The organism is Pseudoalteromonas sp. Ld20 (genome assembly GCF_045064175.1).
In the GTDB taxonomy this organism is placed as follows: domain Bacteria; phylum Pseudomonadota; class Gammaproteobacteria; order Enterobacterales; family Alteromonadaceae; genus Pseudoalteromonas; species Pseudoalteromonas neustonica.
This window is the reverse complement of the sequence record NZ_JBISHB010000030.1, coordinates 173,014-230,684: the sequence shown is the minus strand read 5'-3', so window position 1 is coordinate 230,684 and position 57,671 is coordinate 173,014. Positions and strand designations below refer to the sequence as shown.

The window sequence follows — 57,671 nt, the reverse complement described above, 5'->3', positions numbered from 1 at the left end:
GTGGCTTTGCGACTTTGGTTTACTATTCTAAAATAAAAATTCTAACTAATTATTTTTTTGCTTTTAGTGTTAAGTTTCTAAAGTCAAAACTAAAATCTGTAACAGCCGTTGAAACAGCTTTCATTTTGGCACTTTCAACACGATTTTTAGTCGTCATATCAAACGTAATAAACGCATCAGCCTCAAGTAGTTTTTCATCCCATTTAACAATAAATGTGTTGCCTGTGTAGTGCTCTAGCTGGCCTTTTAAACGCTTGGTGTGAGTAAAGTCAATACGCAGTTTACCGTCTAACTCTTCAATAATAACATCACCATACCAATCGTCTTTCAATGTACCTGTGTAGCTAATATTAGGTAGTTGTGGCTGGTAGTCAGCAGGCGCTTCTGGCTTAGCATTTGCGTACGCTTTTTGCTTGCCTTCAAAGTGCTTTTTAGCGAGCTCTTCAACCCAGTCTTTATCTTCAAGATCAAGTGCATCTTCGAGCACCTCATGAGTAATTGCCGATAACGCACCAAATGCTTGCTGATTGCTTAAAATGACAATACCGAGGTTCTTCTCTGGTACTAATGTCACTTGCGATACCATGCCTAAAATCCCGCCACCGTGTGCAAGCTTTTTAACACCGTGATAGTCCTCAATGCTCCAACCTAAGCCGTATCCTCTAAACTGTTGATGATACGCTTCATAAGCCGATTTAGAGGCAACAGAGGTAATATGCGGGTGCCACATTTGTGTTTGTTGTTTATCACTAAATAATTGTTCGCCATTAGGCATTGTGCCACCAGCAAGTTGAGTACGTAACCACTGGCTCATATCACTCACGCTTGATGCTATTGCGCCAGCTCCACGAAAGTCCTCTAAGTAGTTAACAAAGAAAGGATGTAACTTGCCATCCATTGGGATGTGCCCCGTTGCCCAGTTTTTATTGTTACTTGGGATACGCGAAAACCCCGCACGTGAGTTACCCATTTTAAGTGGCTGTAGAATATTTTTTTCGATGTAATCGTTCCAGCTCATACCTGACACTCGAGCAACCACCTCACCAGCAGTAACAAACATTAAGTTGTTGTAAGCATATTTACTGCGAAAGCTGCTGGCGGGTTTTAAATACTTTAAACCGGCAAAAATTTCTTCAATTGATTTATTCGTATCTGGCCAAATCATTAAATCGCCTTGGCCAAGACCTAAACCACTACGGTGGCTAAGTAAATCTCGAATGGTCATTTCACGGGTTACATATGCATCATAAAGACGAAACTCAGGTAAGTGATCAATCACTTTATCGTCCCAGCTTAGCTTCTCTTCATCAACTAATTTAGCTAATGCCGCAGCCGTAAATGCTTTGGTATTTGATGCGATACCAAATAACGTGTCTTTATTTACCTTGTTGCCAGTTTCCAAATGGCTTACACCAAAGCCTTTGGCAAACACCACGTTATCGTTTTCAACTATCGCCACAGCCATGCCAGGCACATCAAAACGTGCCATCGAATTTTCGATTACTTGGTTAATATTGTTCGTATCAATATCAGCGTAGCTGTTAAATGCACACCCTGTAAATAACGTGGCGGCAATGGCTAATTTAGTTAGTTTCATAACAGTCCTAGTTTAATTTTTATTATTGTTGATGCACGGCAAACTCAATTGCAGCACGTTCACTATTACTATCTCGACATGTTTGTCGTGATTTTATGGCTTCACTGTACTCATTTGGCACACAAGCTTCAAGCGCCCCGCGATAAACGTGCTGCATATACCAGTCATAAGGTAATATGTCCTCATTAGTAGTATTTGCAATATAACAATGAGCATTGAGAACTTGCCCATCAAGTAGCGTTACTTGAACATCCACACAATCGTAACGCGGGCCTTCAATATCATCTAAAACGCTCTTTTCATCATGGTTAAGTTGATAAACAACACCATATACTTGCGTATTTTGGTCATTGCTTGGACGAACATTACCTTTGCCTGACCCATCAAGACTCACCATATTAAAAGTCAGTTCATAGCCATGTAGGATCGCCGTACCAACACGCTTAGCATTAGGTAAACGCGCGAGTAAACGGTTAGAAGACATATTGGAACCAAAAGAAAAATTATATATAGTCATATTTACCTGCTCTTGTATTGGCGTATTAGTTGATGATTTTTACACCACGATTCTTATTGCTAACGCGATAAGAATCACACCAATACCACGGTCGAACCAATGGCCACTTTTTTGAAAGAAACCTCGTACACTTTGCTTTGATAACACCAAGGATAAAAACGAAAACCATACCCACGTTGCTAAAGCCATATAAAGGCCATAACCAGCTTGAACAATTAACGGTGTTGATTGACTGATCACCAAAGTAAATAACGACATAAAAAATAGCGTTGCTTTTGGATTTAATGCATTTGTTAAAAAGCCACGGCGAAATGCTACCCAGTCAGATTCTGTTGAGGCAGATGGTACTAAATTATCCTGCTCTGCTGTGGCCGGTTTGGCACTTCTTAGTGCTTGCACACCAATATAAGCCAAATAAGCCCCGGCTAAATATTTTAATGCCATAAAAATAGTCGGTGATTGAGCGAGTAAAACAGCAACCCCTAACAAGCAATAAGTAACGTGTAATAATATTGCTAAACCAACCCCAAAACTAGTCCACAAAGCATTTCGCCGCCCTTGCTGAATACTCTGCTTGAGCACAATCGCAAAATCAGGACCCGGGCTTGCTACCGCAAAAAAATGTGCCAATGCAATTAGTAAAAATTCATCAAGATAAGCCACGTTAATTACCCTGCCTTTTTCTCATCAAGCGCGAGTAACAGTGGATTAGCAGTGTCATTTACCAATGCTTTAATTTCTTTTTGCGCTTTTTTAAATTGACCACGTAAATGCGATTTTAGATATTTTTTAGACTCTTGATGGCCTTTAAAGTGGCAAATAAGTGCATGCATAAATAACGTTTGCGATTCACTCAAGGCCGCTTGTCTATTAGCATAGGGGTTGTAACATGATCCACATCCGCCCTTAAATTGATACACCGTATTACTCATCATGACACCAAAGCCTAAAAAGCACGCAAGTGCATCACTGGCCTGAGGTAAAAACTCCTTTCCCCCAGGTGGTAACACACCAACATGGTGGATCATGATAGTCGCTAAAGTACCGGCAAAGCTTGCTACTAAATCTTGTGGTTGGTTAATTTGATTTGGATTAAATGACACATTAACACGGTGCGCAGGCGTCACCATTAATTTACTTTGTGCACCTCTAAGCGAGTTAGAAAGCTCAAAATGAGGAAATACTTGAGGTTGTAATTGCGCAGGCCCCACCAATTGAATCGGCCAAACGTGCATTCCCGCATAATTCGTTACACGCTCAAAAACGTTACTCGCCATTTCCTCAATGCTTGATACCGCATCGGGAAAGAACTGATGGTTTGGCAATACTATATCTGTATTATTTATAAAATAATCACTGTCGAAATTTTCAATTGCCCATACAAAAGTATCGATCAGCCACTGCTGTTCTTGCTCATCTAATAATGGTTTTGCTTTAAATAAGGCTAACATAATCTGCTCTTTTAGTTATTGTTGCGCTTGTGCCCACGTCCACGCTTGTGTGTTATACAGCGGCACAGTAGATAATGCGTGATGGTGACTGCCTGTCGACTCTTTTGTTGAGTATGATAAGTACATCAAAGTACGCGTTTGTGCATCATAAACACGGCGGACTTTTAATGATTTAAATAAAATACTCTTTGATGACTTAAAAACCACCTCACCTGATTTACTACGATCTATTGCTTGTAATTGGTCGGCGGTGATTGGTCCCGTCTGACGACATGCAATAGACATATCGGAAGGATCTGCAAAATCTAAATTAGCCTCAATATGGCTGATATGACAAGTAACACCTTTAACAAGAGGATCCTGTTGCGAATTAACTTTAATGTCTTTCGTGGTAAATAAGCCTAAACTGACCGACGCGGCATCATCAGAACACCCCGACACTGTAAAAATAACAGCCAGTAAGCAACCCATTTTTAAGTATTTCATACTGTTCCTTAACGTAATTCAAAGAGTAGGGTTTTTATACCCAAACCACCTCAAGATGCCAGTTTCAGTTGGAGTTAAAAGCAATTTAGGCAAGGCATTGATTACAAGTAATAGTGGCTCTATTATTAAAATCAATCCCTTATAAAAGTAACGCAGTATAAATCGCTTTTAAACCAACCCGTAGGGCGTTTCACAGGCACTTACTCTCATCGTTGTTACTTCTTAAAAGGGACTGCCATTGTTGCAAAGTAACGCCTTGATATTAAGCCCCTGTGAAACGCTGAATTCAGCCTCTTGAGGTAGTTTGGGTATTTATTTCATTTCAACTATTTTTCAATACTAACACTAAACGTATTTGTAACTATAAAACAAATTTACAATGATATTGCCCACCAGCTAGCTTGTGTGTCTTTATGCATTTGTATTCTGCTAAGATAAACTCAACGATCATTTAAAGGAACCAGTAATGCCACACATTGTTATTGAACACTCTGAAGATTTACCCATTTTACCACAGGTGTTGGTCGAAAAAATTCACCAAGCCGCGTTTGAAAGTAATCTATTCGAACTCGACTCAATAAAGACGCGGGCAATCGCCTATACCCATTATCAATTAGGAGACGGTAAAGAAGGCTTTATCCATGTTGGGGCGCATATTATGCAAGGTCGTACCGTAGCGCAAAAACAACAATTGAGTGAACACTTACTAGCATGCCTAAAAACCTATTGCCGAGAATCAGATAGTTTAAGCGTCAATGTTCATGACATGTCTGACGATATCTACCGCAAATGCACTTAGCGGTACTTTTTAATCGATATAGCTCAAGGTAAATACTGAGCTTTAATGCGCTTTATATCTATTTGTGGTGATTTATAAGCGCTGTAAACTAACCAACCAGATTGAGCTATATAAGTCAGCCCTGATGCTCGGCTAAATGCCCGCTCGGGTAAGCGCATAACATCATGATGGCTTTGGTTTGCTAAATCGTAATAACTCAAACGGTAATCAGCCCGATCTACATTAAAATAATAAATCCGCGCAAGGCTTGTTTCATCCGCTTTAACATAATGCCATGCCAAATCATTCGACAAGTTTATATTTGGCACTAGCACTTCTTCCCTACCTGAATCTGCATATTTAACCCAAAGCTGTTTAGCGCTCGGCTTAGCAAAAATTAAATCACCTTGCTGCGTTTCATAAGCATAATAAGCAGGCTGCTCAATCATTTTGCCTAAGTTTTTACCATTAAGGTTAAAACGATGCACATATTTACTATCCGACACTAAAACAGTTTGACTGTCTTTCCCCCATGACACTTTTGCATGGTACTTAAAACCGGTCTTTAACTGCTCACTTACTTGTTTTTCAAAATCATATATATAAAGCTGATTTTTGCCTTTTATGAATAACGTAAAAGCAATGTAACGTCCATCAGGTGACCAAATAGGATTAAAAATACCCGACTTAAAATCAGTTAACTGCCGTCGATTTGTACCATCTTGATCCGCTATCCATAATTCACTTTCATTAGATTCATTAGAGATAAACGTAAACTTATTTTTTAATTCATTAAAATCTGCATAACGCATATTAAAATCAGTGGATAGCACTGGAAATGGAGAGCTGGCAACATTGTCCCCCAACTCAACCCGCATAAGCGTTGAATCTGTATGCCATTGATGAAAATATAAAGTCCCATCGTCTGCATATTCAGGGTAACTTAGCCCTGTAACCTTTGAATCCTGAATAATATTTGTATCTAAATGATAAAAGTAGCCTTGGCGCTGCCCATGTTCTACCGCAGAGAATACCAGCTGACTCTTTTGGGGATGCCAATCTACCCCTCGAAGATCCAAAAAGCCTGATGTGAGTTGTTGTGTATCACCGCTACTAATATCGATTAAAAATAATTCTTCGTGGCCATCGGGTAAATTGCGTGAAACAACCAATTTCGTACCATCTGGAGAAAAAGCCACTGATTCATCCTGAATATTACACGCTTGTTTGCACGGTACTTGGCTAACGGCTTTATCTGATGATAAGTTAATAATATTGAGCTCTGAACTGAGCGTCCCGTCAACTGTTCGCTCGCTGATGTAGACCAACTTATCACCTTGAGCGCTAATATCTAAATCTGTCGTAAAATTTACAGCGCAGCTACCGAGCACCTTTGTAGCTGCACCACTAAGTGTTTGTTCAATAATGTCACATTTACCACCATCTGAACGCCGATAATAATAAATACGTTGCTGATCAGGACTAAAAACGGCACGCCCTTCAATACCATCGCTATTTGTTAAAGCAATAGCAGCTTGCTCGGGAGAAAATAAATCCTGTAAATAAAGGTTGGCAAGTTCACCCGGCTCTCCCCATGAGTACACTAATAAATGGTTGTCGTTTGATACCCCCGGAAACAGCTCTCGCCCTGGGCTTGTAGTTAGTGTTTCAATATGATCAGTTAAGCGTGTTTTGTAATTGCGAGTTTTGCTAGAGTTATCATGTAGGAAATAAAAGGGGCTAGTAACAAACACAATAACTGTAATAACAGCACATATAACTTGCATTGATGAAAAACGAGAAAATATACTTTTTTTAGTGGGTATTGCTACTAATTCATTTTGGGTTAAAGAGCATGGCGTTAGCGTAATTCGGTACCCTGTTTTACGAAGTGTTTCAATATAAATAGTATCGGGGTCAAGCTCTTTAAATGCTTTTCTCAGGTGCCAAATAGCATTCGTAAGTGCTTTTTCACCTACATAGCTATTACCATTCCATACATTTTCAATTAACTCTTCACGAGTAACGGCTTCTGGGTAGCGAGAAACTAAAAAACACAATAGCTCTATGAACTTTGGTTGTAAGACCACTTCAACATTTGCACAACCTAATTTATTCTCAGAGGGTAAAACTCGACAAGGTCCTAACAGAAACGGCTGATTCATATTCATAAACGGCTATTAACACCTCCAATTTAGATACCAGAAAGGATACCCTTTTATAGTGACAAAAAGCAAAGTTACTCAACAAATTAAATAAACGTGTTTTAAGAGCCACCAAAAATAAAAATGTAACCATTTGTTTTTTAATGAATAGATATAAAATAGATATAAAATAGGGAAATAAACGAGCCATTCTTTATTGAGTTTTTGTCCGCAATTGCATAAAACATTGCCTGTACAAATCTATTCGTTAAAACGTTAACTAAATCTTTGTTCTGCCCGTCCAAAGTAGTGAGCGTACTAACAGTCACAGCCTTAGATAATAAAATAATTCTCATCCTTTTTAGTGGAAGTGAATGTCTAGCATTGTGACTATCGATGGATAGCTAAATATATTAAAAATATAATTAGCTTTATAAATTTATACCTAGCTCGATTTAAATTGAGCTAGATTATATTCCTACTAGGTTGTTACCAAAGGCATGGCTTGAAAAAGCCTGCCTTTTTTAATTTATAAATGGCCAACTTTGCATCTCAACCAATCGAGATTCAGTTCGTGCATATTCAAAAGCCAATTTTTTACCTTGATAGAGCTGTGCAATAGCAACATCGGCACCAATCACCAATAGCTTACCGCGATCATAAAACTCATCCACTAACGCAATAAAGCGTCTCGCTTCGTCATCGAGTGTATGCTCTTGTAAATCTTGTTTCTCACGTTGATAGCTATCTTCAATACCATGCACTATTTGTTTATTTGTCGCACTTGCTCCCATAACTGGCACGTTTGCAATATAAATACGCGTAAAATGTTGCGCTAAATAAATATAATCTGCGGTGCTACGAGCTCCTGAGCAAAGCGCCATAAAGTCGAACATAATGGCATTTTCACTGCGCACTAAGTACGTCATATTACGACCACAGACGCTAATATTTGAGCCTTGCCTTATATGGTTTTCAGAGCTTTTAAAGTGCGAGATTAATGTACGCTCTAAAGCCCCAACAAAGTAATGCGTCGCTAATTGGCCAAATCTAAAACGGTGATCGACCTCTCCCGCTACATCTATAATATGACAATGCCGCTTAATTAATTCTATCGTAGGTAAAAACCGCGCCCTTTGCAGGCCATTGTAATAAAGCTGTTCTGGTTGACAGTTAGAAGTTGCAACAAGCACGACTTGTCTTGCAAATAATGCTTTAAATAACCCAGCCATGATCATCGCGTCGCCAATGTCAGAAACAAAAAACTCATCAAAACATATTAATTTAAGATTGGCTGACCACTCCTTGGCTATTTGATCTAACGGGTTTTTAATTCCTTGTAATTGCGCTAAACGCTGATGTACTTGCGCGATAAAATGATGGAAGTGTAGACGCGTTTTTTGTGAAATCATCACGCGAGTATAAAATACATCCATCAACATCGATTTGCCTCGCCCGACAGGCCCATGCAAATAAACCCCCTTTACAACAAGCGGTGGCTGCCACCATTTTAGGGGTGTCTGTAAAGCGTTTGCTAACTCATCAAGTGCCGTTACAGCCTTTAACTGCGCAGTATCAAGCTCAAGTTCACCCATGCTGATTTGTGTATTGTAATACTGTAATATTTGTCCGCTTGATACTGTCATGGTATATCACTATCGGCTATAATCGCCGCCATTGTAGCCGACTAAAAATGTGAACCCAATGAAATTCCCTTGCCGCTTAGATAAATTCATTAGCCACCTTGCTGAGATCCCACGTACAAAAGTCAAAGCCGGGCTTAAAAGCAAATTTGCATTAGTTAATGGAGAACTCGCGACCGCACCTGATCTATCAATCAAAGCAACAGATGAAGTAACCTGGCAAGGCAAGCCTCTTGTATTTTTGGGTAAGCGCTATTTCATGCTAAATAAACCGGTGGGTTATATATGTGCCAACAAAGATGACATGCATCCCACCGTATTTGATTTATTTGATGAACCTAACATGAGTGATTTTCATGTTGCCGGTCGCCTTGATATCGATACAACAGGATTAGTCTTGATCACCAACGATGGCGATTGGTCTCATAGAATTACCTCACCAAAACACAATAAGTTTAAAACTTACCTAATTGAAACCATAGAGCCAATAACTGAAGATGCACTAGAACAACTTCGTCAAGGTATACAACTACATAACGAAAAAGAAATCACAAGGCCAGCCATTGCAGAGCAACTTGCTACTTTTAGCTTACGCTTATCAATTAGCGAAGGTAAATACCATCAAGTTAAACGAATGCTTGCAGCCGTAGGCAATAAAGTTGTTGAGTTACATAGAGAGAAAATAGACGGTATTGAACTAGAGCACTCTTTAAAAAGTGGTGAGTATCGACAATTAACGTCTGAAGAGGTTAATCTTTAATTCAGCAAGTTTTTTAACTTGAGTAAAAATCACGTAAAACTCCCTAATAATCATTAATTAAATCTGACAACGGGTCGATAAACATGGTAGAAATTTAGGGTCATAATATAAATAAGGGGCTCAATGTGCTGTCAGGTTTAGCATTAAGAACAAAAACTATCCTATTTGCTGGGGCGATGTTTATAGCACTTAATGCTATTGCATTACTTGGCTTACAGTCGCTGCGCCACGCTAGCGAAACCGATAATATTGCGCGTATAAATCAGCTCATGAAAAGTACCAGCAATATTGTCGCACAATTTGAGTTACTCGCTCAAAATGGACAATTAACCCAAGAGCAAGCCCGCGAATTTGCAACTAACATGCTTCGTGAAAACAAATACCATGATTCTGAATATGTTTACGTGGTAAATGACGAGCTTGACTTTATTGCCACTCCTCACGATCCCCAACTGCATGGTACGAGCTTTAATGATTTTCAAGATGCCAGCGGTAAAAGTATTGGTCGTATGGTTGAGCAATTAGTTGGTCGTCAAACGAATAAAATTATTACTTACCACTGGGATTCAGTCCGTGATGGCGAAACAGTTGATTTGACCTCAGTAGTACAGAAAACACCCTACTTTGGTTGGTATGTAGGTACTGGCATTAGTGCTAAAGAAGTCGACGAGCGTTATTGGAATACCGCAAAGTGGTTACTAGGCTTATCCCTTGTTATTGCAATTGTTTTAACTATTGCAATTGCTCGCTTTGGTATTGCTTTGAGCAATGCACTTGGCGGCGAGGTCACTGAAGTTATAGATATAGTAAAACAAGTGTCTCGTGGCAATTTAAACTCACATATTCGTACAGACGCGCCACCTGAGAGCATTATTGCAGCCATGCAATATATGCAGCAAGGTTTACGTGGTGTAGTAGGCAGTATTAAAGACGTCACTGATAGCCTTAAAAGTCAAAGCTTTGATAACGAGTCACGCTCAACTGAACTTGATAAACTAACACTGAGCCTAAATGAAGAAACGCATATGGTCGCATCAGCTATCACTGAGCTTACGGCCTCTGCGCAAACTGTTGTTGAGCATGCAGAACAAGCAGCCTACTCTGTTCAAGAAGCTGAAAATCAAGGGCAAAAAGCCAACGATTTAACAACCGAAGCGGCGGAAACAATTGTACTTCTTGAAAAGCAAATTGACAGCGCTGGTAATAATATCCAGACACTTGATGACGAAGTTAACAACATTGCCAATGTACTGAGTGTCATTCAAAGTATTGCCGAACAAACTAACCTACTTGCACTTAATGCTGCAATTGAGGCGGCCCGAGCCGGTGAGCAAGGCCGTGGTTTTGCCGTTGTGGCCGATGAAGTTCGCCAACTCGCACAACGCACGCAAACCAGCACCGAAGAAATTCGTAATATGATTGGCAAACTACAAACGGCTACGCAAGACGCTAAAACATCTGTAAACCTGAGTATTGCGACTAGCGAACAAACGGTTGCGAAGTCTAAAAATGCCAGTGAAGAACTACAACGCGTTGCATCATCCCTTAGTGCCATTGCACAAATGAGCCACCAAATCGCCACAGCAGCTAAAGAGCAGCTTGACGCAGGAGAAGACACCGCTAGGCGTATCGTGACAATATCTGATACGGCATCAAAAACAGCTGATGTATCGCATCAAGCGCATGCAGCAACTGATTTAATTAAAGGCCTCACCAGCAACCTTGAAGCTGAAGCCGGTAAGTTTAGATCATAAGCACTTATTTACTTCCCATAAAAAAGCCCGCAAAATAAAAGCGGGCTTTTTTTTAGCTATTTAGCATCCCGTGCTTAGGATTTTATTTGCACTAAATCAAAATCAGCTAAGCTTGGTACAATCATTTGCAAACGCGATTCTGTTACATCTAACGAGTTTAAGCATTCACAATATTCAGAGGCCTTTAAGTCAAGTTGGTGCGCTTTTTTCTGGAGTGACTTATCAATTTCTTTCGAAATAATATCCATACGTAAACCCATGTCGTTGATTCGATCTTCAATATTACCTTCACGTGACTTAAACGCATCACCAAGTGAAACCAAAATTGCACCTAATGAGCCATGTACCGCTGAGTGAATTTTTTTACTGATCTCTTCGGTAAAAAAATCATCAATTTTAGATAATGATTGCGGCGCGATGAAAAAGAAGTCATCACCGCGTTTAAATTTATCCATTAATGCACGCTCTACGTACTGCAGTTGTGTTTTTAGTACTTCAGGTTCTTTATCAGACATACCTTCAACAACCTGCTCAATCGCACTTAAACCCAGATTAACACCATCAGTAGCCAGCTCAACTAACTCAGGCACGGTATCGCGAATACCGGCACTAAACTGGGCTAAAACCAAACTTTCCTCATTACTTAAGTCAATCCAATAACCACGGATAAACAATTGATTATCATTATTAATTTGGACGCGTGTTTGGCCTTTATCAACAATACGAATAATATCGTCGGTGATGATTAAACCATGACCTAATTCAACTTCACACTGAGCTTGGGCAGAAAGATGCAGACTTGAAAGTGCTATAGATAACGCCAATATCGACCGAGATAAAAACGCCATAAACACCTCAAAAAGACTAAAAATGGAAGGTGGCTAGGTTAACAAAAAACCAGTTTTATGCAAGAAAAATGGTAGGCGCGATTTTACATCGCGCATGGGTGCCTCAAGTGCGCGGGATAAACCCGCGCCTACATTTAAATAGGTGAACCCGGTGGAATTGGTAATGCTTTAAAGTTTTCAGGCCATTGCCCTGTTTTTAAAAATTGACTTATTTGATCAGCTAAATACTGTTTAAACGCACTATCGCCTACACTGGCACTGCTTAGTAGTGAATCCTGCTGGTAGACTTTATTCAATTTTACTAAGTAATAACGCAGCTGAGCTTGCACTTCTGGCGCTACTTTATCACTGGCCACTAAGTCAGCGAACTGTTTGGCAGTAAGAAGTTGTACTCGCTGGTCAATTTTACCTGCCATGCCTTTTTTACTCTGAATTAAAAACACTTGCTGATACACTTTTGCAAGTAATTCATCCAGACTAAAAAATGCATCACTGCGCACTTGTTGTTGCGCCAAACGGTTTAAACGCTGGCTATTAAGCAATAAAGATAAGCTATGTTGCGCCGCCACTTCAGGAAGTGCCATGGCATCAAGCGTTAATCCCGTGCGACCTACAATGCTTTCTCGATTTTTAGACTCACCATACGCCTTTGGTGGGATCAGCGCTAAAATAGACTCAGGCAACACTAAATTATCTGCATGTAATGTTTCAAAGATAGCTGTTAGAGCAAGCTGCTGAGTTCGTTTTTCAACAACTTGCGCACCTTTTATCGCGGTATCACCCCGTACTTCATAGTCATAATCAACACCTGCAATTAATTTAACCGCAGACTCAACTTGATAACGATGAAATAAATAAAGTGGCACTAACATTTCTTCTAACTGTGAAATCGACACGCCCGTTTTAATATTTTTAATACCAAAATTAGCCAAAGCGAGTTTTCGCACAGCCAGTACACGCGTTAACTCATCACTTGGCGATGCCCCATTATCCCAAAGGTGTGCTGTTGGGTGAGCACCGCCTTTTGCACGCGCATCGGTATCAGAAATAAACTCAAGCCCCTTGGCTTTATTATCAGCCAAAATAGCAGCAAGTTCAGCGTCTTCATCAAGATTAGTGAAATCACTGTAACCATACTTTATAACTTGCGTGTCCCACTGCCCCATACCATGTGCATAACCACGACTAACATCAAGCTCACCTTTATCTGTAAAGCTTAATAATGGGTGTGGGTAATCCATCACTGATGCGCGATCGGCCACTGATGCTGAAAAGTTATGGGCTATACCAAGGGTATGACCAATTTCATGAGAGCTAAGCTGGCGAATACGATCTAAAGCCATTGCTTGTAGGGTTTTAGCAACTTCGTTACCCTCTAAGTAAGGCGCAGCTAAGGCTTCTGCTATTAATATATCTTGGCGAACGCGTAACGAGCCAAGCGTTACATGGCCTTTTAAAATTTCCCCGGTGCGAGGATCAATTACGGAGCTTCCATAAGACCATCCGCGTGTAGCACGATGTACCCATTGAATAACGTTGTAGCGAATATCCATCGGATCCGCATCATCTGGTAACACTTTTACAATAAAAGCATTTTTATAACCCGCTTGAGCAAACGCATCATCCCACCACTTAGCACCGTCTAATAAAGCGGTTTTTACTGGCTCAGGAACACCTGGATCTAAATAATAAGTAATCGGCTCAACAGGATCGCTTATCGGTAATGAGGGATCTTTTTTACTAAGACGATGACGCGGTATATACCGTACCAGCATTGACTCGCTCAAAGGCGCTGCATAGTCTTTGTGTTCAATACTCCAATACCCCGATTGAGGGTGAAATTTACGTGGTGTGTAATTATCATCAGGTAATTGAATTAATGAATGATGCATATGCACAGTTAATGCATAAGGGTCGGCACTTACTTGACGAATAAATTCCCCCGGTTGAGAGCCTTTAAAAGTGAGTACAGCCTCAAGCTCAGTGTTTTTAACAAACGCTTTTGAACGTTCAACAAGCACAGCACTGCGATTTTCGTCTAAACTAAAGTTACCTTGTTTACGCGCAGCGAGTGTTCGGCTTACACCATGTACATCACTCAATAAATAAGGAGTGTAATCAATCAATACGGCTTGTGGGTTTTGTGCAACAACTTTAAAACCCGCTAAAATACTTGATGCAAACGCTTCTTTTATACTTTTTTGTTCAGCTTTATTTGTGGTATTTGCACGATAATAAGTATTGATTGCTCTGAGCATCACTTTGTCGCCAAAGCGCTCAAACTGCACTAAATGTGTATTGCCAAGTTGGCCTCGGTCCAGGCCAATATCGTTAGAGCCAACACCGTAAGGTAAACTTTGTTGTAGTAAAAATTGCTGTTTCAGTTTATCTACTTTTAAGTAAATTTTACCGTTTTCATTATCGTAGTAAAAAGAGAAATAGCCCGGAAAATGATTCATTTGTTCAGTAAAATCATTTATAGACTTAATTGCTGCGTGCGCTTGGGTTATCATAGTTAGCAACACAGTAAAGAGTATGTAACGTATCAATGGTATTTTTTGCATAATCTTATCTTTGTTATTCGCGTTTTAAGATTGTATGGGTACTTCCAGTATAGGATGTTACATCTAAAATACAGTTATTTAAGACGAAATTCAGCGCTTGCTGTCATAGTCGCTCTCACATAAAAAGATTATTACAGCCCATAACGTTATCAGGAAAATAGAATGCGTAGACTTCCACCGGTTTTACTTGAAGACGGTTGCCCAAGAGAATTAATTTCTTTGATCCGAACCATTTTAGCTGCATGTAAAGAAATTTCTTTTCGTGTTGGCCAAGGTGCACTTTCAGGCGTACTCGGTTCAACACTTGATGAAAACATTCAAGGCGAAACACAAAAAAAACTTGATGTAGTAACCAACCAGCTCCTCAAAGACATATTACTGGAATCAGGCTACGTAAAAGCGATTGCCTCTGAAGAAGAAGATTACACCGTTGCGGGTAACCCTGACGCTGAATATATCGTCGCATTCGACCCGCTTGACGGCTCATCAAATACCGATATCAACTCATTAGTCGGTACTATCTTCTCTATCATGAAAGCACCTGAAGGTTCAGATGCAGCAGATCAGAGCATCTTTATGCAGCCGGGTAAAAATCAAGTTGCGGCGGGTTATGTTTTATATGGCCCATGCACTACTCTTGCGCTAACAACCGGTAAAGGTACACGTTTTTTCACCCTTGATAAAACGCACGGCACATTTTTACTTACTCAAGATTTTGCACAAGTACCTGAAGACACTAACGAATACGCTATTAACGCATCAAACCAACGCCATTGGCAACCAGCTATGCAAAGCTACATTGATGACTTAATGGCTGGCGAAACAGGCCCACGCGCTCGTAACTTCAACATGCGTTGGATTGCAGCCATGGTAGGTGATGTGCATCGTGTTTTATGTCGTGGTGGATTATTTACTTATCCTACCGACACTAAGGATCCAAACAAACCAAATAAACTACGCTTACTTTATGAAGCAAACCCAATGGCCATGCTTATCGAACAAGCTGGCGGCATTGCATCAACAGGCACTGAGCGCATCATGGATATTCAACCAGACGCCATTCACCAGCGTGTAGCCGTTATTTTAGGTTCTAAAAACGAAGTAGAAACCTGCTTGGGATATCATAAGTAATAGCTGTAAGCTGTAAGCTGTAAGCTGTAAGCTGTAAGCTGTAAGCTCAAAAATATAAACCATGCTTGTTAAGTCAAGCACGGTTTATATTTTATCTCTAAACTGACGGCTGACGGCTGACGGCTGACGGCTAAATTTTCAACAACTCAACCAGTCTCTCAATTTTACTATTATCGATCTCACCCATTTGTTCGCTGTTACTTAAGGCATAAATTGCGCCTTCGACAGCGCTGTGGTCTATGTCGGTTCTTGATTCAATAACATTGGCCCACAGCTCAAGATCGTCTAAATCTATCTCGCCGGCAAGGCATCGAGTGAGCACATCGAGTACGGCTTCGAGCGTTAATATGTAGGCTAGACTTTGATCATCTGCTAGTGATGAAACAATAATGCCGATGGCTTCGTCTTTGTGTTTACCAAAGGTGGTAAATTCTGCTAAGGCTTGTGCTCTGTTCATATGTGTTTATCTGTTATTCTATAGATGATAATTATTAAAGCTTAAATGAATATTGAATGACTACTTTAGCCTGTTCGCAATGCCAAGCTACTCTCACCTGCAATGTTGATAATATCAATGCCTGTTGGTGCAATGAGCTGCCTGCTATTTTACCGCTTGATAGCACAACCACCAGCTGTTTATGCCAAGTGTGTACTTTGGAAAAAATTAATACATTTTTAAACACGCTGTATCAGCGCCCCCTTAAAGAACAAGTCGCTTTTGCTAAGCCCTTTCAAAGTAATGCTAATTTAATTGAACGCCTCGATTATGAGATGCAAAACGGCTATATGGTATTCAGTCGTTGGTTTTTTTTAAAGCGCGGCAACTGCTGCAAAAACAACTGTAAAAATTGTCCGTACCGAAAACAGTAAATAGTTATTCAAATAATTTAAATAATATTGCAAATAACGCATGACTATCAGAATAAAAATACATTACAATTGGATATAAATTCACTAAGAATTTACTTAATTGCGCCTTACAAAGTGGTTTAGGCTACTTTTTAAGCATAAATATACTGTAACTTATTCGGAAAATGAACATGACTGCCTTTAGACCTGCATTACTTGCCTCTGCCGTTTCTGCCATTTTATTTAATAGCCAACCACTATCAGCCGCTGAATCAGCAATTCAAGCAGATAAAGCAATCGAAACTATTCAAGTAACTGCAACTCGTCGTGCGGGTTCAGTGCAAGAAGCCCCCCTTAATATTACCGCTCTTGATGGCGATGTGATCAAAGATCAAAACATTGGTGATCTTGAAGATATAGCGCGTTGGGTGCCCGGTTTAACTATTTCTGATCAAGGCGGGCGTGAAGGCTCACCGATTATTGTCCGCGGCTTAAATACCAATACCTCTGATCGTATTTCTGACGGCGGTACTGTTGCTACTTATGTGGGCGAAATTCCACTTAATATTGATTTACGTTTAACTGATGTTGATCGTGTTGAAGTACTTATTGGCCCGCAAGGCACTTTGTATGGTGCTGGTACATTAGGTGGCGCTATTCGTTACTTATTAAAGCAGCCTGAGCTTGATATTACAGAAGGCCAAGTAACCGGTGATATATTTGCATTAAATGAAAGTGACGGTACGGGCGGTGAGTTTGGCTTGGTATTCAATACGCCTTTAATTGAGGATGTGTTGGCTATTCGCGCCAGTGTAAATCATTACACTAACCCAGGTTATATCGATTATAACTACGTGGTGCAAAACCCCGGTGTATCAAACCCAAATCCAGATTTTACCAATCAGCAAGATGTAAACGCCAACTTACGCCGTGTTAGTGACGTAAATGATGAGCAAATCACTACTGGTCGTGTATCACTGCGTTGGCAAGCTAATGAAGCGGTTGAGGCTACGCTTAACTACTTTTATCAAAAGCAAGAAAACGGTGGCAATTCAACATCGCAATATAATTCACTAAGCGATACCAACCCATTACACGGTATGATTGGTCAATATGAAAATGCCGCGCGTATTCTTGAGCCGGGTGAAGAAGAAAACGATTTATTAAGTTTAGAGATCAAAGCTGATTTAAGCTTTGCTGAACTTGTGTCGGCATCAGGCTGGTCAAGCTATGAGCAATCTGGGCAACGTGACCAAACTGATTTGCTTTACGATATTTGGAGTGGTTATGCTGATTTCCCTGCGTTTGTAGCGCAAACTTTGGATACGTCAAAACGTGATAGTTTCACTCAAGAAATTCGTTTAGTGTCTAACTCTGATAGCGCTTTTAACTGGATTGTCGGTGGTTATTACAACAAACTTGAAACTCACTCAGACGATCGCGAATACACACCCGGTTTAACTGAGTTTTGGGGCGATGATATTCCTAATCTGCAACAAGATCTCGAGTATATTTTAGTCAGTGACTCTGAGATCACTGAACAAGCTTTATTTGGTGAGGTAGGGTATGCCTTTACCGAGCAATTTAACGTGACACTTGGCGCGCGTTTTTACGAGTATGATGTATCAACAACATCTGGCTCAGCAACACCGTTGTACTCAGGTGATTTTTCATCATTAGATCAACTTACAATGGTGAATACGAGCGCCAGTGATAACGGTAACTTATTTAAATTTAATGCTAATTACACATTTAATTCTGGTGTACTTGCTTATTTTACCGTAAGTGAAGGCTTTAGAATCGGCGGTGGTAACGGTATTGCACCTTGCCCAGATGTATTACCTGAACAGCAAATAGTCTGTGCTCTTCCAAATGAAATTGGTTATGAACCCGATACCACAGTAAACTATGAGCTAGGTTTTAAATCAAGCTGGTTTAAAAATCGCTTACACTTTAATGCGGCGCTATTTAACGTTGACTGGAAAGACGCACAAGTCGGGACTGCAACCGTAAATGGTCAAGAGCTAATCACCTCAAATGCAGCTACAGCTAACTCAAAGGGCGTGGAAATTTCATCTCGCGCAATGATTGCTGATAACTGGACTGCCTACGCCACTTATGCTTATGCAAAGGCACAGTTAACTGAAGATGCTCCTGAGTTATTAGGTGTACTGGACGATGAATACGCACAGTATCAAACATATTACGATGGCTCTGATGGCGACCGTTTACCAGGCGCGCCTGAGCACCAGTTTTCATTTGGCCTACGTTACGAGCAAGATGTACTCGATGATAAATTGCTAAGCATTAACTACGGTATGACCGCGCAAAGTAATGTAATCACTAAAGTCGGCCTAAAAGCTGATGGCGAAACACTTTCAGGTTATGCACTGAGTAACTTATCAGCCAAGTTAACCGGTAATATGTGGTCTGCGACACTGTATGTAGATAACTTATTCGATAAGTACGCGTTTACCTCGGTACGCCGTGATAAATCATGGGCTGGCATGACTAAGTATGAAGAGCAAAACAAAGAACTGCCTAAATTACAACGTGTGTATGGTCACTACACCACAACACCTCGTACTATTGGTATGAAGTTTACGTATAACTTTGAACTGTAATAACAGCTCTTTGTAAACTAAAAAAGCCTTGGTGTTTTACGCCAAGGCTTTTATGCTTATTACTATGCAATTAACATCCGTTCAAAAAAACCTACAACAACAAATTGAGCACGCTATTAACCATGGCAAGCTTAACGACGCGCATTTATTACTGGTCAGTAATATTAACAACACACCGAATGATCACTTTAGTTATTTTTTACTCGCGCAAATAAACATTGCTGCAAACGATAATAGCAAGGCACATAAACTACTCCATAAAGCGATTAGCATTGATCCAATGCCATTATACTTTGCTCACTTGGCAAAATTAGCGGTACTCAGTGGCAAGCTGTTAGATGCGCAACAAGCGATTAATAAAGCAGTAAAGCACACACAGTTTAATGCTATTGAGTGCGATTTAATTGCCAATGTACTAACTCGTTTAGGGCACTATCAACTCGCGTTAGAATGGCAACTGCAGGCTCATCAACATGCTCCTACAAATCCACAGATGAGCTATAACTTAGCTGTAGCGTATAAAATAATGGGGCAATTTAATGATGCAGTACAGCTACTGCATTCACTTATAAAACAACACCCGCAGCATTTTCAGGCTCACTATTCACTGGCCGAACTTAACGATAACCAACAGGCTAAGCAGCATTTACAACTGCTTTTAGGTTTAACCGAGTACGCTAAAACCCCGATACAGCAGCAATTTTTGCACCACGCAATTGCACTTAATTATGAACATTGCACTGATTATAAGCAGGCCTTTACTCACTTTAATACAAGTAAAAAACTTATCTATCAAAATGTTAAATATAACGCACAAGCCCATCGTGAATTTTGTAGGCAGCTTATCGCTTTAAGTGATGATCATAGGCCGCAAATAAATCACAACAATTTTGCACCATTGTTTATTGTGGGTATGCCGCGCTCCGGCACTACTTTGATGGAGAAAATAATAAACCAGTCAGCACACGTACAAGGGGTGGGTGAACTCAATGACATTGCCCAGCTTTGCCAAGGCAATAATACTCAGCTGTTAAATAGTAGCGTAATCAATGCCGTGTATAAAAATAGCGAACTAACAACACAATTGGCTCAATATCAACAGCGTATTACGCAACTAGTGGATCCACAGCTACGTAGCTGCGATAAACAGCCATTCAATTTTTATTATATTGATTTAATTTTAGCAGCCTTTCCTAGTGCTAAAATTATTTGTATGCAACGCGGGGAAAAAGACAGCTGTATTGCTAATTTTCGCCAACTTTATAATCCAGCAAGTCCCTTTCATCACTACAGCTATAACTTAAATAATATAAAGAACTTTTATGAAGACTGCGGTGATTTGATTGAGCACTTTACAAATAAATACCCTGATAATGTAATCACTATAAAGTACGAAGAACTCGTAACTAATCCGATTGCAAGCACGCAGCAGGTTTATGCATTTTGTGATTTAACGTGGCAAGAACAATGTTTAGATTTTTACAAACAACACAGCCCGTCAGCAACGGCAAGTAAAGTACAAGTACGCCAGCCTCTCAATAACAAAGCCATTGATTACTGGCAACACTACGGGTTTGCACTTTAACGTGCTGGGCAAGAGCCAGTTTCGATAGGCAACTCATCACGGCCGCCCCACTCACTCCATGAACCGTCGTATACATGTAAGTTTTCGTAGCCACATTCATCAGCAAACAATGCCAATATGCACGCTGTTACGCCCGACCCACAACTAAACTGTAAGATACTTTGGCCATCTATTACCGCCTCAAACGCCGCTTTTATTTGTGTCAGTGGCTTAGCTTCCCCGTCATTGAGTAATGCTGCAAACGGTAATGAACAACTATTAGGAATATGCCCACTGCGCATACCTTCGCGAGGCTCTGCCATTTCGCCAGTGAAACGCTTATAGCTTCGTGCATCAAGCAAAAGTACATCATCGTCATCAATACCATTAAACACGGCTGCTGTATCGATAAAGTACCCTACACGCGCTCTTGCTTTAAAATTACCCTTGTGGTGATTTTGGCTGTATTCAACTTGAGTGAGGTAACCGAGTGATTGCCATTTAGCTAAACCGCCACTGAGAACCTTAACGTTGTCAAAGCCCATTGCTTTAAACATCCACCAGCCACGCGCGGCACTAAATAGCCCGCCATCTTCATAAATAACAACAAGTGAATCATTATCAACACCCAGCAATTGCATTTGCTCGGTAAACTGCTCAGGGCTACACATAGTATGCGATAAGCCGCTGGATAAATCCGCTAACTGCCTTTTAAAATCAAAGCGCAAAGCATTGGGTAGCTTAGCGTGAGGCTGATATTGCCCAGGTAAACCAGGACGCACCATTCCTGCATCAAAAATAACGAGTTTAGGGTCGGTTAGATGTTCATTTAACCACGTGGCGGTTACTAAATTTTTCATACTTTATATGTTGCTGCCTACAATATTTACTGACAATATCAGCGGGTAATAATGCTAAAAATACAAACAAACCAAAAATAGGTTTATTTTTTTTGCTTTTTATTTTGTTCATATAACTTTGCTTCTTTCAAAAAAGCATAATGAGCGGTCATCATTGATTTTATAAACCCTCGATTACCAAACAGAAAAAATCGACAGAATATATACTCTTTAATAAATGTAATAGGAAAAACAAGCAATAATTTCAAAATAGAATAGCGCTTACCTTGTATAATTTTTTCTTTTGCTCTTAAGGTTGAGTAGGTATTATTTTTGGCTGTTAAGGTGTCGATATCGTTATAACCATAATGTAAAAAATACTCTTTAGCATAAAGCTCTTTACCTTCTACAGTGGCACTTTCATGAACCAATTTTTTGGCGTTAAAACATGCATCACTTTTTTTGTAGAACCTGACATTATTTGGCTTTTTAACCCAACCAGTTGGAAACTTATTAATAAAGCGATCAATACGTTTTAAACGCACTGCGGTATATTTATCTTCCTCCATAGCATTACATAAGACCTGTAATGCAGAAGGCGTTAGTTCTTCATCACCATCTAAATTCAAAACCCAATCAAAGCTACAATGTTCCATCGCTATTTGCTTTTGCTTCGCATAACCCTCCCACGGATGGTAAATTACCTTTGCACCTAGCTCTGTAGCTATCCCAACCGTGCCATCAGTACTGCCTGAATCAATAACAATAACTTCAGCACATTCGCTGACACTTTTAAGTGTATTTTCAATATGTTCAGCTTCATTCAATGTGACGATGAAAACACTGATTGGCGCTTTATTTTCTCTATTCTTTTTACTTTCCGACATATTTTTCACTTTAAAACTCTTTTGATAACCTAAACTAACAGCAATCGATAAAGCACTGTTTAAATTTCAATAATCTCAGCTCGTAATGGAGCCATTTTTGCTAACACTTTATTTTGCACTGTATGATTGATATTCAGTTCATTCATCGCATTAATAAGTAACTCAACAACATGATTGAAGTCAGTCTCATTAATATTCATACCAGTATGAATCGCGACCATGTCATCGCCGATGTACTCACAAGGCCCGTCAGTTAAAGCGCACAAGTGGTTAATAAACCCATCACGAAAATGCGTGATGTTTGCATCTTCAAAATAGTGAATTATTTTCTCATCGCGCGCAATCTGATTAATAAAGCTATCAATTAACCTTTCAATTCCTGCTTTACCATCTAGCTGCTGATACAACGTTGGACCACCAGTGGATTTACAGCCCCCCAGCATCAGCAATAACGCGACTATTATTAGTGTGCTTTTCATTACCAATACCCTGTTACTGATAAATACCAACCCGTTTGATCATCTGCGCCAGCTATACTGCCCAAGTCGAGCCAAGCAGCCGTAACGCTGACATACTTATTAGGCATCCAAGCGACAAATACATCACGCCAATCTTCTTCACCCAAACCTAAATTGTTTGATTTTTGGCGATATTCAATACCTACTGCAATATCACGGCTTAAGAAGATAGCCGTACTGCCTTCAAATAATAATTTTTGACGACTATTAGCGCCACCATAGCCAAGCAACCCCAACTGATTCGCTTCACTGTAGCGCGTAGTCATATTCCAAAACCAGTTGTAGCCCGCCAAAGCGCCTAAATGAAGCTTACTTGCTGCAAGGTAAATGTCTGTACCGCTTGTTTTTTCTGCGCCGACAAGTGTTGCTACGGCGCCATCGCGTAGTGATTTATGTTGCACGCCTAAACTTAATTGTGGCCATTGGCTATACACTATATCGCCGTATAAACGGATTTTAGCACCGGTGATTGACTGCTCTATTTTTGTGTTTAATGCTGGCACATCAAAGTGTTGCTCTGCATAACTGAATTCAACACGATTAAACAAATTGATCTGCGCACCACAAACATCAAGGGTATAATCACTTACGTCTGCGCGACTGCAAAACCCATTGATTGCAAACTCATCGTCTGTTGCATAACCTGCTAATTGCGCCCAAGGGACTAAACCTCCACCCGCACTACCTTCAACTTGCGATACGCCAGGCGTTGCTAATAATTTCCCTTGCCCTGCAAAGTTACTAAATGGTAATAAACAAGCAATAAATCCCAAAAAAAACTTAAGCATGCTCATTGTTATACTCTTTTAACCATTGTTCAAAAACATCCGCTTTTAAAGGTCGGCTCAAATAATACCCTTGCACATGATCGCATTTCATACATTTTAACAACTCAAGTGACCCTGCAGTTTCCACCCCTTCTGCAACAACTGAAAACCCTAACTGATGGCCAAGCGTGATCGTGGATTCTACAATAAATTGATCTTTTTCTGATTCATCAAGTTTTAAAATAAAGCACTTATCCAGTTTAAGCTCGTCGATAGGTAACATTTTCAAGCGCCCCAGCGATGTCTGTCCTACACCATAATCATCGAGTGAAATTTTCACCCCTATTGCTTTAAGATTTTCAAGCGCTTGAATGCCTTTCTCTTCATTTTCGATCATATCGCGCTCAGTCAGCTCTATTGTGATCAAGGCAGGCGCGACCGAATAATTTTTTAATGTGCTCACTAAATTAGAATGAAATCCAGGGTATGCAATATCTTGCGCTGAAACGTTAATTGCAGCTTGCATATAAATGCCATTTTTCTGCCATTGTTCAACCTGCTTAATCACCGTTTTTATAACCCACTCGGTCAGCTCGACTATCAAACCTGACTGCTCAGCTAAATCAATAAATAGCTCCGGCGAAATCCAACGGCCATCTTTTTGCTGCCAACGGATCAAAGATTCAACTTTATCAATTTTTTGTGAAGCAATATTTAATTTAGGCTGGTAAGTCATAAATAATTGGCCGTCGTCATCTGCGATAGCCTGCTTAAGCTCATCAATCATTACTAAGCGCTCTAGATGCTCCTCATCTTCACCCGCTTGATAATAATGAATACTCTCATGGGCATTTTCACCGTTATCAACAGCGATTAATACGCGACGGATTAAGTCATCCGCTTTTAGGCCTTGAGCAGGATATTGCACAACTCCGGTACTAAAACGCAGGTTAATTTTTAATTTCTGAATGGTGTAGCAAGCCTGTAACTGCGCCATTAAACCTACAATGTCATTTTTAAAGTTCTGGCTACCATCACTTGGAAATACAGTTAAAAACTCATCACCACCAATACGTGCATGCAAGCCACCAAACTCATCAGAAAACTCAGCTATACGACCTGCAACTGCTTTTAAGCAATCATCACCAATGCGGGGGCCTAACTTATCGTTGATATGACGCAAGCCGCGGATATCGATAGCCACCAGTGTATATTCACGGTCTTTATTTAACTGCTCATTGAGTACTTCTAGCATTGCTGAACGATTATAAAAGCCTGTAAGGGTATCATGTTTAGCTGCAAAACTAATTTGCTGCTCACGCTCTTGAATATCGTTACCCATGTTTTTAAATGCATCAATGAGTGTTGAAATTTCACTACTTTGCTTTTTACTCATCGCATCAACGCTATAATTACCGCGCGCAAATTGACGCGCTAAACTGGCCAACTGCGATAACGGCATAGTCAAATTTTTTGCAAGTAAGCTACTGGTGAAAATACCTATTACTATCGTAATTGCGGCCAAAAACATTAATGTAAAAAATAGTCGCTCAAATTCACTGTAGCTTTGTGTTAGATCAGCACTGAGCATCACATTCACTGAATGCTGGTTAAGTGACGGTAGAGAAAGATCGCGATTGCGATATACAAGCCGCTCGCCAAAAATACGTGAGGTGGTTTTTTTATGGAAGTACTCTGTTGGTATAAATGGAACTGGTCGCTCTAATAAGGAGCTTCGTACTAAATCATCTCCTTTGGCAATAAAACTAACATCTAAACCGGTTAAGTTTTTAAGCTCCAGCACAACACTTTCATCAATTTTAAAACCCACCAAGCTATATGCTACGGTGCGCGGCGCCTTAACGGGTAGTAAAATCACTTGGTAAAGCTCATTATTTAATACAACAAAATTAGACTGTTCTGAGTTGTTTAATAACTCACTCATTAACTGTACTAAATCATTGCTAAAATTCTGCTGCGGGGTATTTGATGAAATTAACTTACCCGATAAATCAAGTAGTAGCATTAAATCTGCATTAATACGCTGGCTGTGGTTATATAATACACTACTAATAGTATCAGCATCGCGAGTGGCTACTGCTTGTTTAAAACCAAAATCAGAGGTCAATACTTTTGCTGCGGTGAGCAATAAGCTTTGTTTAGCGCTTAAGTATTGCTTATAAACATTTTCAGCGACATTAATATCCTGTGTGACCTTTTTTTCATTAAATTCGCTGGTTGACCACCAAAAACTAAATAGGCTAACCATTGTTGTTAGCAGCACCAAGCCAACACATAAAATAATGATGCGATTTTTTAAGCTATTAGTCATTGCGACCCTTAAACTTATTACCAAACGTGTTGCGCGGTGCAGGATCTGCTGTTTGCAAGCTAAGTTGTATATTATTCGGTGTGTTTATCGCTAATGAAATAATTTTTTTCTCTTCAAGCGTCGCTTTTTGTAAAGGATTCCATGCGCTTAATTGAACAGGTAATGTCACATTTTTAAGTTCGATACGACCTTGTTCGTCACTTTGGTAAACATGCTTATTTTTTGACACATAGATATACCCAACCATTGAATCATGGATATTACAGCCTAAAACAACAATACCTTCATTATCAAATGTAATTGGCTTTTCAGGTTGTCCTGAATAAAGCTTTAATTGAAAGGGCTTTGTTGGTGAAAATGAATAAACATGATGGCGAATATTATCGCTATTAGGAAAATTAACTTGTTGACCTTGTTGGGCAATTAATAAAACCGGTGAAAATTGCTTATCCACTTGATCCATTTCAAGAATAGATAAATTATCTTGTGTCGTAACGCTGTTTGCATTTACATGCTCAACCACTGTATTGCTCAGAGGAGCGCCATACTGATCAACAAAATTAAGTGTTAGGTTAGCTGCAAATACGTTATTCGCAAATAAAAGCCCGGCAACACCTAATATGTATTTAGTGATTACTAGTTGCCATGTCATTTGGCGATTCCTTGTTTTATCATCACTAATATATACCTTGAGTTCGTTTTAACCTAAGTTAATTAAAGACAGGCCCTAAATGCAAGAATAAAAGCCCAATCACTATAAATTATAGCTAAATTTTGGGCTTTTGATTCTGTTAACTTGAAAACTAATGACTAAGAATGGGAAACCAGTCCGTATTGCTCATCCAGTATCGCAATGACTTCAGCGCGAGGATCGGCAGGAATAGTTATATCGTGACCTACAATTTTACTTGCAATACCAACATACGTGTCAGATACAGCTAACATAACTGATTCTGGTAACACATAATCTTTCGCTAGTTGTTCGCGCTCCGGCATGCGGTCTTTATTAAGTAGCACATCGCTATCTGGAACATTGTTGATTAATAATTGACGGAAACCTTCTTTCGAGTTTTCTACAATTTTACCATCACGGTACGCTGCTTCATCCCAAATACGTGACGAATCTGGCGTGCCCACTTCATCAATATATATAAGCTTATTTGTGCCATTTAAATCTTCAACATAACCAAACTCAAATTTTGTATCGACAAAAATTTGGTCCAGTTTTGCTAATTCGTCACTGATTAAGCTAAAGCCTTCAACTAATAGCTTTTCATATTTGGCTACATCTTCTGGCGATTTAAAGTTAAACACACCAAGGTTGTTAATAATATTTTCACGTGTGATGTTCACGTCATCGACTTCAGGTATGTCGGTAACACCAGTAATAATACCTTTTGTTGAAGGTGTAATTAATACCTCATCAAGCTTTTGATTTGCAACAAGCCCTTCTGGTAACTCTAAACCACAAAAGTTACGCACACCTTTACTGTAATCGCGCCACATGCTGCCAGTAATATATTGACGAGCAATGGCTTCCACTTTTACAGTGCTCGCTTTGCGTACTATCCAAATATATGGGTGCGGAATATCAACAATATGATTTCCTGCCAGACCAGCCTTATCAAATAATTTAAACCAATGAGATGCAACACTGTTCAAAGCAATGCCTTTACCAGGCACACCATTTAAACCATTTTCACCTTGCCAAATACAATCGAATGCAGAGATACGATCAGAAATAATCATAATAGCCAGCTCAGTACCTTTTGGCACTTGGTAGCCTTTTTCACTGATCAAACGCGCGCTATCTTCGTCTGTTAACCAATAAACTGAACGAACTTTACCACTGTGGACAGGACCTTTGGTACGCACTGGTAAATCATCGTTTACGTCTAAAACTTTATAGCTAGTCATGCTATCTCCGAGTATATGGCATGCTCTTAAAGAGCACGTGTATGGTATTGGGGTTATAAGGAGCTAATGATAATCGAGACCGCCTAAAATCACAATTAAAGCGCAATGCGATTTAACGCAGTTTAGTTTGAATTTTATTCTCTACGTTATAAGATAACATCAAAATTCAGCAGTAATTGAATAATAATGATTGATATAGAAGAATTAAGCTTTCAATGGCAACCACAGCAAAGCAAGCCCACCTTGGCCATCCCACGCCTTCAAATAGCCAAAGGCGAACATATTTTTTTACATGGCCCCAGTGGTTGCGGTAAATCAACGCTATTATCGTTGTTAGCGGGTATAAACCGACCAACAACTGGTAAGCTGAGTATTTTTGGTTGTGAGCTTAATAAGCTCAGTAATAGTAAACGTGATGCATTTAGGGCCGATCATATTGGCTATATTTTTCAGAATTTTAACTTGCTGCCTTATTTGTCACCTATTGATAATGTCACTCTTGGGTGCCAATTTTCAAAACAACGCCATCAAAAGGCATTAACCTGTAGTCCTTCCCTCCCACTTGAAGCTGCAAGGCTTTTAAATGCATTGGGGCTAGATAACCAATTCCACCAGCAAAATGTTGCTAATTTAAGTATTGGTCAACAACAGCGTGTTGCCGCTGCCCGTGCATTTATTGGCGCTCCTGAACTCATTATTGCCGACGAGCCAACCTCAGCTTTAGATACCAATAATCGCCAATCATTTATTGCGCTGCTTTTTGCGCAAGCTCAAGCCGTTAACAGCACCTTAGTATTTGTTAGTCACGATGAAAGCTTACAGCCACTGTTTAATCGTAGTATTGATTTAGTCGCATTGCAGGAGCAAATTTAATGATTTTAATAAAGCTTGCTCTTCGTAGTTTATACAATCGCCGCGCCAGTGCATTTTTAACCTTATTCACTATCGCAATTAGTGTAATGCTGTTACTAAGTATTGAACGTGTACGGGTAGACGCAAAAACCAGTTTTAGTAATACCATTTCGGGGACTGACTTAATCGTTGGTGCCCGTACAGGTGATATACAACTGTTACTTTCGTCTGTGTTTCGTATTGGTCACGCAAATAATAGCGTTAGCTGGTCAAGCTATGAATACATTAAACACCAACGCGGCGTGAAATGGACGATTCCAATGTCACTGGGTGATAGCCATAAAGGCCAAGCAGTGCTTGGTACATCTGCCGACTATTTTAAACATTATAAGTTTGCTAAAAAGCAACCACTGAGCTTTCGCGACGGCCACGCTTTTAATCATCTAAACGAAGTTGTTCTTGGCGCACAAGTTGCGCAAAAATTAGGGTACAAACTGGGCGACAGCATTATTATCTCCCACGGTATGGGTAATACCAGTTTTCATCACCATGATGATAACCCATTTACAGTGGTTGGAATTTTAAACGCCACTGGCACGCCGGTTGATAAAACATTACACATCCCATTAGCTGCCATTGAGTTAATTCATGGTGGCACTGGCGGCCACGCTGAGCATGAGCATGAGCATGAGCATGAGCATGAGCATGAGCAGCATAGTGATCTGATTGGTGAACCAAAACAAATTACCGCTTTTTTAATTGGCTTTGATTCCCCGCTATATACTTTGCAAGTAAGGCGTAACATAAACCAATTTAAAGCCGAGGCATTACTGGCAATCATGCCTGGCGTTACCTTACGTGAGTTATGGGAAATGCTCACAATTATAGAAAAAATCTTATTACTATTTTCGATGGTAGTGGTACTTGTGAGTTTACTTGGCATGCTAACAACCCTATTAGCGAGTCTCAATCAGCGTCGCCGTGAATTAGCAATTCTACGCTCTGTAGGCGCGCGTCCTTGGCATTTATTTACGCTGATCAGCATGGAATCGTTATTAACAACATTTTTAGGGTGCCTACTTGGGTGCGGCTTATTTTACATATTAATGTCTCTTGCTGCTGGTTACTTACAAGCGCATGCAGGTATTACAATCACTATAGCCATGCTTTCTAGCTATGAACTCATGTTGATAGGCGCTATTATGGCGGCCGGCTTTATCGTTGGTTTGATCCCAGCAACCCGCGCCTATTTTTACTCATTGTCAGATGGCATGAGCATTAAAATTTAAGAGGAACACCATGCAGTATTTTCGAAATTTCACGTTACTGTGCTTAGTTATTTTTAGTTTTTGCTACAGTTTCAATGGTCACGCGAACGCACCAAAAGAGATTTTTTGGGAAGATTTGATCCCTAAAGGCCATGTACAAATAGACACTCAAGATCAAGCAAGTCATGAAGGAAGTGAACAAAACTGGATCCAACCAGATCTTGATGCCCCTGTTGTAAAAGAGCTTAATGGTCAATCGGTTAGCTTACCGGGCTTTGTTGTGCCACTAGAGGGCGACAGCGAAATGATCACCGAATTTTTATTAGTACCCTATTTTGGTGCCTGTATCCATGTACCGCCACCGCCACCGAATCAAATTGTTCATGTAACCATTAAAGGCGGCGTGCCTATCGAAAGCTTGTACGATGCAATTGTGGTTACGGGTATTATTAGCACAGAAGGATGGAGTGGTGATATTGCCCAAGTAGGCTATAAAATTAAAGCCGTAGGCGTTGCACCATTTGAGCTATAAACTGTAAATACACAATTAAAACCGATGCCTAAACATCGGTTTTTTACACCTTATTTTTGGCAGTTGCTGCAATAAACGGTGCTACGTTGCCCTAATCGAATCTCAGTAAGCTCTTTTTCGCATTTCATGCATGGCTCACCTTTGCGGCCATAGACAAGTAATTGTTGTGCAAAATAACCCGGCTTACCATCACTTTGAGCAAAGTCTTTTAATGTCGTACCGCCTTGGGTAATTGCAGCTGCGAGAGTCTCTTTAATAATTGGGATCAATTGCTGATAACGTGCTAACGATACTTTACCCGCTTCACGTTTGGGGTGGATACCCGCTTTAAACAATGATTCGTTTGCATAAATATTACCAACCCCAACGACCACAGCATTATCCATAATGAACTGCTTAACGGGCACTTTTTTATTGCGAGAGTATTCATAGACTCGTTTTGCAGTGAACTCATCAGTTAACGGTTCAGGACCAAGTTTAGACAGTAGTTTATGAACCGTGTCTGGTGCTTGCCACAAACAACAACCAAATCGGCGCGGATCATTTAATCGCAGCGCCTTGTCATTACCAAAGATAAATTCAATATGATCATGCTTTTTTAGTGGCTCATTTTTATCTACAACCCGTAAGTTACCCGACATGCCTAAATGCAAAATCACGCTGCCGAGTTCACATATCAGCAGTAAGTACTTTGCCCTGCGCTCAACCGCGATCACAGATAAGTTAGTAATCTGATAAACATCATCAGGTACAGGCCAGCGCATATTCGGATTGTGAATATTCACTTTAGTGACTGTTTGCTGCAAAATATGAGGAGTGATCCCCATCCGACTAACCTCAACCTCTGGTAATTCAGGCATACTATTTAGACTCACTAATTGGAAAATTAAAGCTCACGAACAACCCCCGCGCTGTCACGCTATCTAGTAACATTACACGTTGTGTACTTTTATCTAATAAATAATACCCCTGCGGCGCTTTGTATAATTGATACAACCAAGGTAACTGCTCACCAGCAAGCCATATCGTAGCAACACTGAGCGGAACATTACTCTTTAATGACGTAGAGGCAGGCGCAAGCGGTAACTCACTTCCTTGCCATTTATTAATCAATTGTACAATATTGCTCTGAGTTGATTGCCATTGACTCTCTGGCGCATTTTTAAATAAAGCCTGACTGCGCCACGCAGTCCCGATACGCTCTATTTTTTGATCAGGAAACTCCAGCGCTAAAATAAAGCTTTGCGCAGGCAAGAGTGTTTGTATCCCTGATTCAACAGGAACACTATTAAGCTTTTTATGAAGGCCATTAAAAAAAAAGATCATCAATAACATAGAAAATATAAGAACATTATTCCACGCTTTGCGGCTGAGCTGCATTAGGGCACTCTTCTATGTAAATTCAAGTCGTTAAAGTGTAACCAAAAAGATTAAAAAAGGGCAGTCGAATTTTCTCTGCTTACCATAAACAAGTAACTTCAAAATACTTGCTTCAGTTAACCCAAGTACTAAAAGCGCTTTAGCAAAATATTGATTGCAAATAATAGTCAATCCTTCTTAAAAACGAATGTGTTTGGTGCTAACTAGCGCTTGATATTAGCTCCCTACAACATGCTAAATTGTGAACAATGAGGTTGTTTGGGTATATTATAAAAATTCACCAATGGGGATGTGTCAAAGCACAATTACTTTGTTAGAATATCGACAAATTTTAAGGAGCTCCGTCAATGTCAATGTATGTAGTGGGTCATAAAATCCCAGATTCTGATTCTATTTGTGGTGCAATTGCACTTGCTTATTTAAAAAACCAAATCGATGAGCCTGCAATTCCAACTCGTCTTGGTGATATTTCACCTGAAACACAATTTATCCTTGATAAATTTGGCTTTGAAGCACCAGAGCTAAAATTAAGCTATGCTGGTGAAGACGTTTACATCGTTGATCATACTGAAAAAACGCAAGCACCTGATGATATTGATCTAGCCCGCGTAGTTGGTGTTGTTGATCACCATAAATTAGGTGACCTAACTAGCTCAACACCACTTGAATGTTGGATCCGCCCAGTTGGTTGTTCGAACACCATCATTAAAATGATGTATGACTTTTACAATGTTGACATTCCAAAAGACATTGCAGGCATCATGTTATGTGCCATTTTAAGTGACACGGTTATTTTTAAATCGCCAACCTGCACCACTGCTGATATTAAATGTGTTGAAGCACTTGCTGAAATCGCCGGTATTGAAGACTTTAAAGAACTAGGCATGGATATGTTCCGTGTTAAATCAGCGGTTGAAAACACTCCTGCACGTGATTTAGTAATGCGTGACTTTAAAGACTTTAATATGAACGGCCAACTAGTGGGTATTGGCCAACTAGAAGTTATTGACCTTGCTGTATTTGATGATATTAAAGCAGACCTAGAAGCTGATATTGCCAAGCTGAAAGAAGAAGGCGGACGCCACTCGGTATTTTTACTGCTTACTGACATCATGAAAGAAGGTTCACAAATGCTAATCGTATCTGATGATGCGGGCATAGTAGAACGTGCTTACGGTGAAACACCTAAAGACGGTAAAGTATGGTTAGACGGCGTACTGAGTCGTAAAAAACAAGTAGTGCCACCATTACAAGATGAGTTTGCTAAGCTGTAAGCTGTAAGCTGTAAGCTGTAAGCTGTAAGCTGTAAGCTGTAAGCTGTAAGCTGTAAGCTGTAAGCTGTAAGCTGTAAGCTGTAAGCTGTAAGCTGTAAGCTGTAAGCTGTAAGCTGTAAATTCTAAAAACCGTTGTTATGTAAATAGCAACGGTTTTTTGTTGGCTGTAAGCCATTTATACAAATAAACCGAAGGAGTAAAAACTTCCATAATGCAGTTTTTTGATGCAGACAGAGAGGGTATTTTTTCATTGGGTTTCGCGCTGCTCAACCACAACCTACGTAGCCAATTTTAACGCCGTTCAGCTTAAAACTTACAGCTTAGTGCTCCTAGCTGCTCTTAACTGACGGCTAGTCTAAAACAAAAAACCCAGCCTAAGCTGGGTTTTTAATATTCATAAAAAACTAAAATTACTTGATTTTAGCTTCTTTGAAAAGAACATGTTTACGGATTTTTGGATCAAACTTTTTGATTTCCATTTTTTCCGGCATGTTACGCTTGTTCTTGTCGGTAGTGTAGAAAAAACCAGTACCAGCTGTAGAAACTAAACGGATCTTATCACGCATGACTCAGGTCCTTAAACTTTTACGCCGCGACCACGGATTTCTGTTAGAACCGTGTCGATGCCTTTTTTATCGATAATACGCATACCTTTAGTAGTAGTGCGTAATGTTACAAAACGTTTTTCACTTTCAACCCAAAAACGGTGTGTTTGTAGGTTAGGTAGGAAACGACGTCTAGTCGCGTTTCTCGCGTGTGAACGGTGATTACCAACCGCTGGACGCTTACCTGTAACTTGACATACTTTAGACATGTCTATATATCTCCAATAACTTCGCTCGAGCTTAATTTTCCCTTAGGCCATGTATTTTGTGCCCCAGGGATAAATCGAAGGGCGCTCTTTATACAGCTTATACAGGCAAAGATCAAGTAATTGATCTTATCCAACCAGCTCATGTGTAAATTTGATAGCGGCTAATTATAAAGATCGAATGCCCTTAGGGAAAGTAAAAACTGCATTTAAATTAAACTAATTTGCAAAACAGCACTAAACTGCTCATTTTTAACACGCTAGTAATCCGAAACCGCTTAAATCAACCCTCTTTGTGCAAAAGAAACACAATTATCACCACCAACAATGATGTGGTCTAAGATATTTATATCGACTAATTGCAGTGCTTGCTGCAATTTATTCGTAATAAGCTTATCAGCTTGACTTGGTTCAGCGATACCTGATGGGTGATTGTGTGCCAAAATAAGTGCTGCAGCATTATTTTTTAAGGCTGCTTTTAACACTTCCCGTGGATAAACAGATGCTGAATTAATTGTCCCATAAAAAAGCGTTTCTTCTTTTATTAAGCGATTTTGACTATCCAAGTACAACACCATAAATACTTCTTGCTGCAATCCTCGCAGCTCAAGCGTTAAATAGTCATACACAGATTGTGGCGAGTTAAATACTGCTTTTCGCTGGCATTGCTCCATCATGTAACGACGACTTAATTCTAATACAGCTTGTAACTGCACAAACTTAGCTGTGCCTAATCCTTTTTGTGCACAAAAATCATCAATCGATGCGTTAAATAAATTATGTAATGTTTGGTTTTGCGTCATAAGGTGCTGTGCTAACTCAACGACATTCATGCCCGGTAACCCTGTTCGCAAAAATATCGCAAGTAACTCGGCATCACTGAGCGACTTTGCCCCCTTAGCTAATAGCTTTTCTCGTGGTCGCTGATTACTCGGTAAAGAAGTGAGCTGCATTATTTCGTCCCTAAAATCTAATGTAGTCATTTAACTGTAATGCAAAAATAAAGTTTCGCCTCTAAAACGCTTAATAAAATTCAAAATTAAAAACTTCGTCCATTCGCCAAAGATTTGCTATCGTTAGCGCATATTGAAAAGAGCTTTATCAGCTTATGGCAACGTTTATGGCAGATTTAATGGCAAAGTTAGCAAATAAAAAAATTGTATTGGGGATCAGTGGTGGAATTGCCGCTTATAAGTGCGCAGAATTAGTAAGGCGCTTAAAAGATCACGGTTGTGAAATAAAAGTGGTGATGACTGAATCAGCCAAACACTTTATCACGCCACTTACCATGCAAGCCGTTAGTGGTGAGATTGTTTCTGATTCATTATTAGACCCATCTGCAGAAGCTGCAATGGGCCATATTGAGTTTGCTAAATGGGCTGATTTGATCTTAGTCGCACCAGCCACCAGCAATATAATTGCAAAAATGGCCGCTGGCATTGCGGATGACTTACTCACAACCTTGTTACTGGCAACACCTGCCAAGGTTGCGGTTGCCCCAGCGATGAATCAACAAATGTACGCCCACCCCGCTACTCAAGCTAATCTAGCTACATTAGCGCAGCGTAACGTGGCTATTTGGGGACCTGGTAAAGGTGAGCAAGCTTGTGGGGACGTAGGTGCTGGCCGTATGCTTGAACCACATGAACTTGTAACGCTATGCACACAACCTGCACAACCGCAGCTGTTAGCAGGTAAAACGATTACAATTACAGCTGGCCCAACTCGCGAACCACTTGACCCTGTACGCTTTATTTCAAACCACAGCTCAGGAAAGATGGGGTATGCACTTGCTCAAGCTGCACTATCGTTAGGCGCACACGTAAATTTAATTTCAGGGCCTGTCACAATAACGCCACCCGCCGGTGCTAACGTGATTCAAATACAAAGTGCACAGCAGCTATTGAATGAGTCTTTACTCTTAGCCCCTCTTTCTGATGTGTTTATAGGCTGCGCTGCTGTAGCTGACTATCGCGCTAGTGCTGTTGCAGATCAAAAAATGAAAAAGCAAGGTGACGAACTCATTCTCACCTTAGTTAAAAACCCTGATGTTATTGCTGCTATTGCAAACCTTACAGAAGGCCGTCCTTACACTGTTGGTTTTGCAGCCGAAACTCAAGATGTAGCGAATTATGCTAAAGGTAAACTCAGTAATAAAAACCTCGATATGATTTGTGCAAATGATGTGTCACAAGCAGGCCTTGGCTTTAATTCAGATCATAATGCACTGACTTTATTTTGGTTAACTGAGCAAAAAGAGTTAGCTATCGAGACAAAAAGTGCATTAGCCCTGAGCGTAATGACCGAGGTTGCTAAACGGTTGTAAAAAGGCTGGAAAGAAGCTGCATAAAACATTAACATGGCCTTAATCGCTTGTTCAAAAAATAACTGGCGAGTAGTCATTAAAGCTAAGTAAATTACTATAAAGAAAGGAATGTTCATGCCTGCGACAAAAAGAAGTAATCGCAAAGAGCAAATACTACAAGCACTCGCACAAATGTTAGAAACAAGCCCAGGACAACGCATCACCACAGCCAAATTAGCTGCTGAAGTGGGCGTATCTGAAGCAGCGCTATATCGTCATTTCCCGAGTAAAGCACGGATGTTTGAAGGCTTAATTGAATTTATTGAAGACACTTTACTGTCGCGTATAAACCTTATTCTTGAAAACGAAAAAGAAACGCAAAGCCGCGTTTATAATATTTTATTATTACTATTGGCTTTTGCAGAAAAGAATCCAGGTATCACACGTATTTTAACGGGTGATGCACTTCAAGGTGAGCAGGAACGTTTGCGTGAACGCGTGCAGAGCTTATTTGAAAAACTTGAAACTCAGCTTAAACAGGTTCTACGTGAACGTAAATTGCGTGAAGGCAAAACGTTTCAAAGTGACGAGCTAACAATCGCAAACTTTTTGCTTGCCTATATTGAAGGTAAAATGAACCAATTTGTGCGTAGTGATTTTAAAGCTAAACCCAGTGCACAATTTGAAAAACAATGGCTTGAGCTGCAAAAGATCTGGCTTTAGCTCCTAGCTCCTAGCTCCTAGCTCCTAAAATGATCAACCTTGCGAATCTCTTCGCAAGGTTTTGTTAGGTTCACCCCTCTTTTTAAGCCACTTATCGTATCTACTCGAATTGTTTAACAAAACCGCTATGATGGGGATGATCAAACAAAAAGAGAATCAATAATGAAAGCCCAACTTTCCCTACTAAGCATTGCCCTAGTTGCAAGCCTAAATAGCGTACCTGCCCACGCAAAAGACGCGCTACAATTTAAAGATGTATTCAATTTTAAAGCAGCTAAAACAACACAGTTATCAGAAGACGGTAAAGTGCTCAGCTTTAGTGCAACACCCTATCGCGGCAATGCAACAGGCCAAGTTTATACGTTAAACAACAATAAACTACTCGCCGAAGTTGAGCGCGGCACTAAACCTCAGATAAATAAAGTCGCCAACTGGGTGGCATTCACTCAAGTTCCGACTTTGCTAGCAAAAGAAACCACCAAAAAGAAAAGTACATTAAAAAATAATCTGGTATTGGTAAGTACTGCCACTGGTGAACAACAAACTTTTGATAACGTAAAAGACTATCAGCTCTCTGATGATGGAAAGTGGTTAGCATACCGTTTAGACCAAAAAACAGATAAAGACGATGATAGTAAAGATATTGATGATGCTAAAAATACCGATAAAACCAGTGAAATCAAACCAGATAAGAAAGATAAAGTATTTGATCTCATTGTTGTAAATTTAACAGATGCTACAACCCATACAATAAATAGTGTGTTTAGTTACGCTATTAATGCATCTGGCAGCGAGCTTATAGTCAGCCAAAGCTACCCAGATGGTAGCGATAATCAGGTGGCGTTAATTTCATTAAATAATACGTTTGAAACAAGTGTATTAATTGATGAACCAGGTGTTGTTGCAAATAAAATTGCTTGGCATCCAACTAAAAACATCGCCGTATTCACACTGGGTAATTATGTGAATGACGATATGCGCCGTCGCGACCATCAATTAAAATTATGGCAAAACGAACAGCTTACAGATATAACCTCACCTGAAAAAAATTGGACTATCGGCAAAACAGCAAAACTGAGCTGGTCTGAAGACGGTGAGCGCTTATACTTTGAAAATCACCCTAAGTTAGCAGCTAAAGTTAAAGACAAAAAATACACGGATCAAGCCTCACTTTTTGATTACGACACGATACGTGCGCAAAAAGGTCTTAATGTGTGGCATAACAATGACGCCGAAATAAAACCTCGCGAAGAACAACAGTGGAACGAAACCAATAAAAATAAGCATTACCAAGCGGTTTATCATCTTAATGGTAAGCGGGTCGCTCAGCTAAGCGACGTAGATATGCCCTATGTGGCACTAAAAACTAACAGTCGTAATGCGCTACTTGGTTCATCTAACTTACCTTACCTCAAACGTATTATGTATGGCGGTTTTTTTGCAGATTACTATGCTGTAGATGTGAATACCGGCGAACAAAAAGCAATCATAAAAGATTACCCGTTTAGACCTAGCTTATCGCCAAGCGGCGAGTTTGCTGTCTACTTTAATAACAGTCAAGTGCAACTTAAAGACTTAGGTAACAATAAGGTAAGCACCTTAACAAAAGCAATAAAAGCTGTTTTTGCTGATGATAAACATGATTACCCATCAGCCCAACCAGGCTACGGATTTGCTGGCTGGTTAGAAGATAGCAGCCAAGTACTTGTGTACAGTAAATATGACGTATGGGCGTTTGATGTCAACACCCTCAAAGCAACCCAACTTACGCAAGGTAAAGAGAGTAATACGCAATATCGCATTATTAAGCTTGATAAAGAGCAAGTAGGCTTTGCTAAAAACGACACTCTTCTAGTGAGTGCCACAGACCTTCAGAACAAGCAAACCGAGATTGCCAAACTTAACTTAACTGATAATTCAATTACTAAAGTTTTAACAGGCAATAAGCGCTTTGATGTAATTAAAAAAGCTAAAAATGCTGATAAATATTTGTTTACTGAGCAAACCTATCATCAGTTTCCTGATATTCATCAAACAAATTTTAGTTTCAAAAAACCACAGCGCGTCACTCACTTAAACCCACAAGTGGATAACTTTGCATGGGGCCAAAAACCAGAACTAATAAATTACAAAGGCTTTGATGGGGAAGACTTGCAAGGTGTGTTGATCAAACCTGCAGGCTACAAGAAAGGCGATAAAGTGCCTGTTGTTGTGTACTTTTATCGTTATATGAGTCAGCGTATGTTTGATTTTCCAAAAATGGAATTAAACCATCGCCCCAACTTTCCTATGTTTACCTCAAATGGTTATGCAGTATTTTTACCTGATATTCGCTTTGAAATAGGCCATCCTGGCAAATCATCAACACAAACGATGATCAACGCAACCCAAAAACTGATTGATTTAGGTATTGCCGACCCTGATAAAATTGGCCTGCAAGGTCATTCGTGGGCAGGCTACCAAAGTGCCTTTATGATCACCCAAACCGACATGTTCAAAGCGGTTGTATCGGGCGCACCTGTATCGAACATGACCAGCGCTTACAGTGGCATTCGATTAAAGTCAGGCCTTGCTCGTCAGTTTCAGTATGAAACAGGCCAAAGCCGTATCGGTAAAAATCTATTTGAAGCCCCTGAACTTTATATTGAAAATTCACCGGTATTTTTTGCAGATAAAGTAAATACACCTATTTTAATCATGTTTGGCGATAAAGATGATGCTGTACCATGGCATGAAGGTGTGCAGTATTACTTAGCGCTCCGTCGTGCAGGTAAAGATGCTACATTTTTACAATATGAAGGTGAACCACATCACTTAAAAAAATTCCCTAACCAAGTGGATTTCTCAATTCGTATGATGCAGTATTTTGATCATTACTTAAAAGGTAAACCAGCCGCTAAGTGGATGACCGAAGGCGAATCGTTTATTGAAGAGTAAGCTGAAGAATAAACTGAAGAATAAGTAGCGACTATTTACTCGTTCAAAACTAAAACGCCCAGCAAATGCTGGGCGTTTTGACGTGTGCTGTAAAGCTATCTAGCCCGCTGGCGGTTTCCACCCACTTTGGGTTTAGTATTGGCTTTTTTAAACTGACTAAACCCGGTATGACGGCTCAGTGCAGGACGCCCGCCTTTGCTTGCTTTAAGTGACTTTTCGTCACGCGTTTCTTCTGGCACTAAACAGTTAGGCCCTTTACCTATCAACTTAGCTTTACCCATGTTACGCAAAGCTTCGCGGATCATTGGCCAACCAGCAGGATCGTGGTAGCGCAGTATCGCTTTATGTAAACGACGTTGGCGCGCACCTTTTGGCACGGGTACTTGCTCAGTATTATTTTTAATATTACGTAGCGAGTTCATCTCAGTGTGATAAATAGTGGTTGCGTTTGCCATCGGTGATGGGTAAAAATTTTGCACTTGATCAAGTTTAAAATCATTTGATTTAAGCCACAGTGCCATGTTAACCATGTCTTCATCTTTTGTGCCCGGATGTGCGGAAATAAAGTACGGGATCAAATACTGCTTTTTACCCGCTTCTTTAGAGTACTTATCAAATAACTCTTTAAACTGATCATATGCGCCCATACCCGGCTTCATCATTTTAGATAATGGCCCGTCTTCAGTATGCTCTGGCGCTATTTTTAAGTAACCACCAACATGATGCGTTACTAACTCTTTTACATAACGTGGATCTTGTACAGCTAAATCGTAACGTACACCGGAGGCAATAAGGATTTTTTTCACCCCTTTTACTTCACGGGCTTTTTTGTATAAATCGATTGTAGGCGTGTGGTCAGTATCCATATGCTTACAAATATCTGGATACACGCACGATAAACGACGACAGGTACTCTCTGCTTTTTTACTCTTACAACGCAGTTTGTACATGTTTGCAGTAGGGCCACCTAAATCAGAAATAACCCCAGTAAAGCCAGGTACTTTGTCACGAATTTGTTCGATTTCTTCAATGATCGACTCTTGCGAGCGACTTTGAATGATCCGCCCCTCATGCTCTGTAATAGAGCAAAATGAACAACCACCAAAACAACCCCTCATGATATTGACCGATGTTTTGATCATGTCATAAGCAGGGATTTTTTCACTTCCATAGCGTGGATGAGGAATGCGCTGATAAGGTAAACCAAACACGGCATCCATTTCATGAGTTTCTAATGGATACGCTGGCGGATTAACCCAAATAGAACGCTCACCGTGGCGCTGAAACAATGCTCGGGCACAACCAGGGTTAGTTTCTTGGTGTAAAATACGCGATGCATGGGCATATAACGGCTTGTTAACGCTTACTTGTTCGAATGCTGGTAACTTAACATAGGTTTTTTCCCACGGCTTAGGGCGCGCTGGTTGAATGGTAATTGGCTTAGCAGCTTCCGCTTTTAAATCGATGCCTGCTTGTTTAAATTCACTTTTACCACAACCAACATCATCTGCGCCGTACGGATTAGGGATCGGATCAATCTTGCCTATTTTATCAATTGCCGTTGAATCACTACCACGCCAACCCGGAAGCGGCTCTTTACGTATAACTGCAGTACCACGAATATCTTGAATCGTATCCATTGTTTCGCCTGCCGCTATGCGGTGCGCAACTTCAACTAAAGGACGTTCAGCATTACCATAAATAAGAATGTCAGCTTTGGCATCAAACAAAATACTACGTCGTACTTTTTCTTGCCAATAATCATAATGAGCAATACGACGAAGGCTGGCTTCGATACCACCAATAACGATAGGAATGCCTTTATAGGCTTCGCGGCATTTTTGAGAATAGATCATAACTGCGCGATCTGGGCGCTTACCACCAATATTACCTGGCGTGTAAGCATCATCATGGCGCATACGCTTTTCAGCTGTGTAACGGTTGATCATCGAATCCATGTTACCGGCTGTCACACCAAAAAATAGATTCGGTCTGCCAAGCTCCATAAAGGCATCTTTTGACTGCCAATCAGGCTGGGCAATAATACCCACTCGAAAGCCTTGTGCTTCAAGTACTCGACCAATCACTGCCATACCAAAACTAGGATGATCAACGTAAGCATCGCCACTAATTATGATTATATCGCAGCTATCCCAGCCAAGTGCATCCATCTCTTTGCGTGTAGTTGGTAAAAATGGTGCTGTGCCATAACACTCGGCCCAATATTTTGGGTATGAGAATAAGGCTCGTTTGGCTTTAAGTGCGCTCATGAATTAATGACCAATTGCTTTAAAAAAGGTCGCAAAGTATACCCGAATTAATTACCAAACGATATTAACGATTTACTTCACAGTCCCAACTAATACAACAATACTATTTGGGTCTGTTTATCTTTTGAGGTTGAATTTCAAGCGGTGTGTTTAGTTTTCAAGCAAGGCGGAGCCGATGTAATGTAGTTGCTCCCCATAAATAGGCGATATCGCAACATAAATGCCAAACACGCGCTGCCCGAAGAGTTCTGCCTAGGGCGATTAACTCTTTGTTACTTCCATGGATGTAGGTAAGGGGCGTAAGCAGGGCGCAGAAACTTTGCTCGATTTTGACTTATTCTCACATGGATGTGAGCCAGTAGAATAACGCAGGAGCAGTTATCGAGCCCACTCGATTCCAAACCTCACGCCGCGATTAAATCGCCCCTAGATTGAACAAATTTCAATCCACAAAGGTCAACAACCCCTAACTTTTGCTCTCAAAGTACTGAATAAGTTGCGCTTCAGGCATCGGCTTAGCATACATAAAACCTTGTACTTCATCACAACCAAGCTCCCTGAGTAAATCAGCCTGCCCCTGTGTTTCAACGCCTTCTGCAATTGTTTTCAACCCAAGCTGCGCACCAAGAGCGACTACTAATGCTGCAATGGCTCCTGAATCTTTCTGCGGGAGATCTTTTATAAATGTCCGATCGATTTTCAACCGATCTATTGGCAGCTTTTGTAAATAACTTAATGAGGAAAAACCAGTACCAAAGTCATCTATAGCAACTTGAATGCCAAACTCTTTCAATTCTTGCAATGTTTCTATCACGGCATTCATTTCATCCATGACGACACTTTCGGTCACTTCTAGCTCTATATTTTTAGGCTTCACATGATACTTTAATAATGTATTTTTTACCTGCTGGGCAAAACCTTTTACTTTAAATTGCGGGACAGAGACATTAACAGCAATACAGATTTCTACCCCTGTTGCTTCTAAGCGCTTTTGTTGCATACATGCTTGCTCTAATACCCATTGGCCTATGCCAACAATTAAACCAGCGTCTTCGGCGAAAGGTATGAAGATAGCAGGAGAGATATAATTCCCCTGACCTGAAGGCCAACGTAACAAAGCTTCACAACCAATAAGTGCTAAATCATTGAGTGTGAACTGTGGCTGATACCACACCTCTAATTTATTATGCTCAAAATCTTGGCGAAGTTGGCGAATAATACCTAAACGCCATGCCATTTGCTCTTCCATATCAGGTGTATAGCACACCGCAGTGTTATACTTACCTTTTTTTGCTTGGTTAAGTGCTATATAAGCAAGCTTTAAGGTTTCAATACCGATTGCTTGAAAATCTTTTTGCTCGCAAATGCCAATTTTGAACGTGACAGGTAAAATATGTTCTGCGGCTGCAAAAGGTAAATTTAAATTATCATAGAGCTCAGTTTGGTCAAATCCCTGCTGCTCGATTAAAAAGCCAAATACATCAGCTCCAATCCGCGATAATAATTTAGCTGCTGGGTACTCTTGTTTCAAACGTTCAACAATCGCAACAAGTAAGTTGTTTCCAACTTCCTGCCCCAAACCATTATTTATATCAGAAAAATGCGCTACATCAATCAGCACAAACACATGATCATTGTTAGTTAAGCGGTGATATTTTTCTATTTGCTCAGTAAAGTAGGTACGATTAGATAGCCCTGTTAATACGTCTTTAAACGCCGCATCTCTGAGGTTATTAAACAGTCGCACGTTATCTAAACCGACACTGACGTTAGTAAGAAATATTTCAGCAAATTGCAGCTGGGCATTACTCGGCTGGCTAACATACTCAAGATAAATTGCAGCTTGGCGGCTTTTACTTTTCAGTAATAAGGTCGTATCGTGCTTTGTATGTTGGTGTTCTTCATATTCAAAACAGTTTTGCACTTGTAAAATAATGCGCCCATTATCAAGCTGCTCAATACCTTGACTAAAAAAAGCACTAAACTGAGTACTCCCCCCGAGCACGCTAATACGATTACTATCATCAAGCGTGCCACATACAACCCCTGTTGCCTCACAATCAAGAATGACACTAAGCTGTTTAATTACCGCCATGGTAAATGCTTTAATATCAGTAAAGCCTAAAATAGCTTTAGAAGCACATAAAATATTATTTAGGGCTTTGCTTTGGGCTTCTAGCTGACATACCTGTTCATAAGAGCGGATTGCAGTGATTAAAGATGTCACTAACTTGCTGCGAGTTAGCTCAGTTTTTGTTTTATAATCGTTAATATCATATTCACGAATCACCTGTTCTTCAGGTGCATATCCAGGCTGCCCTGTACGTAATATAATGCGCACGTTATGGTTTTTTAGTGTTTCACGCACCTCTTTAACCATTTTTAAACCCGCATCATCAGACTCCATAACAACGTCAAGAAGTAACACTGATACATTAGGCGCTTTGCTTAATACTTCTATACCTTCCACTGCTGAATATGCATGATGAAAGCGCAAACCCTTTCCCCAAAATTCAACCCCAGAAAGAGCCAGCTTCGTCACTGAATGTATTTCTGGGTCGTCATCTACAATTAAAATATCCCAAAACTCTGTAGGCACAACCTCATTTAGAGGTTCATCTTGATGATTAAAAAACAAAAAATCACTGTGCTCTGACGTCATTTTAAATCCTTCAGTTTCAAATACGGTGTACAGTTAAAGGGTTAAGATCGAACCAATGTTGACTCACAGCGTATCATTACTTAGCCTGTAGCTCATAATTATTGATTAATATTGGTAAATAGCATTTTACATATTATAGTCGAAGTTCAGCAGCTTGATACTCGTATAGCTTAAATATATTTAAGGAATAATTATTAAAGTCATAAAAAAAATTACCCAATTTATTTTTGTTATTTGTATGCTGTTATTGGTATTAGGGCTAGTACTGCCACAACAGTATCAAGTAAATAAAAGCATAATAATTCAAGCTGAACAGGTGATTATTGAACCATATATAAATGACTTTTCAAAGTGGCAACTATGGTCTCCTTGGGAAGCCGTGGACCCGAGCATTATTTTTGATGTTTCAAACCCTAGTTCAGGTGTGGGTGCCCATCAATTTTGGCAGAGTAACTGGGGGTTCGGTGAAATGACAATCACCAACATTACACCATCAACAATTCATTTAAATATTTTATTTAATGAAGAGCATATTGCCACGGGGACTATTAATTTTACACGCAAAGCCAATGATAATTTAATCTCTTGCACTTTACTTGGCGAAGTAACAACACCTATATTAGGTGGATACTTAGCGTTAATAAGTCAGTATATTCTTACTAATACCGTTGAACTTGGGCTCAACAATTTAAAAACTGTCGTGCAACTACAGACGATACAAGACATTGAGGTCAAGAATGACAATACAAGCAGCACAGGCGAAAATTAACTTAGCTCATATAATTGAGTCAAAGCTTGGTTGCCCAATACGTAAGGCAAGCACGGTTCGCGTTTCACAAAAAAGTGAGGATAGCTACGGACCGCAGGGACGTCCCCCTTTGGCTTATCACGTAAATAGTGAAGATCCAATACTCACTCGCGCCCAACATCGTCAACAGCTATTACTGGTAAATCAACAGCAAAATATCGAAGCAATTATGGCTATGGCAATGAGCTTTTGCCCTGATGTAACCTGTAAAGGGCAGCCGGACAGCGACTGGGTTGAGCGCTTTATCGCACTCTGTGAAGATACATCGAACGAATCAATGCAAAAACTATGGGCCAAAATTTTAGCCGGTGAAACGGTATCTCCGGGCACTTTTTCAATTAAAAGCCTACAAACGCTAAAGCAAATGACACAACGAGAAGCCGATGCGTTACAAAAATGTACTGCGATCTGCGGTTTTAATGAAAAAGATAATAGCCATTTAATTCTACTTGGTTTTTATAAAAAGCCGTCGTTATTTGATTTACTTCGTAAAGGTAACAAAGTATCACTCAACCTTGGTAGAGCGGGTATTAGCTTTCCTGACATTCTGACTTTAATGGATATCGGCCTAGTTTATCGAAAAGAAATTGAATCCCCGGCACTCAAAGCAGGGCATGAAATGAACTTAGCGTTTTTAACGCAACGAGTAATCCTTAAATCTAAAAGCAACGATCTCGTTCTTAGCTATTACAAGTTTACACAAACTGGAGATGAGTTAAGAAAATTAATAAATATGCCTATTAATAAGGGCTACAAAAATTTGTTAAATACTGCGCTTGATGAGGAGTTTGATGTAACGTGGCATTCGAAAAAATAATGCCACGTTAAAATTTTAATCCCTAATGAGATTAAAAATGAATTTGAATACCTGCAAATGGACCTGAGGCGTCGATATTAGTATATACGTTATCAATATCATCAAGCTCAATGACCATTGAGCGATAGCCCGCTTTAATATCCATATCAACCGCTAAGTTATCAAGTAGCGCCCATGCAATACCAGCTTGGTAATCTTGCACTTTACTGTCATCGATTGCTAATAAGCTACCCTCGAAGAAAACACTAAGCCCCGTTAACGGTAAGCCTACTTCAGCACGACCGTAAACCAATGGTACAAAACCTGAGAAATCTATTTTTTCAGTGACTTGTACATCATTTGCATTCGAACTATCAGTACCGCTTACTGTAATTTCACCATCAAACTGCTTCGCGTTTATACCTAAATCGATAGATACTAAGTCATTATCAAAAATTTCGTAGTAAAGAATATAGTCGATGTGCGATAAGTCACTCATCGTACTTGCGACTGTATTATTTCTATATGTTGTGCCATTAAATTCAAATGCTGTATCGAGCGTAGTAGAACCATTTAGCTCTAGCTCTGTATACTTTAATTTAATATTTGGCACTAATGGCACAGGATGCTCAAGCGCTGCGTAGTAACTAACAAAAGTTTCATCTTCAAAATTAAAGTTTTGTGCTGTATTACCTTTGTCAGCAAAACTACCTGAATTATCAGATTGCCAGCCATCAACACCAACGTATAAACCCAATATGGTATCTGCGTGGGCAACAGGTGCTAAGAAAGCCATCGAAAGGGCGGCAGCTAAACAGTACTTTTTCATGTTTTATCCTTGCGCTAAAAGTTCGCTAAGTTCGATAAGAGCCGCGTTGGCTCTAGATATGTAATTTGCCATCACTAATGAATGGTTTGCAACAAAACCAAAACCATTACCATTTAGAATAACCGGACTCCAAACAGTTTCTTGGGTTGCCTCAAGCTCGCGAATAATTTGCTGCAAGCTAACACGTGCATTTTTTTTCTCAAGTACATCAGCAAAGTCGTATTCTACCGCTTGCAAAAAATGTAATAAAGCCCAAGTTGCGCCTCGTGACTCATAAAAAACATCATCAATTTCCCACCACGATGTTTTAACCTGACTTTGTAACGGAGCATACGTTGCTTGATGTGCCTCTTTATCTCCGGCTAAATCTGTATTTAAACGCTCTTGCCCAACACTTGCACTTAAACGTTGGCTTAAACTACCTAAACGTTTTTCAGCTTCTTTTAACCAGCCTCTTAAGTTATCAGCGCGAGAATAAAACTGGCTTTCACGCGCATTTTGATCTGCAATTTGTGAACGGTAGACCAATAAAAAGTCGATCCCTTTTTGGTATTCGCTTTCTGCGCTTGGCCATGCCCACGCTTCAGAGCTAATATTAAATTGTGGTTGCGCTTTTTTTAATGCTTCATGCTCTGTTGATTGTGACTGCGAACGACTAAAATCTTTACGCATTGAGAGCGCTAAATCGCGGCTCATTTCTAATGCACCATACTCCCACGCTGGCATATTATCCATAAGCACACTCGGCGGCATCATATCATTCGATAAATACCCACCTGACTTATTTAATAATGTACTTGTAACTTCAATTAATGACGTTGTGGTTGTATAACCTGTAACAAACTTTTCACCACGTTGTTGTGCTTGCTGCTTTGCGTGTGTAATTATGTCAATACGGGCTGGTTCAACGCTCCAATAAACTGCCGTCGCATAAAATAAAATAAACACGAGTATCAGCGCACTGATAATTTTCCCTTTGTGTTGTGACATTTAACCTCCTAATGATGCATATGGTGTTGTTTAGACTGCTCAGCTTGTTCTGCTTGGCTCTCTAACGAAACCACTTTTGCCTGAGTGAAAACACGGTTACCGTCGCTAAAATATAGCGTGAGTTTAAGTTCTTGCCCTACTTTTAATGGCTCTTTTGGTTCAAATACCATTAAATGATAACCGCCCGGTTTAAAGTCGATTTGTGAATGGGCTTTAATTTTTAATGAATCTACTTTATTCATTTTCATCATGCCATTAACGTGTTGGTGCTCATGAACTTCTACGCGGCCTAAATTTTCAATACTCGCCTTGGTGAGTGTTACTGCGTTATCGCCCTGATTAACCAAGTTCAAATAACCGACACTCGATTTACTCGCAGGTAGAAAAACCCTTACTTGTGCGTTATTTACAACAATATGACTGTCAGTATCGTGATGGTGTTCTGCATGTGCAATAACAGGTGAGGTGTATAGGCTAATCCCTAAAAGAGCACTAGAGAGTGCTGTAAGTAATGGCTTAAGAGTCATTTCAATCCTTGTTACGATAATCATTTTATTGACTAAATTTAGCATAATTGTGAAAAAATAGTCAGTAAAATTAGTATTTAGGTGGTTGTTAGGCCACCTTTTTATTATCAGAAACAAGCCAACATAAAAATGCAATGAGTAGTAACGGCCAAGCAATCATTAATGAACCAAATAATAACGCAATGAGCAATCCTAAAGAGACTGCAATACCAGCACCTAACAGCCCCACACCAACCAATGCGATACATACAATAACTGCTAGCACGGCTAAAAGTGCGCCTACGAGCTCAATACCTATCCAGCTGAGATCGGTGAACCATAGCGGTAATTGCCATGAATCAAACTGCATAATCTCAAATGGACTTGATGTCATAAGTAACAAAATTAATAGACAAACTGCAACAATCTTCATGGCACTCTCCTAATATACTTTACTTTCTAAGCAACAATGGGCAATTAAATAACCTGCACCTATGACTAATGGAAACTGAATAAGCATTAAGATAGTAACCAATCGAGTAACCCACACAGGTAGATCTAATCGTCGTGCTAACCCACTACACACTCCTGATATTTTTTTATTTAATGGGTCTTTATACCAACGTTTTTGACTATTATAAGTATTCATAACAACACTCCTAAGCTGACTTTTTAACTTTAATTTTTAACGCTGCAAGCTCTTGCTCTAGTGCATCATTTTTAACTAAAGCATCAATTTGATCGGCTGTTGTATTTTGATTAGCCGAATCAGTGATTTCATAAGCCTCAACCTGCGCTTCAATCGCATCAACACGACGCTCAATAACATCAAAGCGTGAAAGTGCATGCGCTACTTTTTCACTGTTTAATTGATGATTTACACGCACTCTGGCATTAACCACGTTATGTACTTGCAGCAAGCTTCTTTGCTTTGCTTTAGCCGCGCCAAGCTTTTCTTGCAAACGCTGAGCGTCATCTTGCAATTTTTCTAGCGAGTCAGTCAGTTTAACTAACTCAGGCTCAATTGCCGCTAAATCAGACACTACTCGCTGCTTTTCTTTGAGAGCCGCAGCCGCCAAATCATCACGGCCTTTACTTACCGCGATTTCCGCTTTTTCCTGCCATTGTGTAATACTGTTTTGTTTTTCTGTCTGCTGACGTCTCAATACTTTTTCTTCACACAAAATTGCCGCAGCAGTTGCTCGGCACTCACCAAGCGCTTGCTGCATTTCTTGAATAAGCAAGTTTAAGAGCTTTTGCGGATCTTCTGCTTTATCTAGCGCAGCTACTATATTTGATTGAATCAGATCACTTACACGATTAACTAAGCCCATGACTTTCTCCTGTTGATTATGGGTGATTACCACTTAATGATTCCAAGACTTGTGCCATGTTATTTAAATAAAATAAAAACCAAACTATATCAAAAACTTAAACAAAAAAAGAACAGTTTAAAATGACTTTAAGCTGAATGTAAAATGGTTAAAAAAACTAAAATAGTTGCTTTTTAACCATAATTTAGGATCAAAAAAAGCCACTAAAAAGTGGCTTTTATAATCTACTAATTACGGTATTAAATTAGTGATTTACTGCGGCACAAAACTTAACGCCTTATCCATCACTGATAAATCAGCTTGTTTTCCGTGGCCATTTTCCGATAAATGACGTCGAAAGCCACGGGCACCAGGCTGGCCCTGAAAAATACCCAACATATGGCGCGCAATATGCCAAAAGTTGGCCCCTTGCTGCATCTCAGATTCAATATAATCATACATTGAACGCACTACATCATGGCGTGATTGAGTGAAATTACCGTCACCGTAAATCTTTTCATCAACTTCGCTGAGTATAAATGGGTTACTATATGCTTCTCTGCCAATCATAATACCATCAACATGAGCAAGGTGTGCTTGACTGTCAGCAATCGTTTTAACACCACCATTTAAACTTAAATGTAATTGCGGGTAGTCTTTTTTTAGCTGATAAACACGTGGGTAATCAAGTGGCGGTACTTCACGGTTTTCTTTAGGGCTTAAGCCTTTTAACCACGCTTTTCGTGCGTGAATAATAAAATCATCACAACCAACATTATGACTGGCCTCAATTAAAGCACATAAGAATTCATACGAATCTTGCTCATCAATACCTATACGGGTTTTAACTGTAACAGGGATATTAGCCTGCTCTTTCATTGCAGCTACGCAATCAGCAACAAGTTGCGGTTCACCCATTAAACATGCACCAAAACGACCATTTTGAACACGATCTGACGGACAACCCACATTAAGATTAATCTCGTCATAGCCACGCTCTGCGGCTAATTTTGCACACTGAGCAAGTGCTTTAGGATCTGACCCGCCCAACTGTAAAGCAACCGGTCCTTCATGCTCATTGAAATGCAGATAATCACCACGGCCAAATAAAATAGCACCAGTAGTTATCATTTCAGTATACAACACTGTGTGCTTTGTCATTTTACGATGAAAAGTACGGCAATGACGATCAGTCCAATCAAGCATAGGAGCAACGGATAGCTTTTTAGAAATCAAAGGTTTACCTATAAAAATAAAATTAGAAATTAGTGTAAACACTAAGGGAAATAACTGGTAATTTTTGAGGATTATACAAGAATTAAAAAGGTAAATAAAATTAATTTATAACCTACGATTAGACAGATAGTTGTTTTAATCTCGCAATGATCAAATTAAAATACTGCAAATGCAGTTACCTCTGATAGTTTGAAACAAAATCAATAAACAATCGTATCTTGAGAGGTAATTGTTTTTTCGCTGGATAGAGTAAATGAACTGGTCGTGGGTTAGGTTCTTCTCCAATTAATATTCTAATCAAGGTGGAATTATCTAGGTTCTCTTTAAGCAGTGAAGATGGTTGAAGAATTATTCCTTTACCTCGGCAGGCTGCAACTCTTAAGCAATTACCACTATTACTCACAAATTTACTATCTTCAATCCGTAATGATTCTATTTGAAATTCTCTTTTCAACCTAGAGTGTGTTTGCCAAGGTTTAAATCCCAAAAATAGATGTGCTTCAAGATTATTAATGTTATTTGGTATACCAAAATCTTTTAAATATGCAGGAGAAGCACAAAATATGAGTTGTTGCTCATCGACTTTTTTAGAGATATAAGATGCATCCTTTAACTCACCGACCCTAAAGATCATATCAAAATCATCCAACAGTACATCAGACAATGAATCCGAAAGCTCTAAATCAATATGAATATCAGGATACTTATCCATAAAATCACTAATGAGATAAGTTAGCTGGTATGTGCCATACGTCACAGGAGCATTTATTTTTATGCGACCTTGAGGCTCCCCTGAAAAATATTCCATCTCATGCATCAGTTGTTGATATTGTGCAGATAACTTTGCCGCTTTACTCAAATACAACTCACCTGCCTCTGTTAGTTTTTGACCTCGTGTACTCCTACTCAAAAGCTTTACATTCACCTCTTTTTCTAAAAAATTAATGTATTTACTTACCATCGTTGGTGATAACTCAAATTCATTAGCAACTTTAGAAAAACTCTTTTCCCGACATACCGCGATAAAAATATTAATTGCTTTTATTCTATCCACTATGAACCCTCAGTTAAAGCTGTTAACACCTAATTACTGTTAATCATTCCATGCTAGCAAGATAGACTAGCCACGTAAACTAGTAGGAGTAAGAATGAACACATACTTAATAAGCTTTTTTATTTTATCTTTGATAACGGTTTTAAGCCCAGGTCCAGCGGTATTATTTACAATTCACAACACGCTGAATTATAAGTTAACTAAAACGTTTTTGGGTATTTTCGGGGTCGCTACTGGAATTTTTTTTGTGGCTGCATTTGCAACGTTGATCCTTATTTTTGCAGCAAATACATTAAACTTTGCTCTTCTGGTAACTAGCGTTACTGGCTCACTGTATTTTTTCTATCTATCATTTAACAGTTTGCAAACGAGCGTACCAAAAGAGCATAAAAAAGACGTACAACTTAATTCATTTAAGCATGGAATACTGATCAGCTTATTGAACCCTAAAGCGCTTGCCTTTTGTATTTTTATATTTCCTTTATACCTAGATACTAAAACAATTAGCTTTCACAAACCTGCTCTCTTATCACTAATATTCTCATTCAATGTGATTATTGTGCACAGCATATATACATACGTTTTTACACGTATAGCAAAATCAATTGACCTTAAAAAGCTCACTTATATCTTTAATAAAATATCAGCTGCCCTATTTTTTACATTCGGTGTTTTGTTAATAAAACAAACTATCGAAAACACATCTAATTTATTCACTTAAGAAAACAGAGGTAACTATGATCGACTTATATTACTGGACTACACCTAATGGTCACAAAGCTACAATGGTGCTTGAAGAGCTGCAATTAGCATATAACATTCACCCGATAAATATTAGTGAAGGAGAGCAATTTTCAGAAAAATTTTCAAGTATCAGTCCAAACCAAAGGATCCCTGCAATCGTTGATAACTCGCCAAATGATTGTGATAAAAGTATAAATATTTTTGAGTCCGGTGCAATTTTACAATATTTAGCTGAGAAAACAGGTCACTTAATAGGAAATACAACTGAAGATAAATACAAAGTAATTCAGTGGTTAACTTGGCAAGTTGCTGGACTTGGACCAATGGCAGGGCAAAATCATCATTTTAGCCATTATGCTACTGAAGAAGTACCTTACGCAATAAAGCGATACCAGAATGAGACAAGCCGTTTATATAGTGTTATGGACAAACAATTAGCATCTACTGAATACCTTGCAGGTACTTTCTACTCTATTGCTGACATAGCGTGCTTTCCTTGGATAAGAATTCATGAATATCAGAACCAAGATATTTCTAACTTTAAGCATCTAGAACGCTGGCTGAAAGCAGTAAGTAAAAGGCCTGCTACGATTAAAGCATTAGAAGTAGCTAAAAATATCAACACAAAACCAACTGTAAATGAGAAGGCTTCAAGTTTATTATTCAACCAAGTTAAGGTGACTACACCACATCAAAATAGCGAGAAATAAACATGATCAAATTATATGAATTAGCAGGTAAAAACAACGTCATTTTTAGTCCTTATTGTTGGCGAGTACGTTTAGCTTTATTGCATAAAAAATTAGACTTTTCGGCTGTGGAAACTGCATTTACTGACATTCAAAAAATATCTGACGGTCAATTCAAAACAGTACCCGTTATCTATGATGGGAACATAGCAATTAATGATTCTTTTAAAGTTATTGAGTATTTAGAAGCTAACTATCCTGAAAAGCCCTCATTATTTAGTTCTCATGAAGGACGTGTTTTATCAACTTTTATTGAAGCATGGGCAAATTCTTTACATTCAGACATAGCCAAAATGGCAATTGCAGATATTCATAGCCATTTGCAAGATCAAGATAAAGCTTACTTTAGAAAAACGCGGGAAAGTTTCTTCGGCAAGAAGTTAGAAGATGTTCAACAAGAAAATTACGATACAGCTAAAGAGAGTTTTCTCTCAAAACTCAGTGTACTCGAAAAATATTTAACCAAAACTGAATTTATCGGGGGAGCTAGCCCACTATACCCAGATTTCATTGTTTTTGGCAGCTTACAGTGGTTATTTACAACTAGCCATACATTTGAGATTAATGAGTTAAGTAGCAACTGCAAAAATTGGTTTTTAAAGATTAGTCAGATTTATGTTATTCAGGGTTGAGGAGCTTAATCTGAAAGTACATAGCATTGATGAACTAGCGGAATAATGCTAACTGAGTCTAAATGAATATTACATACAGGAAATGTGATAACAGAACAAACTAAAATATTTCAACAGCTACCAGCATTGGAGATGAACAATGATCACTAGAAAATGGACTGCACCAATACCCACATCTAAGCGTGATGAATATATAGATTATATAATGCAAACTGGCTTTGCAGATTATAAGAGTACAAAAGGTAATATAGGTGCGTTTTTAACGCTAGAAGAAAAAGACAATAAACTTTATTTTACAACACTGACTTTTTGGGACTCTTATGAGTCGATTAAAAATTTTGCAGGTGAAAATTATCATCTGGCAAAATATTACCCTAAGGACGATGATTTTCTTATTGACAAACCCAAGTATGTTGAACATCAAGAAGTCGTTTATGGTAATAGTGAGGCAATAAGGATGGACACATGAAAATAAGAAAAGCAGGTCAAGCAGATAAATCCCAAGTTATGAAAATAGTTGAGAGGCTTGCTGATTTTGAAACTCCATACTGGAGAACTGATAAAGAAATTGTAAAGGGTGATTTGAAAGTTATTGAGGCTTACTTTAATAAACGTCAATCAAACCAGTATTTGTATGTCGCAGAGCTAGAAAGCAAAGTAGTCGGCATTTTATTTGTAGAAACAAGACAAGACTTTTTTAACAATAAAAGTTTATTGCATATTTCTATTTTGGCCGTTCCTAAATCTCATGAAGGACTTGGTATTGGCACTAAACTACTTAAATATTCTGAAGAATTTGCTCGCGAATTGAATATTACAAATATTAGTTTAAACGTTTTTTCCTCTAATCAACATGCAAGAGACATCTATATAAATAGAGGTTTTAATGAAGAAACAATATTTATGCTTAAAGAAGTATAAATTAAAACACGCTAGGTAGCCTGTAGATAAACCTTAATTATTCACGGGCTTAACATTATCCCTTTTTGTCCCTTATTAAAACGAACAAAACACTAAATACTTGAATTCAAATAAAAATAACCATTCAATCGCATCCATCGAGCATGGGTGCAACGGATAACTTGTGATAAATCATATAATTAACAACAAATAAGTGAATTAAAGCCTGATTCAGACGTTAGAAATAACATCTGAAATTTTGGCTAATTATACGGGATTTAACGAGGCTAGACAAAAATTAATTACCGTTAGTGATTGGACTGATTCCTATCATTTTTCGTTAGGATGTGAATCACAAATCTTTGCTAGGGTTCGCTCAAAATTATCATACTCTTTATCTTCCAAAAGACCTTTAAATGATTTTGCCAAATTCTTATAAACAGAGCTTTGAATACTCAAGAACAACTTCCGACCCTTTTCTGTTAATAGTATATGCTGTGCTCTTGCATCATATTGACAAGTGGCGCGATATATCAACTCTCGTTTTTCAAGCTTATTGACCATTAAACTTGCTGATGATTTTTGCACCTGCATTTCAGCAGCCAGTGCCGATAAATGAGTACTATCATCATGCTTCTCACTTGCAGGATCAATTTCTGCATTCTCTGCAATATGAACACATAATAAGTACTCAAATTCACTGTAACTCAAACTGCTTTCTTTATTATCAAACACTTGAACATCCCACGTTCTAGAGATCATTCGTTGAAACTTTATTAGTGAGTTTTCCAAATCCATAGTTAAACAATTTCATTTAGTTAGCTTACCTAACAAAATAACATTTCTTCTGTATAAGTACTAACTATTAATTATATGACGAACCTCACAGCATATATTTGCAAGAGTCACTCCTTACATTTTTCACATAAATAACATTACAAACAAAAATTAGTTTGACTAACTAACTTAAATAATCATAATAGTTAGGCAACCTAACAATGATTAATGAAAATATGAATGATAATAAAGATGACCTACTTGCCAGTGCATGGAATGACAAACTTACCGAAGATTACGTTGACCAATGGGGAGAGCTTCTACTTCACAAAAAAGTTCCTGAATTCTGTAATCTATTACCAACAGAGATTGTTTTAGATATTGGTTGTGGCAGCGGAGCTGCTGTTAGAGCAATTGCCAGTAACCTCACAACAGGACATGCGACAGGCATAGATCCAACACCTAAAATGCTTGAAATCGCTACGAAACTCACCGTAAAAGACAGCAATTTTCAACAGGTAACATATCTACTTGCTGGAGCGGAAAAAATACCCGTTGAAAGTGAAAGCTGTGACTTAGTGTTAGCGGTGAATACTCTGCATCATTGGGTAAATGTTAACGATGGACTCAATGAAGTACTAAGAATACTAAAGCCGTCAGGTCGGTTTGTCTCTGTTGATGATCTTTGGGAAGAGTCTGTTGAATATAGCCAAGAGCAAGCTAACGATAAAGATAACGAAAATTCTTCATGCAAACATGAACTTAAAACTAGAAATGGTATTGTGAAATTACTGAACAAAACTGGCTTTACAAATATTTCAAATTCGGAGCACCGTGAACCAGATGCCACTGCATCAATAATCACAGGATATAAAGCTTAATATTAACTGAAGGAGATTAATATGAACATTACACTCGCGCTTATAGGACTTTCGATATATATCTTGTTGTGGGAAAAGTTACCTGATTGGGGAAACTGGTTTAACTGGATTATTGAAAGATTACCTAGACCACTGGCGTATTTATACGAAGCGTGGCAATGCCCCTACTGCTTTGGCTTTTGGGTTGCATTAGCCCTACATGGTATAACTGGATTACAGACAATCCCAGCATTAGAAACTATGCCTAGTTATATCGGTATTGGTGGTACTGCCATTGCGTGGATATTAGATGCATTAGCAACGGCAACTTTAATCATGTTAGGGCAACTTTGCTTAAATGCTATTGCAGCGCCTGCAATTAAAGGATATCAAATGACGATGGAGTTTAAGCAATCTTTTAAAGAAAAGTCAACCGATTCACTTTAAGGATAAAATGCACCTCTAATAATAAAATATGGGTGATACGTAAACT

Annotated in this window: 57 protein-coding genes; 23 read left to right on the top strand and 34 right to left on the bottom strand. The window is 39.3% G+C overall.

Features of this window, described 5'->3' with window-relative positions:
• Positions 1-49: 49 nt before the first annotated feature.
• From ACJJVX_RS06805 to ACJJVX_RS06785, 5 genes are read right to left on the bottom strand one after another with little or no spacing between them, the layout of a single operon-like run.
• Positions 50-1,597 (bottom strand): serine hydrolase, encoded by a 1,548-nt coding sequence (locus ACJJVX_RS06805; protein WP_054203043.1) that lies wholly within the window; start codon positions 1,595-1,597, stop codon positions 50-52.
• A 22-nt stretch (positions 1,598-1,619) separates the two neighbouring features.
• On the bottom strand, positions 1,620-2,114 hold the full coding sequence (locus tag ACJJVX_RS06800) for a gamma-glutamylcyclotransferase family protein (protein WP_342884240.1): 495 nt from the start codon (positions 2,112-2,114) through the stop codon (positions 1,620-1,622).
• A 39-nt stretch (positions 2,115-2,153) separates the two neighbouring features.
• Positions 2,154-2,777 (bottom strand): LysE family translocator, encoded by a 624-nt coding sequence (locus ACJJVX_RS06795; RefSeq protein ID WP_054203041.1) that lies wholly within the window; start codon positions 2,775-2,777, stop codon positions 2,154-2,156.
• Positions 2,778-2,782: 5 nt separating this feature from the next.
• Entirely contained in the window at positions 2,783-3,565 is a 783-nt protein-coding gene (locus tag ACJJVX_RS06790) for a hypothetical protein (RefSeq protein WP_054203040.1), read from the bottom strand.
• Positions 3,566-3,580: 15 nt separating this feature from the next.
• Positions 3,581-4,051, bottom strand: coding sequence for a CreA family protein (locus ACJJVX_RS06785; RefSeq protein WP_054203039.1), 471 nt, complete (start codon positions 4,049-4,051; stop codon positions 3,581-3,583).
• 466 nt (positions 4,052-4,517) lie between these two features.
• Between ACJJVX_RS06785 and ACJJVX_RS06780 the strand changes: the two genes are divergently transcribed.
• Positions 4,518-4,850 (top strand): 5-carboxymethyl-2-hydroxymuconate Delta-isomerase, encoded by a 333-nt coding sequence (locus ACJJVX_RS06780; protein ID WP_054203038.1) that lies wholly within the window; start codon positions 4,518-4,520, stop codon positions 4,848-4,850.
• A 23-nt stretch (positions 4,851-4,873) separates the two neighbouring features.
• Here the strand turns inward: ACJJVX_RS06780 and ACJJVX_RS06775 are convergent, their stop codons facing one another.
• A complete protein-coding gene (locus ACJJVX_RS06775; RefSeq protein WP_342884239.1) occupies positions 4,874-6,994 on the bottom strand; it encodes a winged helix-turn-helix domain-containing protein in 2,121 nt (706 codons plus the stop codon).
• A gap of 503 nt (positions 6,995-7,497) precedes the next feature.
• Positions 7,498-8,619 (bottom strand): cell division protein ZapE, encoded by a 1,122-nt coding sequence (gene zapE, locus ACJJVX_RS06770; protein ID WP_405630729.1) that lies wholly within the window; start codon positions 8,617-8,619, stop codon positions 7,498-7,500.
• Positions 8,620-8,677: 58 nt separating this feature from the next.
• Here zapE and rsuA point away from each other — a divergent pair, with 58 nt between their 5' ends.
• Both rsuA and ACJJVX_RS06760 read left to right on the top strand, forming a co-directional pair.
• Entirely contained in the window at positions 8,678-9,376 is a 699-nt protein-coding gene (rsuA, locus tag ACJJVX_RS06765) for a 16S rRNA pseudouridine(516) synthase RsuA (RefSeq protein WP_054203035.1), read from the top strand.
• 125 nt (positions 9,377-9,501) lie between these two features.
• A complete protein-coding gene (locus tag ACJJVX_RS06760) occupies positions 9,502-11,130 on the top strand; it encodes a methyl-accepting chemotaxis protein (RefSeq protein WP_405630727.1) in 1,629 nt (542 codons plus the stop codon).
• 74 nt (positions 11,131-11,204) lie between these two features.
• Here the strand turns inward: ACJJVX_RS06760 and ACJJVX_RS06755 are convergent, their stop codons facing one another.
• Together ACJJVX_RS06755 and ACJJVX_RS06750 are read right to left on the bottom strand one after the other, a co-directional pair.
• Entirely contained in the window at positions 11,205-11,978 is a 774-nt protein-coding gene (locus tag ACJJVX_RS06755) for a YggN family protein (RefSeq protein WP_054455901.1), read from the bottom strand.
• A gap of 134 nt (positions 11,979-12,112) precedes the next feature.
• Entirely contained in the window at positions 12,113-14,542 is a 2,430-nt protein-coding gene (locus tag ACJJVX_RS06750) for a zinc-dependent metalloprotease (RefSeq protein ID WP_405630724.1), read from the bottom strand.
• A gap of 162 nt (positions 14,543-14,704) precedes the next feature.
• Between ACJJVX_RS06750 and ACJJVX_RS06745 the strand changes: the two genes are divergently transcribed.
• Complete coding sequence (locus ACJJVX_RS06745; protein ID WP_054203031.1) at positions 14,705-15,673, top strand: class 1 fructose-bisphosphatase; 969 nt, start codon at positions 14,705-14,707, stop codon at positions 15,671-15,673.
• Between the two features lie 130 nt (positions 15,674-15,803).
• Here ACJJVX_RS06745 and ACJJVX_RS06740 read toward each other — a convergent pair whose 3' ends face one another.
• Positions 15,804-16,130 carry a hypothetical protein gene (locus ACJJVX_RS06740; protein WP_405630721.1) on the bottom strand — a complete coding sequence of 109 codons (327 nt, stop codon included), beginning with the start codon at positions 16,128-16,130 and terminating at the stop codon, positions 15,804-15,806.
• A 56-nt stretch (positions 16,131-16,186) separates the two neighbouring features.
• On the opposite strand from ACJJVX_RS06740, the gene ACJJVX_RS06735 reads away from it, so the two are divergent.
• The 3 genes from ACJJVX_RS06735 to ACJJVX_RS06725 all read left to right on the top strand — a co-directional run bounded on the left by ACJJVX_RS06735 (position 16,187) and on the right by ACJJVX_RS06725 (position 20,731).
• Positions 16,187-16,543, top strand: coding sequence for a DUF5522 domain-containing protein (locus ACJJVX_RS06735; protein WP_054203029.1), 357 nt, complete (start codon positions 16,187-16,189; stop codon positions 16,541-16,543).
• A gap of 170 nt (positions 16,544-16,713) precedes the next feature.
• A complete protein-coding gene (locus ACJJVX_RS06730) occupies positions 16,714-19,146 on the top strand; it encodes a TonB-dependent receptor (protein ID WP_405630719.1) in 2,433 nt (810 codons plus the stop codon).
• 52 nt (positions 19,147-19,198) lie between these two features.
• Positions 19,199-20,731, top strand: coding sequence for a tetratricopeptide repeat-containing sulfotransferase family protein (locus tag ACJJVX_RS06725; RefSeq protein WP_405630716.1), 1,533 nt, complete (start codon positions 19,199-19,201; stop codon positions 20,729-20,731).
• Here ACJJVX_RS06725 and ACJJVX_RS06720 read toward each other — a convergent pair.
• The 7 genes from ACJJVX_RS06720 to ACJJVX_RS06690 all read right to left on the bottom strand — a co-directional run bounded on the left by ACJJVX_RS06720 (position 20,728) and on the right by ACJJVX_RS06690 (position 27,970).
• Complete coding sequence (locus tag ACJJVX_RS06720) at positions 20,728-21,570, bottom strand: sulfurtransferase (RefSeq protein ID WP_405630714.1); 843 nt, start codon at positions 21,568-21,570, stop codon at positions 20,728-20,730. The two genes, ACJJVX_RS06725 and ACJJVX_RS06720, sit on opposite strands and share 4 nt — an antisense overlap.
• Before the next feature lie 83 nt (positions 21,571-21,653).
• Positions 21,654-22,436: a glycosyltransferase family 2 protein gene (locus ACJJVX_RS06715; protein ID WP_405630711.1), complete on the bottom strand. Its 783-nt coding sequence runs from the start codon at positions 22,434-22,436 to the stop codon at positions 21,654-21,656.
• A gap of 59 nt (positions 22,437-22,495) precedes the next feature.
• A complete protein-coding gene (locus tag ACJJVX_RS06710) occupies positions 22,496-22,915 on the bottom strand; it encodes a group 1 truncated hemoglobin (protein ID WP_054203024.1) in 420 nt (139 codons plus the stop codon).
• Positions 22,915-23,742, bottom strand: a complete 828-nt coding sequence (locus tag ACJJVX_RS06705) for a DUF3034 family protein (RefSeq protein WP_099458990.1) — start codon at positions 23,740-23,742, stop codon at positions 22,915-22,917. Before ACJJVX_RS06705 ends, ACJJVX_RS06710 begins: the two co-directional genes overlap by 1 nt.
• On the bottom strand, positions 23,735-26,053 hold the full coding sequence (locus ACJJVX_RS06700; protein ID WP_405630708.1) for an EAL domain-containing protein: 2,319 nt from the start codon (positions 26,051-26,053) through the stop codon (positions 23,735-23,737). Before ACJJVX_RS06700 ends, ACJJVX_RS06705 begins: the two co-directional genes overlap by 8 nt.
• Positions 26,046-26,705 carry a methylamine utilization protein gene (locus ACJJVX_RS06695; protein ID WP_054455887.1) on the bottom strand — a complete coding sequence of 220 codons (660 nt, stop codon included), beginning with the start codon at positions 26,703-26,705 and terminating at the stop codon, positions 26,046-26,048. The genes ACJJVX_RS06700 and ACJJVX_RS06695 overlap by 8 nt, the downstream gene beginning before the upstream one ends.
• A 158-nt stretch (positions 26,706-26,863) precedes the next feature.
• Entirely contained in the window at positions 26,864-27,970 is a 1,107-nt protein-coding gene (locus ACJJVX_RS06690) for a phosphoribosylaminoimidazolesuccinocarboxamide synthase (protein ID WP_054203020.1), read from the bottom strand.
• A 186-nt stretch (positions 27,971-28,156) separates the two neighbouring features.
• On the opposite strand from ACJJVX_RS06690, the gene ACJJVX_RS06685 reads away from it, so the two are divergent.
• The 3 genes from ACJJVX_RS06685 to ACJJVX_RS06675 are packed head-to-tail and all read left to right on the top strand — an operon-like array spanning position 28,157 to position 30,622.
• Positions 28,157-28,843 carry an ABC transporter ATP-binding protein gene (locus ACJJVX_RS06685; protein WP_054455885.1) on the top strand — a complete coding sequence of 229 codons (687 nt, stop codon included), beginning with the start codon at positions 28,157-28,159 and terminating at the stop codon, positions 28,841-28,843.
• Positions 28,843-30,111 (top strand): ABC transporter permease, encoded by a 1,269-nt coding sequence (locus ACJJVX_RS06680; RefSeq protein WP_064435820.1) that lies wholly within the window; start codon positions 28,843-28,845, stop codon positions 30,109-30,111. Before ACJJVX_RS06685 ends, ACJJVX_RS06680 begins: the two co-directional genes overlap by 1 nt.
• Positions 30,112-30,121: 10 nt before the next feature.
• Positions 30,122-30,622: a DUF3299 domain-containing protein gene (locus ACJJVX_RS06675; RefSeq protein ID WP_405630704.1), complete on the top strand. Its 501-nt coding sequence runs from the start codon at positions 30,122-30,124 to the stop codon at positions 30,620-30,622.
• A 50-nt stretch (positions 30,623-30,672) separates the two neighbouring features.
• Here the strand turns inward: ACJJVX_RS06675 and mutM are convergent, their stop codons facing one another.
• Together mutM and ACJJVX_RS06665 are read right to left on the bottom strand one after the other, a co-directional pair.
• Positions 30,673-31,482: a bifunctional DNA-formamidopyrimidine glycosylase/DNA-(apurinic or apyrimidinic site) lyase gene (gene mutM, locus ACJJVX_RS06670; RefSeq protein ID WP_054203016.1), complete on the bottom strand. Its 810-nt coding sequence runs from the start codon at positions 31,480-31,482 to the stop codon at positions 30,673-30,675.
• A gap of 1 nt (position 31,483) precedes the next feature.
• Positions 31,484-32,002 carry a hypothetical protein gene (locus tag ACJJVX_RS06665; protein WP_054203015.1) on the bottom strand — a complete coding sequence of 173 codons (519 nt, stop codon included), beginning with the start codon at positions 32,000-32,002 and terminating at the stop codon, positions 31,484-31,486.
• A 347-nt stretch (positions 32,003-32,349) separates the two neighbouring features.
• Here ACJJVX_RS06665 and ACJJVX_RS06660 point away from each other — a divergent pair, with 347 nt between their 5' ends.
• On the top strand, positions 32,350-33,276 hold the full coding sequence (locus ACJJVX_RS06660; RefSeq protein WP_054203014.1) for a manganese-dependent inorganic pyrophosphatase: 927 nt from the start codon (positions 32,350-32,352) through the stop codon (positions 33,274-33,276).
• On the opposite strand, the gene ACJJVX_RS06655 is transcribed toward ACJJVX_RS06660, so the two are convergent.
• From ACJJVX_RS06655 to radC, 4 genes are all read right to left on the bottom strand, one after another.
• Positions 33,266-33,451 carry a hypothetical protein gene (locus ACJJVX_RS06655; RefSeq protein ID WP_405630701.1) on the bottom strand — a complete coding sequence of 62 codons (186 nt, stop codon included), beginning with the start codon at positions 33,449-33,451 and terminating at the stop codon, positions 33,266-33,268. The genes ACJJVX_RS06660 and ACJJVX_RS06655 overlap by 11 nt on opposite strands.
• 235 nt (positions 33,452-33,686) lie before the next feature.
• On the bottom strand, positions 33,687-33,842 hold the full coding sequence (gene rpmG / locus ACJJVX_RS06650; RefSeq protein ID WP_004335545.1) for a 50S ribosomal protein L33: 156 nt from the start codon (positions 33,840-33,842) through the stop codon (positions 33,687-33,689).
• A gap of 11 nt (positions 33,843-33,853) precedes the next feature.
• Positions 33,854-34,090, bottom strand: a complete 237-nt coding sequence (gene rpmB / locus ACJJVX_RS06645) for a 50S ribosomal protein L28 (RefSeq protein ID WP_054203012.1) — start codon at positions 34,088-34,090, stop codon at positions 33,854-33,856.
• Between the two features lie 275 nt (positions 34,091-34,365).
• Positions 34,366-35,040 carry a DNA repair protein RadC gene (gene radC, locus ACJJVX_RS06640; protein ID WP_054203011.1) on the bottom strand — a complete coding sequence of 225 codons (675 nt, stop codon included), beginning with the start codon at positions 35,038-35,040 and terminating at the stop codon, positions 34,366-34,368.
• 179 nt (positions 35,041-35,219) lie between these two features.
• Between radC and coaBC the strand changes: the two genes are divergently transcribed.
• The 3 genes from coaBC (at position 35,220) to ACJJVX_RS06625 (ending at position 40,052) form a co-directional block, all read left to right on the top strand.
• Positions 35,220-36,413 carry a bifunctional phosphopantothenoylcysteine decarboxylase/phosphopantothenate--cysteine ligase CoaBC gene (gene coaBC / locus ACJJVX_RS06635; protein ID WP_170174188.1) on the top strand — a complete coding sequence of 398 codons (1,194 nt, stop codon included), beginning with the start codon at positions 35,220-35,222 and terminating at the stop codon, positions 36,411-36,413.
• A gap of 114 nt (positions 36,414-36,527) precedes the next feature.
• The gene (slmA, locus tag ACJJVX_RS06630) at positions 36,528-37,115 is read left to right on the top strand and encodes a nucleoid occlusion factor SlmA (RefSeq protein ID WP_054203010.1); all 588 of its coding nucleotides are present in this window, start codon (positions 36,528-36,530) and stop codon (positions 37,113-37,115) included.
• Positions 37,116-37,277: 162 nt separating this feature from the next.
• Complete coding sequence (locus ACJJVX_RS06625; protein WP_405630698.1) at positions 37,278-40,052, top strand: prolyl oligopeptidase family serine peptidase; 2,775 nt, start codon at positions 37,278-37,280, stop codon at positions 40,050-40,052.
• 95 nt (positions 40,053-40,147) lie between these two features.
• Here ACJJVX_RS06625 and ACJJVX_RS06620 read toward each other — a convergent pair whose 3' ends face one another.
• Together ACJJVX_RS06620 and ACJJVX_RS06615 are read right to left on the bottom strand one after the other, a co-directional pair.
• Positions 40,148-42,322 (bottom strand): YgiQ family radical SAM protein, encoded by a 2,175-nt coding sequence (locus ACJJVX_RS06620; protein WP_054203008.1) that lies wholly within the window; start codon positions 42,320-42,322, stop codon positions 40,148-40,150.
• A gap of 466 nt (positions 42,323-42,788) precedes the next feature.
• A complete protein-coding gene (locus tag ACJJVX_RS06615; protein ID WP_405630695.1) occupies positions 42,789-44,984 on the bottom strand; it encodes an EAL domain-containing protein in 2,196 nt (731 codons plus the stop codon).
• A gap of 238 nt (positions 44,985-45,222) precedes the next feature.
• Here ACJJVX_RS06615 and ACJJVX_RS06610 point away from each other — a divergent pair, with 238 nt between their 5' ends.
• Complete coding sequence (locus ACJJVX_RS06610) at positions 45,223-45,753, top strand: SRPBCC family protein (protein WP_054455874.1); 531 nt, start codon at positions 45,223-45,225, stop codon at positions 45,751-45,753.
• Complete coding sequence (locus tag ACJJVX_RS06605; protein ID WP_054203005.1) at positions 45,722-46,609, top strand: TIGR03899 family protein; 888 nt, start codon at positions 45,722-45,724, stop codon at positions 46,607-46,609. The genes ACJJVX_RS06610 and ACJJVX_RS06605 overlap by 32 nt, the downstream gene beginning before the upstream one ends.
• 31 nt (positions 46,610-46,640) lie before the next feature.
• Here the strand turns inward: ACJJVX_RS06605 and ACJJVX_RS06600 are convergent, their stop codons facing one another.
• The 8 genes from ACJJVX_RS06600 to ACJJVX_RS06565 form a co-directional block, all read right to left on the bottom strand.
• On the bottom strand, positions 46,641-47,417 hold the full coding sequence (locus ACJJVX_RS06600; RefSeq protein WP_054203004.1) for a TIGR04219 family outer membrane beta-barrel protein: 777 nt from the start codon (positions 47,415-47,417) through the stop codon (positions 46,641-46,643).
• 3 nt (positions 47,418-47,420) lie between these two features.
• Complete coding sequence (locus tag ACJJVX_RS06595; RefSeq protein WP_054203003.1) at positions 47,421-48,407, bottom strand: DUF2333 family protein; 987 nt, start codon at positions 48,405-48,407, stop codon at positions 47,421-47,423.
• Between the two features lie 8 nt (positions 48,408-48,415).
• Positions 48,416-48,934, bottom strand: coding sequence for a copper chaperone PCu(A)C (locus tag ACJJVX_RS06590; protein WP_169327576.1), 519 nt, complete (start codon positions 48,932-48,934; stop codon positions 48,416-48,418).
• A gap of 88 nt (positions 48,935-49,022) precedes the next feature.
• Positions 49,023-49,346, bottom strand: a complete 324-nt coding sequence (locus ACJJVX_RS06585; protein WP_054203001.1) for a hypothetical protein — start codon at positions 49,344-49,346, stop codon at positions 49,023-49,025.
• Between the two features lie 9 nt (positions 49,347-49,355).
• The gene (locus ACJJVX_RS06580) at positions 49,356-49,562 is read right to left on the bottom strand and encodes a PspC domain-containing protein (protein ID WP_054203000.1); all 207 of its coding nucleotides are present in this window, start codon (positions 49,560-49,562) and stop codon (positions 49,356-49,358) included.
• Positions 49,563-49,572: 10 nt separating this feature from the next.
• A complete protein-coding gene (locus tag ACJJVX_RS06575; protein ID WP_054202999.1) occupies positions 49,573-50,247 on the bottom strand; it encodes a PspA/IM30 family protein in 675 nt (224 codons plus the stop codon).
• Positions 50,248-50,499: 252 nt separating this feature from the next.
• On the bottom strand, positions 50,500-51,462 hold the full coding sequence (gene dusA / locus ACJJVX_RS06570; RefSeq protein ID WP_212760701.1) for a tRNA dihydrouridine(20/20a) synthase DusA: 963 nt from the start codon (positions 51,460-51,462) through the stop codon (positions 50,500-50,502).
• Positions 51,463-51,637: 175 nt separating this feature from the next.
• Positions 51,638-52,516 (bottom strand): LysR family transcriptional regulator, encoded by an 879-nt coding sequence (locus ACJJVX_RS06565; RefSeq protein ID WP_405630690.1) that lies wholly within the window; start codon positions 52,514-52,516, stop codon positions 51,638-51,640.
• A gap of 94 nt (positions 52,517-52,610) precedes the next feature.
• Here ACJJVX_RS06565 and ACJJVX_RS06560 point away from each other — a divergent pair, with 94 nt between their 5' ends.
• The 5 genes from ACJJVX_RS06560 (at position 52,611) to ACJJVX_RS06540 (ending at position 55,562) form a co-directional block, all read left to right on the top strand.
• Positions 52,611-53,237: a LysE family translocator gene (locus ACJJVX_RS06560; protein ID WP_054202997.1), complete on the top strand. Its 627-nt coding sequence runs from the start codon at positions 52,611-52,613 to the stop codon at positions 53,235-53,237.
• Positions 53,238-53,253: 16 nt separating this feature from the next.
• On the top strand, positions 53,254-53,970 hold the full coding sequence (locus tag ACJJVX_RS06555) for a glutathione binding-like protein (protein WP_054202996.1): 717 nt from the start codon (positions 53,254-53,256) through the stop codon (positions 53,968-53,970).
• A 2-nt stretch (positions 53,971-53,972) separates the two neighbouring features.
• On the top strand, positions 53,973-54,641 hold the full coding sequence (locus ACJJVX_RS06550; protein ID WP_054202995.1) for a glutathione S-transferase N-terminal domain-containing protein: 669 nt from the start codon (positions 53,973-53,975) through the stop codon (positions 54,639-54,641).
• Positions 54,642-54,780: 139 nt separating this feature from the next.
• Complete coding sequence (locus tag ACJJVX_RS06545; protein ID WP_054202994.1) at positions 54,781-55,110, top strand: hypothetical protein; 330 nt, start codon at positions 54,781-54,783, stop codon at positions 55,108-55,110.
• Entirely contained in the window at positions 55,107-55,562 is a 456-nt protein-coding gene (locus ACJJVX_RS06540) for a GNAT family N-acetyltransferase (protein ID WP_405630687.1), read from the top strand. Before ACJJVX_RS06545 ends, ACJJVX_RS06540 begins: the two co-directional genes overlap by 4 nt.
• Positions 55,563-55,871: 309 nt before the next feature.
• On the opposite strand, the gene ACJJVX_RS06535 is transcribed toward ACJJVX_RS06540, so the two are convergent.
• Complete coding sequence (locus ACJJVX_RS06535) at positions 55,872-56,276, bottom strand: MarR family winged helix-turn-helix transcriptional regulator (RefSeq protein ID WP_157756415.1); 405 nt, start codon at positions 56,274-56,276, stop codon at positions 55,872-55,874.
• Between the two features lie 278 nt (positions 56,277-56,554).
• Between ACJJVX_RS06535 and ACJJVX_RS06530 the strand changes: the two genes are divergently transcribed.
• On the top strand, positions 56,555-57,199 hold the full coding sequence (locus tag ACJJVX_RS06530) for a class I SAM-dependent methyltransferase (RefSeq protein ID WP_405630684.1): 645 nt from the start codon (positions 56,555-56,557) through the stop codon (positions 57,197-57,199).
• A 21-nt stretch (positions 57,200-57,220) separates the two neighbouring features.
• Positions 57,221-57,625: a hypothetical protein gene (locus ACJJVX_RS06525; protein WP_054202990.1), complete on the top strand. Its 405-nt coding sequence runs from the start codon at positions 57,221-57,223 to the stop codon at positions 57,623-57,625.
• Positions 57,626-57,671: the final 46 nt, after the last annotated feature.

Coding starts and splice junctions, on each gene's coding strand:
- ACJJVX_RS06750 (WP_405630724.1), bottom strand. CDS start 14,542: ATGCAAAAAATACCATTGATACGTTACATACTCTTTACTGTGTTGCTA.
- ACJJVX_RS06530 (WP_405630684.1), top strand. CDS start 56,555: ATGAATGATAATAAAGATGACCTACTTGCCAGTGCATGGAATGACAAA.
- ACJJVX_RS06730 (WP_405630719.1), top strand. CDS start 16,714: ATGACTGCCTTTAGACCTGCATTACTTGCCTCTGCCGTTTCTGCCATT.
- ACJJVX_RS06555 (WP_054202996.1), top strand. CDS start 53,254: ATGATCGACTTATATTACTGGACTACACCTAATGGTCACAAAGCTACA.
- coaBC (WP_170174188.1), top strand. CDS start 35,220: ATGGCAAAGTTAGCAAATAAAAAAATTGTATTGGGGATCAGTGGTGGA.
- ACJJVX_RS06705 (WP_099458990.1), bottom strand. CDS start 23,742: ATGCTTAAGTTTTTTTTGGGATTTATTGCTTGTTTATTACCATTTAGT.
- ACJJVX_RS06665 (WP_054203015.1), bottom strand. CDS start 32,002: ATGCAGCTCAGCCGCAAAGCGTGGAATAATGTTCTTATATTTTCTATG.
- ACJJVX_RS06600 (WP_054203004.1), bottom strand. CDS start 47,417: ATGAAAAAGTACTGTTTAGCTGCCGCCCTTTCGATGGCTTTCTTAGCA.
- ACJJVX_RS06695 (WP_054455887.1), bottom strand. CDS start 26,705: ATGACATGGCAACTAGTAATCACTAAATACATATTAGGTGTTGCCGGG.
- ACJJVX_RS06745 (WP_054203031.1), top strand. CDS start 14,705: ATGCGTAGACTTCCACCGGTTTTACTTGAAGACGGTTGCCCAAGAGAA.
- ACJJVX_RS06580 (WP_054203000.1), bottom strand. CDS start 49,562: ATGAATACTTATAATAGTCAAAAACGTTGGTATAAAGACCCATTAAAT.
- ACJJVX_RS06615 (WP_405630695.1), bottom strand. CDS start 44,984: ATGACGTCAGAGCACAGTGATTTTTTGTTTTTTAATCATCAAGATGAA.
- ACJJVX_RS06605 (WP_054203005.1), top strand. CDS start 45,722: ATGACAATACAAGCAGCACAGGCGAAAATTAACTTAGCTCATATAATT.
- ACJJVX_RS06785 (WP_054203039.1), bottom strand. CDS start 4,051: ATGAAATACTTAAAAATGGGTTGCTTACTGGCTGTTATTTTTACAGTG.
- ACJJVX_RS06780 (WP_054203038.1), top strand. CDS start 4,518: ATGCCACACATTGTTATTGAACACTCTGAAGATTTACCCATTTTACCA.
- ACJJVX_RS06675 (WP_405630704.1), top strand. CDS start 30,122: ATGCAGTATTTTCGAAATTTCACGTTACTGTGCTTAGTTATTTTTAGT.
- ACJJVX_RS06660 (WP_054203014.1), top strand. CDS start 32,350: ATGTCAATGTATGTAGTGGGTCATAAAATCCCAGATTCTGATTCTATT.
- mutM (WP_054203016.1), bottom strand. CDS start 31,482: ATGCCTGAATTACCAGAGGTTGAGGTTAGTCGGATGGGGATCACTCCT.
- ACJJVX_RS06755 (WP_054455901.1), bottom strand. CDS start 11,978: ATGGCGTTTTTATCTCGGTCGATATTGGCGTTATCTATAGCACTTTCA.
- ACJJVX_RS06710 (WP_054203024.1), bottom strand. CDS start 22,915: ATGAAAAGCACACTAATAATAGTCGCGTTATTGCTGATGCTGGGGGGC.
- ACJJVX_RS06805 (WP_054203043.1), bottom strand. CDS start 1,597: ATGAAACTAACTAAATTAGCCATTGCCGCCACGTTATTTACAGGGTGT.
- ACJJVX_RS06740 (WP_405630721.1), bottom strand. CDS start 16,130: ATGAACAGAGCACAAGCCTTAGCAGAATTTACCACCTTTGGTAAACAC.
- ACJJVX_RS06550 (WP_054202995.1), top strand. CDS start 53,973: ATGATCAAATTATATGAATTAGCAGGTAAAAACAACGTCATTTTTAGT.
- ACJJVX_RS06790 (WP_054203040.1), bottom strand. CDS start 3,565: ATGTTAGCCTTATTTAAAGCAAAACCATTATTAGATGAGCAAGAACAG.
- rsuA (WP_054203035.1), top strand. CDS start 8,678: ATGAAATTCCCTTGCCGCTTAGATAAATTCATTAGCCACCTTGCTGAG.
- ACJJVX_RS06725 (WP_405630716.1), top strand. CDS start 19,199: ATGCTTATTACTATGCAATTAACATCCGTTCAAAAAAACCTACAACAA.
- zapE (WP_405630729.1), bottom strand. CDS start 8,619: ATGACAGTATCAAGCGGACAAATATTACAGTATTACAATACACAAATC.
- ACJJVX_RS06680 (WP_064435820.1), top strand. CDS start 28,843: ATGATTTTAATAAAGCTTGCTCTTCGTAGTTTATACAATCGCCGCGCC.
- ACJJVX_RS06620 (WP_054203008.1), bottom strand. CDS start 42,322: ATGAGCGCACTTAAAGCCAAACGAGCCTTATTCTCATACCCAAAATAT.
- slmA (WP_054203010.1), top strand. CDS start 36,528: ATGCCTGCGACAAAAAGAAGTAATCGCAAAGAGCAAATACTACAAGCA.
- ACJJVX_RS06540 (WP_405630687.1), top strand. CDS start 55,107: ATGAAAATAAGAAAAGCAGGTCAAGCAGATAAATCCCAAGTTATGAAA.
- ACJJVX_RS06685 (WP_054455885.1), top strand. CDS start 28,157: ATGATTGATATAGAAGAATTAAGCTTTCAATGGCAACCACAGCAAAGC.
- ACJJVX_RS06545 (WP_054202994.1), top strand. CDS start 54,781: ATGATCACTAGAAAATGGACTGCACCAATACCCACATCTAAGCGTGAT.
- ACJJVX_RS06590 (WP_169327576.1), bottom strand. CDS start 48,934: ATGACTCTTAAGCCATTACTTACAGCACTCTCTAGTGCTCTTTTAGGG.
- ACJJVX_RS06700 (WP_405630708.1), bottom strand. CDS start 26,053: ATGACTAATAGCTTAAAAAATCGCATCATTATTTTATGTGTTGGCTTG.
- ACJJVX_RS06575 (WP_054202999.1), bottom strand. CDS start 50,247: ATGGGCTTAGTTAATCGTGTAAGTGATCTGATTCAATCAAATATAGTA.
- ACJJVX_RS06800 (WP_342884240.1), bottom strand. CDS start 2,114: ATGACTATATATAATTTTTCTTTTGGTTCCAATATGTCTTCTAACCGT.
- ACJJVX_RS06735 (WP_054203029.1), top strand. CDS start 16,187: ATGACTACTTTAGCCTGTTCGCAATGCCAAGCTACTCTCACCTGCAAT.
- radC (WP_054203011.1), bottom strand. CDS start 35,040: ATGCAGCTCACTTCTTTACCGAGTAATCAGCGACCACGAGAAAAGCTA.
- rpmG (WP_004335545.1), bottom strand. CDS start 33,842: ATGCGTGATAAGATCCGTTTAGTTTCTACAGCTGGTACTGGTTTTTTC.
- ACJJVX_RS06525 (WP_054202990.1), top strand. CDS start 57,221: ATGAACATTACACTCGCGCTTATAGGACTTTCGATATATATCTTGTTG.
- ACJJVX_RS06655 (WP_405630701.1), bottom strand. CDS start 33,451: ATGGCTTACAGCCAACAAAAAACCGTTGCTATTTACATAACAACGGTT.
- rpmB (WP_054203012.1), bottom strand. CDS start 34,090: ATGTCTAAAGTATGTCAAGTTACAGGTAAGCGTCCAGCGGTTGGTAAT.
- ACJJVX_RS06595 (WP_054203003.1), bottom strand. CDS start 48,407: ATGTCACAACACAAAGGGAAAATTATCAGTGCGCTGATACTCGTGTTT.
- ACJJVX_RS06775 (WP_342884239.1), bottom strand. CDS start 6,994: ATGAATCAGCCGTTTCTGTTAGGACCTTGTCGAGTTTTACCCTCTGAG.
- ACJJVX_RS06690 (WP_054203020.1), bottom strand. CDS start 27,970: ATGACTAGCTATAAAGTTTTAGACGTAAACGATGATTTACCAGTGCGT.
- ACJJVX_RS06720 (WP_405630714.1), bottom strand. CDS start 21,570: ATGAAAAATTTAGTAACCGCCACGTGGTTAAATGAACATCTAACCGAC.
- ACJJVX_RS06585 (WP_054203001.1), bottom strand. CDS start 49,346: ATGAAGATTGTTGCAGTTTGTCTATTAATTTTGTTACTTATGACATCA.
- ACJJVX_RS06715 (WP_405630711.1), bottom strand. CDS start 22,436: ATGTCGGAAAGTAAAAAGAATAGAGAAAATAAAGCGCCAATCAGTGTT.
- ACJJVX_RS06560 (WP_054202997.1), top strand. CDS start 52,611: ATGAACACATACTTAATAAGCTTTTTTATTTTATCTTTGATAACGGTT.
- ACJJVX_RS06625 (WP_405630698.1), top strand. CDS start 37,278: ATGAAAGCCCAACTTTCCCTACTAAGCATTGCCCTAGTTGCAAGCCTA.
- ACJJVX_RS06610 (WP_054455874.1), top strand. CDS start 45,223: ATGCTGTTATTGGTATTAGGGCTAGTACTGCCACAACAGTATCAAGTA.